General features: G+C 64.6%; 54 protein-coding genes (2 of these 54 running past the window's edge). 21 read left to right on the forward strand and 33 right to left on the reverse strand.

The window, feature by feature from the left end; translation table 11 throughout:
- Together R9J51_RS19790 and R9J51_RS19795 are read right to left on the reverse strand one after the other, a co-directional pair.
- A protein-coding gene (locus tag R9J51_RS19790; RefSeq protein WP_179562312.1) for an FAD-dependent monooxygenase crosses the window boundary here: on the reverse strand, window positions 1-355 show its 5' end (the start). 779 nt of this gene lie to the left of the window's left edge; 355 of the gene's 1,134 nt are visible here — the first part of the coding sequence; its start codon is at window positions 353-355; its stop codon lies beyond the left edge, outside the window.
- Between the two features lie 5 nt (window positions 356-360).
- On the reverse strand, window positions 361-1,338 hold the full coding sequence (locus R9J51_RS19795) for an amidohydrolase family protein (RefSeq protein ID WP_432788011.1): 978 nt from the start codon (window positions 1,336-1,338) through the stop codon (window positions 361-363).
- Between the two features lie 226 nt (window positions 1,339-1,564).
- On the opposite strand from R9J51_RS19795, the gene R9J51_RS19800 reads away from it, so the two are divergent.
- Window positions 1,565-2,512, forward strand: a complete 948-nt coding sequence (locus tag R9J51_RS19800; RefSeq protein WP_179505478.1) for a LysR family transcriptional regulator — start codon at window positions 1,565-1,567, stop codon at window positions 2,510-2,512.
- 161 nt (window positions 2,513-2,673) lie between these two features.
- On the opposite strand, the gene R9J51_RS19805 is transcribed toward R9J51_RS19800, so the two are convergent.
- Window positions 2,674-3,813 carry an FAD-dependent monooxygenase gene (locus tag R9J51_RS19805; protein ID WP_179505479.1) on the reverse strand — a complete coding sequence of 380 codons (1,140 nt, stop codon included), beginning with the start codon at window positions 3,811-3,813 and terminating at the stop codon, window positions 2,674-2,676.
- Window positions 3,810-4,877: an aromatic ring-hydroxylating dioxygenase subunit alpha gene (locus tag R9J51_RS19810; RefSeq protein ID WP_169475864.1), complete on the reverse strand. Its 1,068-nt coding sequence runs from the start codon at window positions 4,875-4,877 to the stop codon at window positions 3,810-3,812. The genes R9J51_RS19805 and R9J51_RS19810 overlap by 4 nt, the downstream gene beginning before the upstream one ends.
- 302 nt (window positions 4,878-5,179) lie before the next feature.
- Here R9J51_RS19810 and R9J51_RS19815 point away from each other — a divergent pair, with 302 nt between their 5' ends.
- Window positions 5,180-6,145, forward strand: coding sequence for an AraC family transcriptional regulator (locus tag R9J51_RS19815; RefSeq protein WP_179505480.1), 966 nt, complete (start codon window positions 5,180-5,182; stop codon window positions 6,143-6,145).
- A gap of 151 nt (window positions 6,146-6,296) precedes the next feature.
- On the opposite strand, the gene R9J51_RS19820 is transcribed toward R9J51_RS19815, so the two are convergent.
- The 3 genes from R9J51_RS19820 to R9J51_RS19830 form a co-directional block, all read right to left on the reverse strand.
- Entirely contained in the window at window positions 6,297-8,735 is a 2,439-nt protein-coding gene (locus R9J51_RS19820; RefSeq protein WP_179505481.1) for a TonB-dependent receptor domain-containing protein, read from the reverse strand.
- Window positions 8,736-9,235: 500 nt separating this feature from the next.
- Entirely contained in the window at window positions 9,236-10,501 is a 1,266-nt protein-coding gene (locus R9J51_RS19825; RefSeq protein WP_179505482.1) for an MFS transporter, read from the reverse strand.
- Complete coding sequence (locus tag R9J51_RS19830) at window positions 10,498-11,766, reverse strand: acyl-CoA dehydrogenase family protein (protein WP_432787691.1); 1,269 nt, start codon at window positions 11,764-11,766, stop codon at window positions 10,498-10,500. Before R9J51_RS19830 ends, R9J51_RS19825 begins: the two co-directional genes overlap by 4 nt.
- 176 nt (window positions 11,767-11,942) lie before the next feature.
- Here R9J51_RS19830 and R9J51_RS19835 point away from each other — a divergent pair, with 176 nt between their 5' ends.
- Window positions 11,943-12,503: a carboxymuconolactone decarboxylase family protein gene (locus tag R9J51_RS19835; RefSeq protein ID WP_169475859.1), complete on the forward strand. Its 561-nt coding sequence runs from the start codon at window positions 11,943-11,945 to the stop codon at window positions 12,501-12,503.
- 61 nt (window positions 12,504-12,564) lie between these two features.
- Here the strand turns inward: R9J51_RS19835 and R9J51_RS19840 are convergent, their stop codons facing one another.
- The 8 genes from R9J51_RS19840 to R9J51_RS19875 form a co-directional block, all read right to left on the reverse strand.
- A complete protein-coding gene (locus R9J51_RS19840; protein WP_179505484.1) occupies window positions 12,565-14,826 on the reverse strand; it encodes a TonB-dependent receptor in 2,262 nt (753 codons plus the stop codon).
- Window positions 14,827-15,189: 363 nt separating this feature from the next.
- The gene (locus tag R9J51_RS19845) at window positions 15,190-15,825 is read right to left on the reverse strand and encodes an NADPH-dependent F420 reductase (protein ID WP_168557844.1); all 636 of its coding nucleotides are present in this window, start codon (window positions 15,823-15,825) and stop codon (window positions 15,190-15,192) included.
- Between the two features lie 41 nt (window positions 15,826-15,866).
- Complete coding sequence (locus R9J51_RS19850) at window positions 15,867-16,742, reverse strand: helix-turn-helix domain-containing protein (protein ID WP_179505485.1); 876 nt, start codon at window positions 16,740-16,742, stop codon at window positions 15,867-15,869.
- A gap of 282 nt (window positions 16,743-17,024) precedes the next feature.
- Entirely contained in the window at window positions 17,025-17,447 is a 423-nt protein-coding gene (locus R9J51_RS19855; RefSeq protein ID WP_168557842.1) for an SRPBCC family protein, read from the reverse strand.
- A gap of 34 nt (window positions 17,448-17,481) precedes the next feature.
- Window positions 17,482-18,876, reverse strand: coding sequence for a 3-oxoacid CoA-transferase subunit A (locus R9J51_RS19860; protein ID WP_179505486.1), 1,395 nt, complete (start codon window positions 18,874-18,876; stop codon window positions 17,482-17,484).
- On the reverse strand, window positions 18,876-19,307 hold the full coding sequence (locus R9J51_RS19865) for a Zn-ribbon domain-containing OB-fold protein (protein WP_432787694.1): 432 nt from the start codon (window positions 19,305-19,307) through the stop codon (window positions 18,876-18,878). Before R9J51_RS19865 ends, R9J51_RS19860 begins: the two co-directional genes overlap by 1 nt.
- Window positions 19,304-20,455 carry a thiolase domain-containing protein gene (locus tag R9J51_RS19870; protein ID WP_179505487.1) on the reverse strand — a complete coding sequence of 384 codons (1,152 nt, stop codon included), beginning with the start codon at window positions 20,453-20,455 and terminating at the stop codon, window positions 19,304-19,306. The genes R9J51_RS19865 and R9J51_RS19870 overlap by 4 nt, the downstream gene beginning before the upstream one ends.
- A 51-nt stretch (window positions 20,456-20,506) precedes the next feature.
- Window positions 20,507-21,241, reverse strand: coding sequence for a maleate cis-trans isomerase family protein (locus R9J51_RS19875; protein WP_168557839.1), 735 nt, complete (start codon window positions 21,239-21,241; stop codon window positions 20,507-20,509).
- A gap of 186 nt (window positions 21,242-21,427) precedes the next feature.
- Here R9J51_RS19875 and R9J51_RS19880 point away from each other — a divergent pair, with 186 nt between their 5' ends.
- The 4 genes from R9J51_RS19880 (at window position 21,428) to R9J51_RS19895 (ending at window position 25,238) form a co-directional block, all read left to right on the forward strand.
- Window positions 21,428-22,207, forward strand: a complete 780-nt coding sequence (locus R9J51_RS19880) for a helix-turn-helix domain-containing protein (RefSeq protein WP_168557838.1) — start codon at window positions 21,428-21,430, stop codon at window positions 22,205-22,207.
- Window positions 22,208-22,343: 136 nt separating this feature from the next.
- Entirely contained in the window at window positions 22,344-22,865 is a 522-nt protein-coding gene (locus R9J51_RS19885; RefSeq protein ID WP_179505488.1) for a VOC family protein, read from the forward strand.
- Window positions 22,866-22,886: 21 nt separating this feature from the next.
- Window positions 22,887-24,365: a bifunctional 3-(3-hydroxy-phenyl)propionate/3-hydroxycinnamic acid hydroxylase gene (locus R9J51_RS19890; RefSeq protein ID WP_179505489.1), complete on the forward strand. Its 1,479-nt coding sequence runs from the start codon at window positions 22,887-22,889 to the stop codon at window positions 24,363-24,365.
- Between the two features lie 3 nt (window positions 24,366-24,368).
- The gene (locus R9J51_RS19895) at window positions 24,369-25,238 is read left to right on the forward strand and encodes an SMP-30/gluconolactonase/LRE family protein (protein ID WP_179505490.1); all 870 of its coding nucleotides are present in this window, start codon (window positions 24,369-24,371) and stop codon (window positions 25,236-25,238) included.
- Here the strand turns inward: R9J51_RS19895 and R9J51_RS19900 are convergent.
- The 7 genes from R9J51_RS19900 to R9J51_RS19930 form a co-directional block, all read right to left on the reverse strand.
- Window positions 25,235-25,912 carry a dienelactone hydrolase family protein gene (locus R9J51_RS19900; protein ID WP_179505491.1) on the reverse strand — a complete coding sequence of 226 codons (678 nt, stop codon included), beginning with the start codon at window positions 25,910-25,912 and terminating at the stop codon, window positions 25,235-25,237. The genes R9J51_RS19895 and R9J51_RS19900 overlap by 4 nt on opposite strands.
- Before the next feature lie 2 nt (window positions 25,913-25,914).
- Window positions 25,915-26,769, reverse strand: a complete 855-nt coding sequence (locus R9J51_RS19905; protein WP_168557833.1) for a fumarylacetoacetate hydrolase family protein — start codon at window positions 26,767-26,769, stop codon at window positions 25,915-25,917.
- 71 nt (window positions 26,770-26,840) lie between these two features.
- The gene (locus R9J51_RS19910; RefSeq protein ID WP_179505492.1) at window positions 26,841-27,395 is read right to left on the reverse strand and encodes a carboxymuconolactone decarboxylase family protein; all 555 of its coding nucleotides are present in this window, start codon (window positions 27,393-27,395) and stop codon (window positions 26,841-26,843) included.
- Window positions 27,396-27,407: 12 nt separating this feature from the next.
- Entirely contained in the window at window positions 27,408-28,235 is an 828-nt protein-coding gene (locus tag R9J51_RS19915) for an SDR family oxidoreductase (protein WP_179505493.1), read from the reverse strand.
- 25 nt (window positions 28,236-28,260) lie between these two features.
- The gene (locus tag R9J51_RS19920) at window positions 28,261-28,968 is read right to left on the reverse strand and encodes a dienelactone hydrolase family protein (RefSeq protein WP_248290502.1); all 708 of its coding nucleotides are present in this window, start codon (window positions 28,966-28,968) and stop codon (window positions 28,261-28,263) included.
- Window positions 28,965-29,720, reverse strand: a complete 756-nt coding sequence (locus R9J51_RS19925; protein ID WP_218843514.1) for a carboxymuconolactone decarboxylase family protein — start codon at window positions 29,718-29,720, stop codon at window positions 28,965-28,967. Before R9J51_RS19925 ends, R9J51_RS19920 begins: the two co-directional genes overlap by 4 nt.
- A gap of 3 nt (window positions 29,721-29,723) precedes the next feature.
- Window positions 29,724-30,944, reverse strand: coding sequence for an acyl-CoA dehydrogenase family protein (locus R9J51_RS19930; protein WP_211184999.1), 1,221 nt, complete (start codon window positions 30,942-30,944; stop codon window positions 29,724-29,726).
- A 229-nt stretch (window positions 30,945-31,173) separates the two neighbouring features.
- On the opposite strand from R9J51_RS19930, the gene R9J51_RS19935 reads away from it, so the two are divergent.
- The 9 genes from R9J51_RS19935 to R9J51_RS19975 all read left to right on the forward strand — a co-directional run bounded on the left by R9J51_RS19935 (window position 31,174) and on the right by R9J51_RS19975 (window position 40,465).
- Window positions 31,174-32,400, forward strand: a complete 1,227-nt coding sequence (locus R9J51_RS19935) for an MFS transporter (protein WP_179505494.1) — start codon at window positions 31,174-31,176, stop codon at window positions 32,398-32,400.
- Between the two features lie 117 nt (window positions 32,401-32,517).
- Window positions 32,518-33,876 (forward strand): MFS transporter, encoded by a 1,359-nt coding sequence (locus tag R9J51_RS19940; protein ID WP_179505495.1) that lies wholly within the window; start codon window positions 32,518-32,520, stop codon window positions 33,874-33,876.
- Window positions 33,873-34,736, forward strand: a complete 864-nt coding sequence (locus tag R9J51_RS19945) for a dioxygenase (RefSeq protein ID WP_179505496.1) — start codon at window positions 33,873-33,875, stop codon at window positions 34,734-34,736. Before R9J51_RS19940 ends, R9J51_RS19945 begins: the two co-directional genes overlap by 4 nt.
- Window positions 34,737-34,767: 31 nt before the next feature.
- Window positions 34,768-35,481, forward strand: coding sequence for a CoA transferase subunit A (locus R9J51_RS19950; protein ID WP_169475844.1), 714 nt, complete (start codon window positions 34,768-34,770; stop codon window positions 35,479-35,481).
- The gene (locus R9J51_RS19955) at window positions 35,481-36,140 is read left to right on the forward strand and encodes a 3-oxoacid CoA-transferase subunit B (RefSeq protein ID WP_179505497.1); all 660 of its coding nucleotides are present in this window, start codon (window positions 35,481-35,483) and stop codon (window positions 36,138-36,140) included. The genes R9J51_RS19950 and R9J51_RS19955 overlap by 1 nt, the downstream gene beginning before the upstream one ends.
- An 11-nt stretch (window positions 36,141-36,151) precedes the next feature.
- Window positions 36,152-37,219: a maleylacetate reductase gene (locus R9J51_RS19960; RefSeq protein ID WP_179505498.1), complete on the forward strand. Its 1,068-nt coding sequence runs from the start codon at window positions 36,152-36,154 to the stop codon at window positions 37,217-37,219.
- A gap of 121 nt (window positions 37,220-37,340) precedes the next feature.
- Complete coding sequence (locus R9J51_RS19965; protein WP_168557824.1) at window positions 37,341-37,841, forward strand: hydroxyquinol 1,2-dioxygenase; 501 nt, start codon at window positions 37,341-37,343, stop codon at window positions 37,839-37,841.
- Between the two features lie 16 nt (window positions 37,842-37,857).
- Window positions 37,858-38,883 carry a hydroxyquinol 1,2-dioxygenase gene (locus tag R9J51_RS19970; protein WP_246866323.1) on the forward strand — a complete coding sequence of 342 codons (1,026 nt, stop codon included), beginning with the start codon at window positions 37,858-37,860 and terminating at the stop codon, window positions 38,881-38,883.
- 85 nt (window positions 38,884-38,968) lie between these two features.
- Complete coding sequence (locus R9J51_RS19975; protein ID WP_179505499.1) at window positions 38,969-40,465, forward strand: aldehyde dehydrogenase family protein; 1,497 nt, start codon at window positions 38,969-38,971, stop codon at window positions 40,463-40,465.
- Window positions 40,466-40,483: 18 nt separating this feature from the next.
- Here the strand turns inward: R9J51_RS19975 and R9J51_RS19980 are convergent, their stop codons facing one another.
- From R9J51_RS19980 to R9J51_RS19990, 3 genes are read right to left on the reverse strand one after another with little or no spacing between them, the layout of a single operon-like run.
- Entirely contained in the window at window positions 40,484-40,783 is a 300-nt protein-coding gene (locus tag R9J51_RS19980; protein WP_179505500.1) for a YciI family protein, read from the reverse strand.
- A 6-nt stretch (window positions 40,784-40,789) separates the two neighbouring features.
- Window positions 40,790-41,176, reverse strand: coding sequence for a Rieske (2Fe-2S) protein (locus R9J51_RS19985; RefSeq protein WP_168557822.1), 387 nt, complete (start codon window positions 41,174-41,176; stop codon window positions 40,790-40,792).
- Window positions 41,177-41,191: 15 nt separating this feature from the next.
- Window positions 41,192-41,683 (reverse strand): flavin reductase family protein, encoded by a 492-nt coding sequence (locus R9J51_RS19990; RefSeq protein WP_168557821.1) that lies wholly within the window; start codon window positions 41,681-41,683, stop codon window positions 41,192-41,194.
- 214 nt (window positions 41,684-41,897) lie between these two features.
- On the opposite strand from R9J51_RS19990, the gene pcaF reads away from it, so the two are divergent.
- A complete protein-coding gene (gene pcaF / locus R9J51_RS19995; protein WP_179505501.1) occupies window positions 41,898-43,100 on the forward strand; it encodes a 3-oxoadipyl-CoA thiolase in 1,203 nt (400 codons plus the stop codon).
- Window positions 43,101-43,106: 6 nt separating this feature from the next.
- On the opposite strand, the gene R9J51_RS20000 is transcribed toward pcaF, so the two are convergent.
- The 3 genes from R9J51_RS20000 to mdlC are packed head-to-tail and all read right to left on the reverse strand — an operon-like array spanning window position 43,107 to window position 46,520.
- Complete coding sequence (locus R9J51_RS20000) at window positions 43,107-43,601, reverse strand: aromatic-ring-hydroxylating dioxygenase subunit beta (protein ID WP_179505502.1); 495 nt, start codon at window positions 43,599-43,601, stop codon at window positions 43,107-43,109.
- Complete coding sequence (locus R9J51_RS20005; protein WP_169475837.1) at window positions 43,598-44,944, reverse strand: aromatic ring-hydroxylating oxygenase subunit alpha; 1,347 nt, start codon at window positions 44,942-44,944, stop codon at window positions 43,598-43,600. Before R9J51_RS20005 ends, R9J51_RS20000 begins: the two co-directional genes overlap by 4 nt.
- A 19-nt stretch (window positions 44,945-44,963) precedes the next feature.
- Window positions 44,964-46,520: a benzoylformate decarboxylase gene (gene mdlC, locus R9J51_RS20010; RefSeq protein WP_179505503.1), complete on the reverse strand. Its 1,557-nt coding sequence runs from the start codon at window positions 46,518-46,520 to the stop codon at window positions 44,964-44,966.
- Window positions 46,521-46,608: 88 nt separating this feature from the next.
- Between mdlC and R9J51_RS20015 the strand changes: the two genes are divergently transcribed.
- Entirely contained in the window at window positions 46,609-47,508 is a 900-nt protein-coding gene (locus tag R9J51_RS20015) for a LysR family transcriptional regulator (protein WP_179505504.1), read from the forward strand.
- A gap of 77 nt (window positions 47,509-47,585) precedes the next feature.
- A complete protein-coding gene (locus R9J51_RS20020) occupies window positions 47,586-48,497 on the forward strand; it encodes a ketopantoate reductase family protein (RefSeq protein WP_432787702.1) in 912 nt (303 codons plus the stop codon).
- Between the two features lie 45 nt (window positions 48,498-48,542).
- On the opposite strand, the gene pnuC is transcribed toward R9J51_RS20020, so the two are convergent.
- The 4 genes from pnuC to htpG all read right to left on the reverse strand — a co-directional run bounded on the left by pnuC (window position 48,543) and on the right by htpG (window position 53,007).
- Window positions 48,543-49,112, reverse strand: a complete 570-nt coding sequence (pnuC, locus tag R9J51_RS20025) for a nicotinamide riboside transporter PnuC (RefSeq protein ID WP_179505505.1) — start codon at window positions 49,110-49,112, stop codon at window positions 48,543-48,545.
- Between the two features lie 43 nt (window positions 49,113-49,155).
- Window positions 49,156-50,271 (reverse strand): phosphotransferase, encoded by a 1,116-nt coding sequence (locus R9J51_RS20030; protein WP_179505506.1) that lies wholly within the window; start codon window positions 50,269-50,271, stop codon window positions 49,156-49,158.
- Between the two features lie 45 nt (window positions 50,272-50,316).
- A complete protein-coding gene (locus tag R9J51_RS20035) occupies window positions 50,317-51,012 on the reverse strand; it encodes a 2'-5' RNA ligase family protein (protein ID WP_432787705.1) in 696 nt (231 codons plus the stop codon).
- Window positions 51,013-51,108: 96 nt separating this feature from the next.
- Window positions 51,109-53,007 (reverse strand): molecular chaperone HtpG, encoded by a 1,899-nt coding sequence (gene htpG / locus R9J51_RS20040; protein WP_179505507.1) that lies wholly within the window; start codon window positions 53,005-53,007, stop codon window positions 51,109-51,111.
- Between the two features lie 310 nt (window positions 53,008-53,317).
- On the opposite strand from htpG, the gene R9J51_RS20045 reads away from it, so the two are divergent.
- The gene (locus R9J51_RS20045) at window positions 53,318-53,788 is read left to right on the forward strand and encodes a (2Fe-2S)-binding protein (protein WP_179505508.1); all 471 of its coding nucleotides are present in this window, start codon (window positions 53,318-53,320) and stop codon (window positions 53,786-53,788) included.
- Window positions 53,785-56,025, forward strand: a complete 2,241-nt coding sequence (locus tag R9J51_RS20050; RefSeq protein ID WP_179505509.1) for a xanthine dehydrogenase family protein molybdopterin-binding subunit — start codon at window positions 53,785-53,787, stop codon at window positions 56,023-56,025. The genes R9J51_RS20045 and R9J51_RS20050 overlap by 4 nt, the downstream gene beginning before the upstream one ends.
- 28 nt (window positions 56,026-56,053) lie before the next feature.
- Here the strand turns inward: R9J51_RS20050 and R9J51_RS20055 are convergent, their stop codons facing one another.
- Window positions 56,054-56,634: the final stretch of a phosphocholine-specific phospholipase C gene (locus R9J51_RS20055; protein WP_432787709.1), read on the reverse strand. 1,543 nt of this gene lie beyond the right edge of the window; the window shows 581 of its 2,124 coding nt (coding positions 1,544-2,124); its start codon lies beyond the right edge, outside the window; it ends in the stop codon at window positions 56,054-56,056.

Below are 56,634 nucleotides of genomic sequence, written 5' to 3' on the forward strand. Positions count from 1 at the left end.
CCTCGCGCGACATGATCTGGTGCAGCAGGGGCCGCATGATCCCGCCGGAAGACGGCAGGCCGGGCTCAACCGGCGCAGTTTCGATCTGGTTCAGCAATGTACCGTCGTAAAGGTAGGTCCTGAGGCCGGAAACGAAACCGCCCTGCTCCAGGATTGGCGCCAGAATGCCCAGCCGCTTGAAAGCGCGCAATGTCGGCGCTGTGATCGAAATGCCTGCACCATAGACGCGCCAGTTCGGATCGCGGTCGATCAACTTTACCTTGTGTCCCAGTTGGCTCAGCCGGATGGCGGTCGCCATGCCACCAATCCCGCCACCGATGACAAGCACAGAATGCACAGCCATTTTTTGATCCACCACCTTTATGCAACGACGAGGCCGAGCAATTCAGCCGCATTCAGTCCCAGGACTTTCTCTCGCACCGCTGGATCGAGCTGGCTGTGGAACCCGACCGGATCGGGTTCAGACATATCGAACGGATAGTCCGTTCCCAGGCAGAGGCGATCGGCGCCATGCACCCGGACCAGCGCATCCAACTGGTCCCGATCGAACACCAGCGTATCGACCCATATCTGCCGCAGGTAATGGGACGGCGGGTGCGCGCTGTTGCAGTTGCAATCCGGCCTCACTCTCCAGGCGTGATCCATGCGCCCCCAATAGGCTGGCAGATAGCCTCCACCGTGGGCCACGCAGAGCTTGAGTCCCGGATAGGCATCGAGCACGCCGCCAAAGATCAGATGCGAAAGCGCCAAGGTGGATTCGAGCGGGTTTCCGATGATGTTGTTGAGATAATATTCCGTCAGACGCTGGCCGTGGGTGAACCCGAGCGGGTGGATGAAGACCAGGATGCCAAGCTCCTCGGCGGCGGCAAAAAATGGTGCAAACGCCGGATCGGCCAGTTCACGCCCGTTGACGTTGGTATTGATTTCCACCCCGCGGAAATTCAATTCCGTCACGCAACGACGCATCTCTGCAATTGCCATTTCGGTGTTTTGCAGGGGCACGTGACCCAGCCCGACAAAGCGATCCGGCTGGCCGGCAACCACATCGGCCAGACCATCGTTGACCATGACGCTCAATTCACGTCCCAATTCCGCGTCGGCGAAATAGAAGTATTGCCCTGGCGATGGGCTCAAGGCCTGAACATCGATGCCGAGCCGGTCCATGTCCTCCAACCGTTCCTGCACGCCGTGCAGGCGCGAACCGATCGCGGCAAACTGGGCGCCATTCACTTTCTGGGAAGCCTCGGACGTGAATGGCATGGCTGCGGGCGCAGTCGGCATGGCTTCGCGCAAGAGAACGTCTGCTTCGCGCACGGCATAGTGACAATGGATATCCACGACCAAGGACTGCCCTGCCCGCCGCACCATTCGGGGGGTGCGGCCATGCTGGCAATGATGGAAGCCTCCGTTCACCACATTCTCCCACAATCTGGCTCGCCTTCTTTGAGAAAGCCATGCCGTTGTCCGGGAGACTAGAGCCTGCGCCGCGCGGCCCAAAAGCGTTCCTTCGGATAGGTTATATCGGCCAAAACGATGGCCAATTGGATTCGATTTGGCCCGGTAGATGGTCTATCCCGACGGGGGAGAATTTATGCGCTTTGACAAGCTTGATCTGAACCTGCTGGTGGCCTTCGACGTCCTGATTGAGGAATGCTCCGTGTCCGCCGCCGCACGGCGCCTGAACATGAGCCAGTCGGCGACAAGCGGCGCATTGGCACGCCTGCGCGAATTCTTTCAGGACAGCCTGCTGGTGCAAGTGGGGCGTGTGATGGTGCCAACCGAAGTTGGCCTGGAACTTGCCGGACGTGTGCGCGAAGTTCTCACCCTGATCCGGGCAACGATCACCACTCCGATTGCGTTCGATCCTTCGACCATCAAACGCAATTTCCAGATCGCCGTATCGGATTATGTGTACGATGTGGCGCTAGCCGAGGCGATCAAAGAAATTCAGAATATTGCGCCGGACCTTACTTTTGACCTGTGCACTCCCAATCAATACAACTCTGACCGGTTTCAACGCGGTGAGATTGATATTTTCATTACCATCGAGGAACATACGCACGTCGATCATCCGGGCCGGCCACTTTTCCAGGATCAGCTCAAAGTCATCGCCTGGGATCAAGAACCCGCGGAAAACGGGGAATTGACGTTCGACGAATTTCTCAGACGCCCGCACGTGGACGTGACATTTGGCCAAGGGCGGGCGCCGTCCTTCAGCGAGCGCTTCATCAGTGAGGCGCAGTTGGCGTTGAAGACAGAATTGCGGGTGGAAAGCTTCAACGCTGTGGCCATGAGCGTGATTGGCACGCGGCGCATGGCGCTGCTCAATGGCCTGCACGCCAAACGCTTCAGCCGCCTCTTGCCGCTGCTGGTCTATCCTCTACCGATGTCCGCACCGCCCATTCGCGAAGTCATCCAGTGGCATTCGATGCGGCGTGGCGACACTGGCCTGCAATGGCTCAAGGAGCAGATATTCGCGCGCAGCCAGGCCATCGTCCAGCGCGAAGACTGAGTTTGACTTGCACGGGTTCCAACCCATCGGGGGGATGCTCGAGACTTTCGGCCAGGCGCGGGTAACATTGCCGCCTGGGCCGGACACCGCCCGATGGGTTGATACCGCGCATATCGGCGAGACGCGGGGCCTCACCGCCGCGATCGGTTAGGTCGTGACACCTAGATTGGCTGGGCGAGTTGCTGGCTGACGTCGCGCATGATCCCGGGAACGTCGATGTCCTTCTGGTGCTCGACTTCGGCGCGGGCGAGTTGCCAGCTTGCTTCCACCACCATGCGCGCCCGCTCGTAACGCCGATCGGCAAAGCGGGTGCGCGCGGCCAGGATCTCCTTGGGCGTAGCCGATACTTCCTGTGCCAGGACAATGGCATCCTCGATCCCCATTGCAGCTCCCTGCGCCAGCACCGGAGGATTGGCGTGGGCCGCATCGCCGATGAGCACCACCCGTGCACTGCCCCAGGGCTTGGGGACGATCATGGCGGGAAGCGGACTGAAGCTGACCATCGCGGGATCACGCACATGCTCGACGAGCTGGGCAATGAGCCCCCCGTAGCCCTGCACTTCCTCGGCAAAGATCGTGTGGAGCCGATCCTCCGCCTGCCTGCCGCCATCATACGCCTGGACGATATACATGTACGCAAGATCGGACGAAACCGGGCAGACGCCCACCACGCCATGCTTGCCTCCGAAGAAGATATGGCTCCGATCCAGGCCGGCCGGCCGCGGAACGGCCGCGCGCCAGCACGCCTGCCCCGAGGGCGACGGTTTGACATCGGGCATCAGCACGGCACGGGTGGATGAATTGACCCCATCGGCTGCAACGACCAAGTCGTAATCGGCAGTCGATCCATCGCTGAACGAGATGGTGACGCGGTCATCGGTCTCGCGCCAGCTGCCGATCGTCAACGCGCAACGGATCGATGCCGATACCGCACTCGCCGCCTTGAGCAAGATGGCATGCAGGGCGGCGCGCTTGATCCCCGTACCGCCGGGCCATCGCGGGCCGCCGATGCGCGGCAGCGGGTTTTCGAGCAGTAGCGAGCCCTCGGCTTTCATGATGTTGATGAAATCTGCCGGCACGCCGACAGCGACGCACTGTTCTGCCACCCCTATTTCATCCAGGGCCCGCATTGCATTTCCAACGAGCGTGAGGCCGACCCCGCCACCGTCGTCGATCACCGGCTTGCGCTCGATCACATCGACATGCCAGCCCCGCCGGCCAAGAGCCGCGGCAGCGGTAAGCCCGGAAATCCCGGCACCGACCACGAGAACGCGGCCTTTAGTGTCAACAGCGGCGCTCATGCGAGCACCTTGGCTTTCTCGCGCTCCTGCGCCACCTGTGCTGCAATCAGCCGGCGCGTTCGAATGGCGCCTTCGTCCGAACGCACGGCGACCTCGGGCGCCCGGCCCTGGCCAAGCTGATCGAACAGGATCTGGATGTCGTCCAACGCCACCACATCCTCCATCAACAGGTGCCGCAGGTCCTCGAAAATGCCGGGGTGTGTGTTCTCATAGTCGTTGGCGAGCGCCACGAACTGAATGCAACTGCGCGGTCCGGTCGGCGTGATGCCGAACACCAGGCGGCTGTCGCGGCGCGCCTTGTCTTCGCTGTCGGTTTCCACAAAGCATTGCCGGACAACGCAGACGTTGGGTGCGTAGCTAATCAGCTCCAGCGTGCGGTCCGCGCGCGTTCCCTTGAGGCCCATGCTGCGGGCAACCATGGGGGCGATAACCTCGTTGCTGAACTCACGGACCATCGTCACGCGCACGCCGTCCTGATGGCAGGCATATGGGTGGGCAGCGACGTTGCCATCGTCGATCAACCCGTGGTGCAGAAACGAGATGTGCGTTGCATCCACCAGGTTTTCCAGGGAAAACAGATAATTGGAATTGGCCGTCAGGGCCAGGCCATGATAGGCGTGGAAACCCGGCGCGGTCAGCCCGAGGGCATCATGGTCGGGGATCAGGCTTTCGTCGACCTGCTCGGCGTCGCCCGGCCAAATCCAGATCCACCCGCCGATTTCCTTGAGCGGGTAGCGACGCACCGCCAGAGCGGACGTGGGCACGCCGCCAGAAGGAATGAGGCAGGCCCGGCCCTCGGCATTGAAGCGGATGCCATGATAATGGCACTGGATCGTATCACCGAACAGCACGCCACCGTTCGAGAGGCGCATGCCCCGGTGGGGGCAGCGATCGAACAGCGCCACCGGGTCACCCGCCTCGGTTCGATAGAAAACGATCGGCTCGCCAAACAGCGTCCGGTGCATCGGCTCACGCGTGACCTCCGTGCTGAAGGCTGCGACATACCATTGGTTGCGTGGGTATTCGGCAGCCCCTGGCTGCATGTTGACGCCGTTGATCTGCATTGCCTTGTCCTCTCGTGTTCTGGTCTCGGACGCACTGCCCCTAGGGCCGCTTCGCCTTTGAGCCCGGCCTGGCAATCTAGCGGTGCGCTTGCCCGATCATTTCGACCCGAGGCAAAGCCGCCCGCCACGATCTCGTGAGCAACGCGAGGCGCACAATTCCATGGGATTGTGCAAAACCCACCAGCCCTCGGTCGCCGGACATCCGAGCCAGTTTGCAAGCAATATCGGATTAACGAAGCCATTCGAGTGGACTGGGGTCCATTTTTGGGCTCTATTCGTCCGAACGCATTTCGGACACCGATATGGACAGCCTCAGCAGAGCGCTTTCAGACAAACGGCTACGCGGTTCGTTGCTGGCCATGCTCGATTTCGCCAACCCCTGGAAAGTGGATTTCGAATCCGCTCCATCGGGTGCGCCCATGCATTACATTCTGGAAGGGTCTGCCTGGCTGGACCGACCCGGAATGGAACCCATTGAGTTGCGTGAAGGGGACTTGGTGATGTTCCCGCGCTGGGACCGCCATTGGCTGCGCAGCGCAGATGGCCATCTGCGCGAACTGACGGTACGCGAGGTGGTCAGCCAGAACAGCGGCGACGTGTGGCGACCTGGGGACTGGCTGAACCGGCCGCTCAGGCTTACGCTCGAAGGTGGTGCACAGCACACCCGCATTCTATCCCTGGTATTTGAACTCGACGAGACCACCCCGCACCCTTTGCTGCTGGGCTTGCCCCGTTTCATCAAGATAGACGCAGCAAGAACGGGCATGGAGCCTTGGCTTCGCATGACGTTGGACTTTTTGTCGGCGGAATCCGAACAGCAGCAAAGTGGCTATGCCGTCGTTTCGAGCAGATTGGCGGACCTGGTATTTACGCAGATCGTCCGATCGCACATTCTGAGGCATCCCGACGAAGTCGCAGGATGGCTGCGCGCGCTTGTCGATCCTGGAATTGGCGCGGCGCTTGCCGTGATGCATGATCGGCCGGACGAGGATTGGCCACTGCACAGGCTGGCGAGGAACAGTGGCATGTCGCGCAGCACATTCTGCTTAAGGTTCAAGCAATTGCTTGACCAGACGCCTTATCAGTATTTGCGCATGGTCAGGCTCGATCGGGCGCGCGAACGGCTGCTGGCAGGCGAGCGGATCAAGCTGCTGGTAGAGGAAGCAGGCTATGCGACGCATTACGCGTTCAGGAAAGCCTTCCGCCAGCGTTTCGGCATGTCGCCGCAAGAGATGCGTCGGCAAGGAAGCCGGACACAACAAGAATGACCGACAGCAAAGCGGCCTGTGAATATGCTCCACAGGCCGCGAATTTATGATCGTTCCATCATGACAGGTCTAGAAAACGCGATCATTCTCCGAGCATCTGCCATCGCCCCGTTTATTAGCAAAAGCGGCTTTCAATTTTTGCTATCGGGCTTCAGAACTTGCCCGAGAAACGAACGCCATACGTCCGCGGGGGTGCGTAGCTGGTTGTCAGGACGCCCGCGACTGAGCTGTTATACGTGGTGAGAACCGGAATCAGCGTGTTGGTCAGATTGCGCCCCCAGAACGTCACGTTCCAGGCGCCCTGGGCGGAACCGAACCGGATAGCTGCATCCACACTGAAATTGGCGCCAGTGTTTTGCTGGACCAGGTAATCGAACCCGTCCACGGCATTGGAACGATAGCGACCCTGCGCCGAAAGCGCCAAGTCGTAGTCGCCCAGGTGGAAGGTTTGCTCGAAACCACCGTTGATCGACCACTTGGGCGAGTTCAGGCCCGGCTTGCCGGCGCAGTTGACCAGATAGACCGCGCCCTGGGCATTGGTTCCGGGCGTGTAGGGACAGCCCACCACAGGCGGAAGATTGGTACCGCCGGCGGGTGTCGAGTAGGTGAACTCCGTCAGCTTGTTGTCGAGATATTGTACTGTCCCGGTCAGGAGCAGGGTATCGGTCGCCTTCACCTGCACGTCCAGATCACCCCCGCGGATGTGCGAAGCGCCGGCGTTGTCGGCAAAGAAACTTGTCTGGCCGTTGCTGTCCAGGCCGAAGTGCGAAATCTGCTGGTTGGAATAGCGCCAATCGAACAGTTCGATGTTGACCTGCAGCCGACGATTGAAAAACCGGTTCTTCAAACCGACCGTCCACGCGCGAATGGTTTCCGGCAAATAGGATTCGTGGCCGAGCGAAAGCGAGAAGCCGCCCGAGCGGTAGCCGGTTTCGTAGCTGACATAAGCCAGCGAATCCGCCGCGATGTCCGCCTCTGCCCCCAGGCGATAGGTGAACTTGCTGTTCTTCTGCGTCTGGTCGACGTCGGTGGGCCAATAGAACAGGATATTGCCAGCCGAGCCGAACGGCCGGGCATTGGCGGCGCCGGCAGCAGGCGGGAAGCCGAATGGGAGTTGCGAGGCGGGAATGGCCGCAGCGATGCTTGCCAGCGTGTCGCCGACCGGCAACGACGGCCCGCCAAAGCAGCCGGGGCCGTACGGCGGCGGCGCATTGGTGCAAATGTTCAGCAGAGAAATCGCGGTGCCGTCAAAACGCTTTCGATCCCAAGTATAGCGGCCTGCGGCTGTCAGGCGCAAGCGCGGGGTGAGATTGGCGACAATGCGACCAAACGTGGCCGTCGACCGGGAATCCTGCCGATAGTCCTGAATGCTGCTGAGCACATATTGCGCGTAGACAGCGTTCCCGGACAGCTTTTCATCCATGTAGAACCCGCCGACGAGCCAGTCGAAAATGCCGATACGCTTGCCGTTCAGCCTGATTTCCGAACTGAACTGGGTGTCGTGCTGCTGGTCGTAGGAGCCGCTGAACGATGGTCCGTTGTAAAGGTCGTCCAGCACCGCCTTGCGATAGGCGGTTATCGACGTGATCTGGCCAATGCCGGTGTCGATGTTGAGTTCGCCGTGAACACCCCAGATGTTGTCATTGAGCTTCGGCGTGGCCAAGGGGGCGGGATTGTTGAAAGAGCCGCCGATTACCAGCTTGGAAAAGTAGTCGCGCGCCTGCGTGGTCAGCAGCCCGCTCCGCGCCGCCAGATTGACCGGCATAAAGGAATAGTCGGCCGGCGAACTGGCTGTCTGCGGCGCGCCGGGGGTATACTGGAATGACCCATTATAGGCTTGGCCGGCCCCCATCCCGCCAATATTGGTATAGTCGGCAGACAGTCGCAGGCTCACGCCCGGTGCGGGCTTGGTCAGGAACTGCACGCGAACCGCCTTGGCATTGCTGTCATCCGTACCATCGGCGTTATAGCCGTCGGAGCGCTGGATGCGACCGGAGACGCGCAAGGCAGAGTTGTCGCCCACAGCCAGGTTTGCGGCGGCCTCGGCTTCGATCCGGTTGTAGTTGCCATAGCCCAGAGTCAGATCGAGCGAATTCTGGCCGATGACCGGATGCTGGGGAATGACGTTGATCGCGCCACCCGTGGCGTTGCGCCCATACAGAGTGCCCTGAGGCCCCTTTAGGACCTCTACCCGTTGCAAATCGTAGAACGATCCCGCCGCGCTCGGCTTGGCGATGTAGATGCCGTCAAGATTGAAGGCGACCGCGGAATCGCTGTAACCGTTGTTGTTGTAATTACCCACGCCACGCAGGAAGAAGCTGGTCGTAGACCCGCCAGCCTGGGCGACAGTCAGAGCGGGTGCTACCGTATTGAGGTTGTTAACGCTGGTAACGCCGGCATTGGCGAGGGCAGCTTGTGAGATGACGTCGATCGGAACCGCTGCCTTCTGGGCGGATTCAGACTTGCGCTGCGCAGTAACGACGATCTCCTGGAGCCCAACAGATCCACTCTCGCCGTCAGCCCATGCAACAGAGGGCATGCTGCAGAACGACGTGACAATAATTGTCGATATCATGAAGTTTTTCTTCAAGGCCATCCTCCCTAATGATATTTTTATTTTCCGCTAATATTATAATTATATATATGAGAATTCGATTTCTATTAAGAGGGCATTTTGATTGCCCAAACGCGGCGAGGCGCCATTTAATTTTTGATAAATCTTTGCCACGCTGAGTCTGCGCAGATATCCTGCAGGCGATCCGCCCGGTAAAGTCGCTTGACCGGATAACACCTATCGCTGCCGCCGATATTTACTGGAGAACGCCTGGCCGCGGCCGGCGATGATCATCGCCAAGGGTTGGCTCATGTCCTGAACACGACTGTACGGCCCACGGTAGGAAAGGGTGATTGCGTACCGCAGTCGCGATATCGCCCCCTTTGTCGACAAGTGAAGAGCCCCCAGGTTTCTAGGCGGCTTAGATCGCCGCGCGGGGGTATCCGGCAGCGGAAGCGCGCCGTCGATCGCCGTGCGTCAGGGCAGGATTGTTGTTTGGCAGGCGCAATGCCTGCGCGGGCACATCGCCGATCGGATCAATAGCTGCGCAATTGGCGCAAGGATGCGAACCTTGCCGCGATAACCAGCACCGCAGCCGTGGTGACCGCGCCGCCCAGCACGATCGCCGGAACCAGCCCCAGCAGATCTGCCGTCACCCCCGATTCAAACGCACCGATCTGGTTCGAACTGCTGATGAAGATGCCGTTCACCGCGCCCACGCGGCCGCGCAGTTCTGGCGGGGTGCGAAGCTGGACCAGCGCGCTGCGGATGTGAATGCTGACCATGTCAGCCGCGCCGATCCCGGCCAGCAACAGGCTGCTCAGCACGAAGCTGCGCGACAGGCCAAAGGCGCAGGTCAGGAGGCCGAACACCAGCGTGGCCCCGATCAGCACGCTGCCGGAATTCCGCGATACCGGATGGCGCGCAAGCCAGATGCCCAGGGCAACAGCGCCCAGGCCCGGTGCGGCCCGCAATATGCCCAGGCCAACGGCGTCGACATGCAACAGGTCGAGCGCGACAGCCGGCAGCAACGCCGTGGCGCCGCCGAACAGGACAGCGACCAGATCGAGCACCATCGCGCCGCCCAGAACGCGATCGCGCCAGATCACGGCAAATCCGGCGAAGGCGGACTTGAGCCCGAGCGGCTGATGAGCCGGCCTTCTGGACGGGGCCGGCAAGGAAAGTGCCGCCACGGCGGCGGCCAGCCATAGCACCACGGCCACGCCAAAGCTGAGCTGCGGATTGATCGCGTACAACACGCCTGCCAGCAGCGGACCGCCCAATCCGGCGACTTTGGCCACCGACATGGTCCAGGCTACCGCCGCGCCGACATGCTCGGGCGCGACAACCTGCGGGATGAGCGCCGTATTGACCGGATGCTCGAACGCGCGGGTAAAACCGGTGATCAACGCCGCGGCAAACAGCGCGGCAGCGGTGACGGGCAAACCCATCACCGTCGGCACCAGCAGAATGAGCCCCGCCAGAGCATTCACCACCTGGGCGATCGCGGCCACCCGGCCGGGCGGGAAGCGATCGATCAAGTGGCCGGCAGGCAATGCAAAGCAGATGCCCGGCACGAACTGGATCAACCCCAGCAGGCCAAGATAGAGCACCGAGCCGGTGGTCTGGTACAGTTCGAGCGACAGGGCAAAGGCGATCAGCTGGTTGCCCAGCACCGACAAGCCACGCAACGCCCATATCGACAGGAACGGGCGTTGCAGCAATCCCAAAGCGACTGGTCGCGCCTCCGCGGGAGACGCGACCAGTGCCTTTTCACCCTGCTGCCCGGCTTCGAGGTTCACTGCACACCGGCAGGTGCCAAGCGCTCTTTCATGGAACGACCCGCCAGTTGAACGGCAGCCCGTTCCACCGCCAGCCCCGGATTGGTGCGTGCCATCGACATGTCGCGGAAATAGCGCTGGAGGCGCGTGCCATCCTTGGCCGCCGCGCTGGTGCCGACCGAGGTGTAGAGCAGGTCGATCGCTTCGCCGGCAAGACGCGCGGCATGCTGCATGCCGGCCTGGATCCGCATGTCGTCGAGTGCGGTATAGGCGGCCGGGTCCTTGATCCCGGCAGCGCAGTAATCGAGATAGGACTGCGCGCCCGCCAGCACCGCATTGCGGGCCGCTTCCAGCAGGCCCAGCGCGATACCATAGGGCCGCGTCAGATCCTGCAACCCGGCGCTGACGATCGGCGTGCTCGGCCCGGCCATCTTGGCACGCGCGATGCGCTCGAATTCATCGAGCGCGGCAAAGCCGGCACCCACCAGGATGGACGAGATCTCGGTCTGGAAAAAGCCGAACATGCGGCCCGAATACATCGGGTTGCCGTGAAGGTGATACCCCACCGTCCCGCCGGTAATATCCAGATCGAACAGATTCTGCCGGACCAGGAAATTCTTGGGGATCAGGACCTTGTTGATCCGGATGCTGTTCGATCCGCTTGCATGCAGGCCAATGAAGCCGCGCCAGTTGTCGAGCAGTTCCCAGTTCGCGCGCGGGACGATCGCGATACCGATCTGCGGCGAGCCGGCTGGATCTCCGCCGGCAATGCGCACGCCGAAAATGGCATAGTTGCTGTGTGGCGAGCCCGAGCAATAGTCCCACAAGCCATCGATGATCCAGCCATCGTCGGTTTCGGTGGCCGTACCGCTGGGCACGGCGCGCGCCGGCGCGCAGAATTCGCCGGTTTCGCCAAAGATCGCGTCCTGCGCGTCCTTGGGGAACACCGCCGCGACGTTGAGCGCATGCCCTGACGCCAGGCTCAGCCCCCATGCCGTGCCGGGGCAGCCGCGCCCGACTTCCATGATCACGCGGGCAAAGACGGTGAGGTCGAATTCATAGCCGCCGTACATTTTCGGCTGCAGGATGCGGTAGAAACCGGCCTTGCGGAAACGCTCGTGCATTTCCACCGAGCAGCAGCCCCGCTTTTCGCTGTTGGCCTGGTCTTCGAGCAGCAGCGGACGCAGCGCCGCCGCGCGCCGGATGACTTCGTCAGGTGTCAGCCCCGGTTCGGGTTGAGGCAGACTGGTCTGCCTTTCGATCACGGCATGAATGGGTTTCGGCACAGCTTCGTTACTCCTGCGAACTGATGCCATCGACCTTGCTGCGCATGGGTTCAGCGGACAAGTTGCCGCCCGTCTTCGTCCGCCACGAGTACATCAGCCGGGCAAAGCAAAACGCCGCCTTGTTACCCGGCAAGACTTGCCGGATGACAGAATTGCCAAGAAATGGGAGTGTAAACATGGACTTCGAAAATGCCCCGCGGATCGCTGCCGTTACGCCCGAGGCGATGACGGCCGACCAGAAAGCGGCGGCAGACGCGCTGGCCGCCGGCCCGCGCCAGGCCGTGCGCGGCCCGTTTGCCGTATTGCTGCACAGCACCGGGGTATTTGGACCAGCCCAGGCGCTGGGGGCTTACTTGCGGTTCGAAAGCACGATCCCGGCCCGGCTGCGCGAACTGGCGATCATTGCCACCGCCCGGCATTGGCGACAGGACTACGAATGGCAGGTGCATGCTCCGCTTGCACGCGAGGCGGGGCTTGCCGAGGCAGCGATCGCGGCGATCGCCGCCGGCGACGTGCCGCAAGACCTGGCGCCCGACGAACGCACCGTGCTCGATTTCACGCGCCAGTTGCACGCGACCGGCCAGGTGGACGACGAGACGTTCACCCGCGCCCAAGCGCTTCTGGCCCCTGCAGGCGTGGTCGAGCTCTGCGCGATCTGTGGCTATTATGCGATGTTGGCCATGGTGATGAACGTGGCGCGCAACCCGCCGCCGCCCAACCCATCCGCCTTTTCCTGACACGACGGCAAGCCGCCCGCAGGACAGGACATCCTGCGGGCGGCACTGCACCCTTGTGCGTTCAGAACTTGCGTTCGACCGTCAGCACGAACTGGCGCGGGCGCGCGGGCGTTGCCCGCACCGTGCCCTTGCCCTGCAGCGTATCGTCGATGTTGAGATAGTAGTACTTGTCGGTCAGGTTGCTGACATCCAGCGCCGCGCGCCACAGCTTGTCGGCAGATTTCCACGTCAGGTGCGCATTGAAAATGGTGCGCCCCTTCAGCCGGTTGACTTCCGCATTCACCGTATTGGTGAACAGATCGGACTGATAGTTCGCATCGATCCGCGGTGTGAGCGATCCGACGGTGCCCAGATCGAATTCATATTGCGTGCCGAAGTTGGCGCGCCACCGGGGCATATAGATCGGGTCCATCGTCTCGGTCACGCCCGATGCCTGCGCATCGGCGCTGAGCCGCGTGGTCTTGAAGCGCGTGTAGCTTGCCGATCCATCGAACGACCAAGCGTTGGTGGCACGCGCGCTCAGTTCCAGTTCGAAGCCATAGAGGCGTCCGTCACCCGAATTGAGCGGAATCGCCGAAGCGGGAAAACCGCCATAGCCATTGGTGATCGTGCGCTGGAAATCATTGTAGATGTCATAGAATGCCGCAGCATTGAGCTGCACCCGGCGATCGAACAGCGAGGATTTGGTGCCGAGTTCGAAATTGTAGAGCTTTTCCGGCCCGAACGAGGCGATCTGCGAGGGCACGAACGGACGCGGGTTCACGCCGCCTCCGCGGAAACCGGTCGAGAACGTCGCGTAAGTCATCACATCGGGCGTCCAGCGCTGGTCCAGGCTGACGCGGAAATCGACAATGCCCTTGGAGTAAGTGCCCGTCAGCCCGTTGACCGAGGCGTTGAGGTCGCTTTCGGGCACGGTCACAGCCGCGCGGATGAAATGATAGTCCTTGGACTCGTGGGTGTAGCGGGCGCCCACGGTGAGGGTCGTCCTGTCGGCCAGGTGCCAGTCGGTGTGCGCGAACACGGCGCGGCTCTTGGACTTCACGATATCGCCCTGGGTGAAGTCGGTATATTGCGTGTCGGCGTTGACCAGAAACGCAGGGCCCGTGAAGCCCAGGTTGAAACGGCCCGCCTGCACGCCATCGCCGTTGAAGAAATAGCCGCCAACGATCCAGTCGAACGCACCGATCTTGCCACTCAGGCGCAGTTCCTGGCTATAGGCATCGAACGTCAGGTCGTTCTGTTCAAGCGAAGCGTTGAGCGGCCCGCCATCGGCGTCGTTGGTGAACTGGGCGGTGTAGCCGGTATAGGCCGAGATCGAGGTCAGCGAGACGGTGTCCGAAATCTTGTATTCCACCTTCAGCGAGGCGGCATGGCTGTTGGAGCGCGAATAGGCGCCCGGGCTCCAGTTTTCCTCGGGCACGGCATAGGTGGAATAGTTGACGAAGCCGCCGCCTGTGACGAATTGCGGGAAATTGGTCTTGTTGGAAAACGGAGCATAGGTATCGCGCGCCGCGATCAGGATGGTGCCAGCCGGTTCGTCGCGCGCAAAATTGAGATCGCCCGACAGGTTGACTTCCAGCCGGTCGGTCGGCGTCCAGCGCAAGGCCACGCGGGTGCCGAAATGCTTGGTGCCGCCTTCGGTACCGAGCTTGCAACCCGCCGCAGTGGTCTGTGCCGCCACGCCAGAATTGGGGTGGAGGCAGCCATAGTCGAGACGATCGACATAGCCGTCCTGCCGCGAGAAATAGCCCGAGACGCGGACCGCGAGGGTATCGGTCAGCGGCAGGTTGAGGATGCCACGGATGGTCGCCTTGTTGGCGCTGCCATAGGCCGCCGTCAGCGAACCGCCCAACTCGTTCGTTACCGGGCTCGACACGAGCTTGACCGTGCCACCGATCGAGTTGCGGCCCGCCAGCGTGCCTTGGGGCCCGCGCAGGATCTCGACCCGCTGCAGATCCATGAGATCGAGCGCCGAACCGAACAGCGTGGGCTGATAGACATCATCGACATAGATGCCGACGGCCGGCTCAAGCGCGAAATTGTAGTCGTTGGCGCCGATGCCGCGGATCGCCACCGATGGCGTGGCGCCATAGCCCGAATTGCCCTGCTGAATGGTCACGCTGGGCGCCGAAGCGGCAAGGTCCACCAGATTCAACTGGTTGCGCTGCTTCATCTGTTCGGACGAAACGGCCGTCACGGCAAGCGGGATGGTCTGCAGCGCTTGCGAACGATACTGCGCCGTCACGATGATTTCGGGAGCCTGCGGAGCGGATTTGGCCGGCGTGTCCTGCGCCTGCGCCAGAACTGGCGATGCATAGGACACAAGAGCGACCAGACTGACGCAAGATGCTGCCAAGTGCGGACGCCCAAGTAGAGACTTTTTCATTTTCCTCCCCTTTTGCCATATTGTGTGGCCTGCTCCCCATCCAGACTTTTACCGGGGGTTTGCGCAACGCCCAGCCTTGGCGCGTCCGCTTGGTGTCGTGGATTGGGACGGGACCGCGGGGTCAGAAATGCCGGAAAACGGGCGCATACTTCGCCGCAGCGGGATGGATTGCGGGGAGGCGTGGCGCAGGCGCGGATTGCGAAAGCGTTTGGCGCCGCCGGTCTGCGTGACTTTGCCGGATAAAGGAACGGCGCGTTTCGAGAGGAGACTCTCCCCCACGAAACGCGCCGCGCATTGGGCTTAGCGTGCAGCAGCAATGGCCGCTTCGGCGCCCGCCTTGGTAAACAGCTTGAACTTGTTGGCGAGCGGCCCGCCCATGGCGATGAGCCTGCCACCTTCGTCGATCGCGCCAAGGTCGACCGGCTCTGCCCCAAGGTCCTTGATCAGCTTGGCGACCAGGGCATTGGCCTCGCTGTCGCTACCGGCCAGGAACAACACATTCTCTTCGCCCGCCGGCGGCAACGTCTGGTCATAGACGGGAATGGGCTCGTGGTTGAACGCCTTGACCAGCCGGGCACCGGGCAGAAGCCCCGCAACCACATCGCTCGACAGCACGTCGCCGATTTCGATGACATCCTCGGGCTTGGGCCCAAGGCGGTTGTTGGTGGCGTCGATCACCACTTTGCCGGTCCAGTCGATATCCTTGACCGCACTTTCGATCTGCGGCCAGCGAATGGCCAGGATCACGACGTCGGCCGCCTTGACCATGTCTGCCGGCGTGGCTGCCGACACGTTGCCTTCGATCTTGGCCACCAGTTCGGCAAGGCTCTCGGGCCCGCGCGAGTTTGACAGGATGACATCCCAGCCGGCCTTGGCCGCTTTGGGGGCGAGCATCTGGGCAAGGCGCCCGGCTCCGAGAAAACCAATCGTACTCAAGGCAACACTCCAACTGCAGAAAGGAAAGGTGGATCGGGTGGTTATTCCGCAAATTCGACGGCAAGCCCGTCTTGCGCCAAAGGCAGCGCGGCATAGGCCGCATCATGAACCGGGATCGCCTGCTCCCCCCCAAGCGCCGACAGGGCATCGGCGACGAGATCCGCAAGGTGCCGCTCGATCCGGTCGCGCCCGGCAAGCAAGGGCGGGCCCAGCTGTTCACGGGCCTGATCGAACGGCATTTCCTTGAGGTCCCAGACCAGGTTCATCGCCGCCACGACCTCGCCCCCGGCCCGGATAGGCACGGCAATGCTGGCGCAGCGCGTATGCGGCAGTTCGGGACACATGCTGAAACCGTCACGACGCCCTTGCTCGACGATGCGATCGATCGCCTCGCGATCGGCCATCAACCCATCGTCGGGCAGCCTCTGTGCGGCCAATGCTTCCAGGATCAGCGCGCGCTGCGGGGCATCGCAATGGCTCAGAAACGCGCGGCCAAGCGGGCTGAGCAGCATCAGGCGCTGCCGCCCGACCATGCCGATGTCCGACGAGAACGGGCTAAGCCGATGGGTGGATTCGATAATCAGCATCGCGTTGTCCTGGAACACCGCCAGGTCGCACGGCCAGAGATAGCGCGCGGTCAATTCATGCATGACCGGCCAAGCCGCCTGCCGCAGTTCTTCGTGCACGCCCTTGGCCCGTGCCAGCCGCTGCACCCCGCCGGTCAGGCGAAATTCGCGGGCGTTGTAGCCACGATGAACCAATTTCATCTCCTCGAGCGTTTCAAGGATGCGATGGACAGTGGGGCGAGGCAGTTTCAATTCTTTGCAAATGTCGGTCGGCTGGGCGCCTTTGACGGAATTGAGGAAGCGCAGAACATCGATGCCGCGCTGAAGCGAGCGGATGCGCCTGTAGGTCACCGGCAATCTCCCAAATATTTTTGTTTCTATGCCTGCGACGATACTACGTCGGGCGGGGGCCGCAAAGCAGGCTGTTGGCCCCCGCGCCCAGCCCCGGACGGCTCATCCCACTGGAAAACATCAATTATACTATTGATAAATATGTATATTTTTGCCGATACGGCAAATCCCGAAAATGTACACCAGGCGGACCAACGCAGCAGGCCGGCCTGGCGACAGGCCGGAAACGCAAAATCGCGCCGCCTTTGGGGCGACGCGATTTTCAAGCCGGACGATGCGGGCTCAGCCGAACTTGGCCTTGAGTCCATCAAGCGCGCCGGAGATATCGGCGCCGATACCCTTTTCGGCCATTTCACGCATCGGTTCGGGGATTTCCACTTCGATGCTGTAGGCGACCTGCGCCTTGTCGCCCTCGGCAGTCACGTGGAACTTGGCGAGGAACCCTTCCAGACGCGGCACGCCGGGGGGGAGGTCCTGGTTGGGGACCATTTCGTAGGCCAGCACCTTTTCGGCATCGTCGAGGGTGTGGATGCGGTCGAGCACGGTGTTGCCGCGCTTCATCAGCACCTTGCGCTCACCGGGGTTAACCCCGCGCTCGATCGACGTGATGTGCGGCTGCCATTCGGCAAAGTTGTAGAAATCGCGCACGTAGTTCCAGACCTCGTCGGCCGAAGCGTTGAGCGTGACTGTTTGGGAAACTTTCATAGCGAATATCCTCCTGCTTATTATAATGGCGCGCTTAACTCACGGGAATGGATGCAATTTCTTCGGAAAATGCGAGTGCCATCGGCGTCAATGCGGCGATCTCTTCCTTGGAGAAGCCCTCGACGATAGCGGTCACGGTGAAAGTGCCTTCGCGCATTTCCATGATGGCCAGATCGGTCACCACGACGTTCACGCAGCCCGGCGCCGTCAGCGGATAAGTGCACTCGGACACCAGCTTGGGCCGCCCCTTGCTGTCGCTGTGCTCCATCAACACGATGACGCGGCTGCCCGAGGCGGCAAGGTCCATCGCGCCGCCAATGCCGCCCCCGACCTGGCCGGGCAGCCCATAGTTCGCCAGGTCTCCGCGCTCGCTGACCTGGTAGGCGCCCAGCACGATGGCCGACAGCTTGCCCGAGCGCGCGACTTCGAACGAAACCACGCTGTCGAACACCGCGCCGCCGGGGCGCAGCTTGATGAAATTGCCTGCGGCATCGAAGAAATCGACATCGATCAGGTCAGGGTCTTCGACCAGGTCATAACCCAGCGCGCCATTCTCAGCGTGCAGGATGAAGGACTTGCCCTGTGCATGGCCCGCCACCAGCGTCGGCAGGCCAGAGCCGAGATTGACATAGGCGTCTTCGGGCAGCATCGCCGCCACCTGCCGTGCCATCGCCGAGCGGCTGAGCGCCGGCTTGCCGAAGTATTCGCGGTTGGTGTCCGCGCCGCGGCGCCCCATCCCTCGCTTGGGTGCGGGATAGCGCTCGGTGGTGCGCACCACCCGCGACACGAAAATGCCGGGCAGGCCAATCCGCTCTGGCGGGATCACGCCGGGCTCGACGATCTCCTCCACCTCGACCACCGCCATGTGCGCCGCCTTGGCAAAGCTGGCGTGGAAATGCGCGCTGCTGCCGCGAAATTCGACATTGCCGAACCGATCGGCGCGATAGCCACGGATCAGCGCGACATCGACCGGCAGCGCATGTTCGAGCACGAAATCGCGGCCGTTGAAATTGCGCACTTCCTTGCCTTGCTGCAACGGCGTGCCCACGGTGACGGGGCTGTAGAAGGCAGCCAGCCCGGCACCGGCCGCACGCAGCCGATCGACCAGGATGCCCTGTGGCACCAGCTCCAGATCGATCTCGCCCGCCTCGATCTTCGCCTGTTCGGGCGATGGCAGACCCGGCCGCGCCGAGAACGAGAGCACCACGCTTTTCACCTGATCGTTCTTCACCAGGATGTGAGGGCGGAAATCCTCCCCCGCGCCCAGCGAGTTGGCCACGATCTTGAGGCCCTTTGCGCCCTGTTCGCGCAGCGCCAGAACAAGGCTGTTGGGATAGGAATGCCCCACCCCGAACCCGGCGATGGCCACCGAAGCGCCATCGGCAACATCGGCCAGCGCCGCGGCGCAATCGTCAAATATCTTCTGCATCACGTGTCGCTCGATGTTGGAATGGGGGTAAATCGCACCAGCGCGGCGGCCTCGCCGGCATCGTGAAACACGGCGCGCAGGCGTTGGCCGACGGCAAGGCCGGCGGGATCGGCATCAACGATATTGGTCAGCACCCGGGCGCCCTCGTCCAGATCGACCAGCGCCAGGACAAAACTGGCGCACTCCCGATAGGGGCCTTCGCCGCGGAACACCTGGGTAAAGCTGTAGAGCGTGCCCAGGCCCGATGCCTCGCGCCATTCGACATCGAACGCGCCGCATTCGCCGCAAAAGGCCTTGGGATACCAGATGGTGTGGTCACACGCGCGGCAGTGCGGCAGCACCAGCTTGCCGGCCTTGGCGCCCGACCAGTAAGGTTCGGTTTCGACCGAGACGAACGGGGCGGGCGTGGGAAGTGGGCTGTTGCTCATCATGCGTCCTCCCGGCCCAGCACAAGCGTGACGCTGGCCTGGCGCGACATGCCGCCGCCGGTGCCGTGGGCCACCGCGATGCGGCAATCGCGCACCTGCGTGTTGACATTGGCTTCTCCGCGCAACTGGCGCACGGCTTCGATCACTTTGACCAAGCCGCCCTGATAGCCCGGGTGGTTGTTGCACAGGCCACCGCCATCGGTGTTGACGGGGATCGCGCCATCCAGCGCCAGCGCGCCATCGGCGACGAACGCCCCGCCCTGCCCCTTTTTGCAGAAGCCGAAATCCTCCAGCGTCATGATCACGGTGATCGTGAAGGAATCGTAGATCGAGGCATAGTCGATGTCGGCGAGACTGATCCCGGCTTCGGCCAGCGCGCGCGGCGCCGATTGGGTGGCGCCCGTGCTGGTGAAATCGTTGGGCCGGCCGCCGCTGTGCTTGATCGCTTCGGCATGGCCCAGGACCTTGACCGACCGCCGCTTGAGATCGCGCGCGATTTCAGGGGCGACGACCACGATGGCGCCGCCGCCATCGGTCACCACGCAGCAATCGAGCCGGTGCAACGGATCGGCGATCATCGGCGACTTGACCACGTCTTCGATGGTCACCAGCTTGCGCAAAAGCGCATGGGGATTGTGCTGCGCATAGGCAGCGGCCGCCACCTTGACCGCGGCCAGTTGCGCGGGCGTGGTGCCGTATTCGTGCATGTGCCGCCGCGCAGCCAGCGCATATATGCCCGCGTTGGTTTCACCATAGACGGTTTCGAACGGGAATTCGGGCGTATCGGCGGTGTGCTTGGCGCCGCGGATCACGCCGCGCACTTTCGCGCCCTGGGTGATCAGGGCAATCTTGCACTTGCCCGCGGCAATGGCCGCCGCCGCATGGCCGACATGCGAAATGTAGGACGAACCGCCAACGAAAGTGGCATCGACATAGCTGGGCCGCAGGCCAAGATATTCGGTCAGCGAAACGCCGCCGAAGCCGAGTTGCCCGGTCGAGAAATAGCCATCGACATCGCGGATCGACAGCCCGGCATCGGCCAGTGCGCCCATCGCGCATTCGGCATGGATTTGCTGCACGGAATGCTGCGGCAGATCGCGCAGCGGATGCTCAAAGGCACCGACGATATGCGCCTGTCCCCTGATGCTCATTGGTCGGCTTCCATCCTTGATCGTCCCCAGTATTTTTTGATTTTGGTCTGGTCAGGCCAGCAGCCTGCCAAGCGCGGGAATGCGGTCGCGCAGGCCCGCCTGCCGCAAACACCACCACAGCATCGCCTGGTTGCTGCTGATCACCGGCAGGCCCAGATCGCGCTCCAGATCGGCAATCACATCGAAGGCGCGGATCGCGGTGCAGCTCAGGAACACGAGGTCCGCCCCGCTGCCGGCGGTCGCCATGGCATGGCGATACCACTCGCCAGGCTCGATCGCGGACATGGCCTTGCCCTCGCCCAGCCCCAGCCCGAAATCGACCACCACTTCATAGCCATAGTGTTCGAGAAACGCGATTTCGCGCTTGACCACGGGATCGATATACGGGGTGACCAGCGCAATGCGGCGCGGCGCCAGTTCGGCCAGGGCCGCGGTGATCGCGTCCGATGTACTGGTGGCAGGCTTGCCGCTGGTCACTTCCATCCGCTGGCGCAATGTCTCGCCCATCGCGGGATCGAACGTGGACACCGCCGTGCAATTGAACACGATGCGATCGACACCGGCATCGACCAGCAGCGCGACCGCCTGCTCCACGCCATCGGTCATGCCCAGGAGATCGTCGCGGGTGCTCCCGGCCAGCTTGAGCCGGGTGGTGTGCAGCGAGACGCCTTCGGGCAGAAAGCGGATCAGTTCGGGCTCTGCCACCGGATTGCTGGATGGCAGCAGCATGCCAAGGCGCAGCCGCCATCCATAGCCCTTGCCGCGCGCAGGATCTTCCAGTGACATCGACCGCATTCCAGCTTGAAAATTGCCCGAGGCGATTTTGCTCTCCAGGGCATCAATGCGCTGTCTGGGTTTGGCTGACCAACCATAGTGGCCAAGGGTCCGTCTGGTGTACCTGCATTTCTGGCGTCGGGACGCGGAGTTCGATAAACGCCTTGCACGAGGGGCAATTCAACAGTCAGGCACGCCATGAACGACACCATTCGCGCACTGTCCCGTGGGCTCAATGCACTTAGAATCATCAGCGAGACCGGCGGCACCACCTGCCAGGCCATTGCCGACGAACTCCAGCTATCGCGCCCCACCGTCTATCGCATCCTGGGAACCCTGGTCGACGATGGCCTGATCAGCGTGGACGATGCCAAGATCTATCGCCCCACGGTGGCCACCCGCACGCTGGAGAACGGCCTGACCGCCAAGGCGTGGGCGCATTGGGCGGCGCTGCCCACGCTGATCAAGCTGCAGAAGGAAGTGATCTGGACCTGCGAGATCGCGACCTTCGAGGACTATGCCATGGTCCAGCGCGATTCGACCCACCTGCAGAACCCGTTCCGCATCGATGTGCAGGAATTCAACGACCAGCAACGCTCGATGCTGACCAGCGCGGTGGGCCGGACTTATCTGGCGTTCTGCCCGCCGCAGGAAGCCGAGCAGATCCTGTCGCATCTCGAACAGTTCGGCGACAGCGTCGATCCCGAAGCGAAAGTGGGTGAGCACACCCGGCCGATGCTGCAGGCCATTCGCGAAAAGGGCTATGCGGTGGAACAGCGTTTTTCCTATCCGCATGCCACCTCGATCGCGGTGCCGATCCAGTTTCACGGCCGCGTCCTGGCCTGCATCGACATCGCCTGGATTTCGCGCGCCGTGCGGCTGTCCGATGGGATCGACAAGTTTCTCGCCGCGCTGCTCAACGCCAAGGCCGAGATCGAGGAAAGGCTGACCAGCTACAACTTCGACACTTTGGGCTAGCGGCGCGCCTGGGCCCAGTTCGCAGGGCGGACGCCCAAGGCAAGTCGGTTCCGCGCCGCGCACCATCCCCCTACCGTCCGCGGCAACAAGGGCGCGCCGGTAGGGCGACGCCCAGGTCAAGCGGGATGGTGCAGCGATGGAAATTGGACATATCGGTCTGTATGTGAAGGACTTTGATCGGATGCTGGCCTTCTACCAGGGCGCATTCGGCTTTGCCGTCACCGACATCGCCCGCAGCGACGCGCGTTCGATCGTCTTCCTCACGGCCGACCGCACCTCGCATCACCAACTCGTGCTGGTAACCGGGCGCCCGGATGGGGAGCAGCATCTGATCAACCAGCTTTCGTTCCGGCTCAAGACGCTGGGCGAGCTGCGGCGCGTGTACCGCTATCTGGTCGACAACAACGTGGCCAAGCTCGAACCGCTGACCCACGGCATCGCCTGGTCGGTCTATTTCGCCGATCCCGAAGGCAACCGGGTGGAAGCCTATACCGACACGCCCTGGTACATCACCCAGCCCTATCGCACGCCGATCGACCTGCTCGACAGCGAAGAAGACATCTATGCGCAGACCGAAGCGCTTTGCCGCGCTGCGCCCGGCTTCAAGCCGATGGCCGATTGGAGCGACATGACCGCGCGCACCATCCGCGCGCTCTGACACGGCGCCGCGGACCAGATCATGACCCAGACATTCGACGTAGCGATCATCGGCTATGGGCCGTCAGGCGCCGGTCTTGCCAACCTGCTGGAGCGGCAGGGGCGCCGGGTGCTGGTGATCGAACAGTTCCCCAGTTCCTATCCGCTGCCACGCGCCACCCACATCGATGGTGAGGCGATGCGCATCCTGCAGGCAACCGGCATCGGCGAAGCGCTGGCCCCCAAACTGGGCATCTACGCGCGGATGCGTTTCGAAAACGCGCAAGGGGAAATGCTGATCGACTGGCCCCGCTCGATCGCGCCAGGCACGCACGGCTGGCGCGACAGCAACCGGTTCCACCAGCCCGATCTGGAAAACGCGCTGCAGGCGCGCCTTGCCCGGTCGTCGCTGGTGACGGTGCAGCGTGGCTTGCGCGTCACCGCACTGGCCCAGGATGCCGAACGCGTCGCGATCACCGCGCAGAACGACCGGGGCGAAACGACGGAATTCGCCGCACGCTTCGTGGTCGGCTGCGATGGCGCGAATTCCACGGTGCGCGGCCTGATCGGCGCCGAACTGAAGGTGCTGGCCCCTTCGCAGCAATGGCTGGTGGCCGATTTCATCATGCAGCCCGGCGCGCCCGAATTGCCGGAAGGCACGGTGCAATATTGCGATCCGGCCCGCCCCTTTACCTATATCGAGGGCGCCGGCCTGCGGCGACGCTGGGAAGTGATGCTCATGCCCGGCGACGATCCCGCCACCTTTGCCGAGCCCGAGCGCGTCTACGCCTTGTTGAAACGGTGGATCACCCCCGAACACACCGTGCTGGAACGCGCGGTGGTCTATACCTTCGGTTCGGCGATCGCGTCGCGCTGGCGCAACGGGCGCATCCTGGTTGCCGGCGATGCCGCGCACCAGACGCCGCCGTTTTTGGGACAGGGCCTGTGTTCGGGCCTGCGCGACATCATCAATATCGCCTGGAAGATCGACTGGGCGCTCGACGGCCGCGCCACCCCTGACCTGCTCGACAGCTATCAGCAGGAACTGGCCCCGCACGTCAGCCAATACATCGCCGAGGCCAACCGCATCGGCGACATCATCCAGGAAACCGACCCCGACAAGGCGCGCCAGCGCGACGCCCTGCTGCTCGACCAGCCCCAGGTACTCACTCCGATCCGGCCAAGGCTGGGCGGCAGCCTGTGGGGGCAGCAGCACGATCCCGTCGCCGGCACGCTTGCGGCACAGCCGCGCCTGCCGGACGGTCGCTTGCTGGACGATCGCGTCGGCCTCCACATCGCGGTGATCGCCAGGGCCGGGACGGTGGCGCAGCTTGCCCCGGCCAGCCAGGTCCGGCTGCAAAGGGCCCGCGCCGTGACGGTGGAGGGCGAATGCGATGCTTATCTCGATCAACTGGGCACGGACGCCGTGATCATCCGGCCAGACCACTATATCTTCGGCACCGCTGCAACGCCCGCCGAACTCGATGATCTGGTCGCCGCCCTGCCGCTTGCCGTCAACTGAACCATGGCCGTCACGCTCACCCCGCTGGGCCGCATGGGACGCGATCTGCAGCGGCCGGAATGCGTGGTGGTTGCCCAAGACGGCAGCGTCATCGTTTCGGACAGCCGCGGCGGCGTCAGCGTCTGCGCCGCAGATGGCGCCTGGCATCATCGCCCCTGCCCGGGCGGAGCCACCAATGGCGTGGCGCTTGATCGCGACGGCACGCTCTATCTGGCTGGCATCGACAGCGGCACGGTGCACGCGCTTGCGCCCGATGGTACGACGCGATGCGTGATCGACCGGTTCGAAGGCCAGCCGCTGGGCGCGGTGAACTTCGTCCACTTCGACCCGCACGGCCGGCTGTGGGTGACCATTTCCACCCGCGTCGAACCGCGCTCGCGCGCGATCGAACAGCCCATTCCCGATGGCTATGTGCTGAAAGTGGAAGACGGGGTGGCCCATCTGGCTGCAGGCGGCCTGTGCTTTGCCAACGAAATCCGGTTCGATCCGGCCATGCGCTTTGCCTATCTGGCGGAGAGCCGGATGGGCAGAGTGCTGCGCATGGCAGTGGGGCCAGAGGGTACACTGGGCACGGCCGAAACCTTTGGGCCGGAACGGCTGTTCGATGGCGCGATCGTCGATGGGCTCGCCTTCGACGCGCAAGGCGGCCTATGGGTCAGCGAAGTTACCCGCAACGGCATCCATCGCATCACCCCCGATGGGCGGGCCCAATGCCTGTTTGAAGATCCGGCAGGCGCGGTGGTGGATTTCCCTGCCAGCATCGCCTTTGGCGGTGCGGACCGACGAACCGTGTTCGTGGGCTCGATCCGCGCCGATCATCTCGTCACGTTCCGCAGCTCGGTGGCCGGGGCCCCCATGTGGCACCACCTTTAGCGCGCAAGGCCTGCCATGAAGGCCAGCGTGCGTTGAAACGCCAGATCGCGTGCGGCCGGATTGAAATTGCTCCCGCCTTCGCGGCAAAAGGCATGGCCGGCCGGATAGACATGGATCGCGGCGGCAGGATAGCGCGCGGCGACCTGGGCGACATCGGACAGCGGAATGCTGCCGTCGCGATCGCCGTAATGCATCTGCACCGGGCATTGCAGCGGCGCCTGCAACTCTTCGATGATCCGTCGCCCGTAAAAGCTCACGGCACCGGCAAGGCCATCGAGATGCTGCGCGGCGATCCACGCCATTACCCCGCCAAAGCAGAAGCCCACGGCAAAGTGCGGCCCTTCTCCCAGCCTGGCAAAGGCCGCGTGCATATCGCCCAGCGCCTGCGCGTTGGGCGTGGCACGCGCGGCCGCGATGCCTTCTTGCGCGTTGCTGCGCAAAAAGCCGGGCTCGATGCGGTCGAACAGCGAGGGAGCAACCACGTCATAGCCTTGTGCCGCCAATCTTTGCATCACATCGGCCATATGCGGTGTCAGGCCGAAAACCTCGTGGAGGACGACAACACCTCCACGACGCGTTGAGCGCGCGGCAAGGTGCCACGCGCTCAAGCGAAAGCCATCATAGGCCGAGGTCAAGGTGATCCGGTCGATGACCGGCTCGGCCTCTGCCACCATGATCAGGCCTGTTCGGCCTTGATCGGGTTCTGCAGCACGCCAACCTCGGTGATTTCCACCTCGACCAGGTCACCGTCCTTCATGAACAGCTTGGGTTCGCGACGGACGCCCACGCCACCGGGCGTGCCGGTCACGATCACGTCGCCGGGCTCAAGCGGGATATAGGTGGAGCAATAGGCGATGAGGTAGGGGATCGAGAAGATCATCTCGTCGCTGGTGGCATTCTGCACTTCCAGCCCGTTAAGCCGGGTCTTGAGGTGCAGCGTCTGGCCATCGGCGATCTCGCCGCGGGTGGCCATCCAGGGGCCGAAGCCGCCGGTCTTGTACCAGTTCTTGCCCGGCCCCCACTGCGCGGTGTGGCGCTGCCAGTCGCGGATCGTGGCATCGTTGTAGGGCGCATAGCCGGCGATGTGCTCCCAGCAATCCTCCTCGGAAATGCGCCGGCCACCCTTGCCGATGATCACGGCGATTTCGCCCTCGTAATCGAAAGTCGGGCTTTCGGGGGGCAGCAGCAGCGGCTCCAGGTGGCCGGCCTGGCTGGCGGGGAAACGCGCAAAGACCATCGGGCGGGCGCTGGGATCGCGGCCGATTTCGGTGCGGTGTGAGTCATAGTTTACGCCGATGCAGATGATCTTGGGCGGATTGGGGATCACCGGCAGGATTTCTACGTCAGCCAGCGCATAGTCGCCCGCCTCGCCCGCCAAGGCGCCTTCCACCTCGCCCAGCGCATCCGCCTTGAGCACGCTGACGATATCGGCATAGCGGCCGGCAAACTTGCGGCCCAGATCGACGACTTTGTCCCCGACAACCGCGCCGAAGCTTTCGCGCCCATCCTTGGTAAAGCTGAGAAGTTTCATCTTTTCATTCCTTTTTTCAATTTCTTGTCAGTTTCGCCGGCAGGGCTCGACAATGGCCGAAGGCCTTGCGCTCACGCTGCGTCGGGCAAGGGAAAGCGGGCCAGAAACGCCTCGTACTCGGGCTCAAGATCGATCTCGATCGCGGCCATCACGCGCACCAGCCCGTTGTATTCGCCGATCGCCACAAGCAGATCGACAAGCTGGTCGGCGCTGAGCGCGGCCGCCAGCGCATCGAACACGCCCTGCGCCAGCGCAATGTCTTCGGTCAGGCTGCGCGCCGCCTCGAGCACCGCCAGCGCGAGCGGATCGAGATGCGTTGCCTCGCCGCGCGCCACCTGGCCGATGGCGTGGATGTCCGCCTCGCTCACCCCGAACGAGAGCGCCACATCGACATGATGCGCCCATTCATAGGCCGAGCGGGTGGACCAGCCCACTTGCAGGATCGCCAACTCGCGCAGGCGCGGTTCGAGCTTGCTCTTATGCCGGAAATACATGCCCCGCCCCGCCACCAGGCGGGCCAGATCGGGGCTATGTGCCACGGCGCGGGTGATGTTCGACTTCATCCGCGGGATATCCTGATGGTCAGGCCCCAGATCGGCGTTGTCGAGATAGCGCAAACGTCCCATGTCGCCCCCCGTTCAGGCCGCTTCGGCCTGCGCCTGGCGCACGATCGCGAAGGGATCGAGATTGCCGGCGGCGAAATCGACGAGATCCGGCAGGTAGCCCTCCTGCGAGCAGACGAGGAAATCACCGCGGATCAGGCCATCGACGAAAACACCCGACGCATAATCGGCGCTGACCCGCACCGTGCGCCGCTCGGGCACCCCGATGCGGAAATCCTCTGGCTTGGGCGCACCGGGGATGGCCGGCGGCGGGCCGCCGGGCTTGGCCGACGTGGCGGTAATACCCGGGCAGAACACCGACAGCGAAACGCCCGTGCCCGCGAGCGCATGGGCAAAGGCATAGCTCATCGCCAGTTGCGCGCCCTTGGAGGCGATATAGGGCCCCATGAAGCGGATCGGCGGATCGGGCAGCAGCGCCAGCCCCGAAGAGGTGTTGACGATATGGCCGCTGCGGCGCGCCAGCATGCCGGGCAGGAAGGCACGGATCATGCGGACATAGCCCAGGACGTTGACATCGAGCGCCTGCCGCCATTCCTCCAACTCGGTGGAGAGGACCGAGCCCGTCACCGGCGGCTTGGCGGCGTTGTTGATCAGCAGGTCCAGCCCGCCGAATTCACCGACCACCGCCTCGCGCAGCGCCGCAACGTCAGCATCGTTGCTGACATCGCAGCCATAGCCCTTGGCGCCGTTGGCCAGGCTCGCCGCCGCGGCTTCTGCACCGACCCGGTCGAGATCGGCAATTACGATGCGCGCGCCCAAACCGGCCAGCCGGCGTGCCGTGCTCAGGCCGATTCCGTTGGCAGCACCGGTGATCAGGACAGCCTTGTCGACAAAATCTTTCATGTGCTCGTTCCTTTGCGCCGACACGTCAGTCGGCCGAGTGCTCTGCCAGCAGGTTCAAGAAGGTTTGCCACGCGCGCTGGTCGGCCTTGGGCGAATAGCCAAACCCCGGCATTGCCGGCACGTCGCGGTCGGTAAAACCGTGGGCCACCCCACAGTAGAGGCTCACTTGGCAATCGATGCCGGCCGCCCGCATCTCGTCGGTGAAATGGGCAATCTGCGCCGCCGGAACAAAGGGATCGGCGTCACCGCTGCAGACCAGCACCGATCCGCGAATGGCCGTGGCATCGCGCGCGCTTGCCAGCGACCCGTGAAACACGCTGGTGCTGCGCACGGGCGCGCCGCTGCGCGCCAGTTCAAGCGCACACCAGCCGCCAAAGCAATAACCCGCCAGGGCCAGATTGCCGTTGCCGACATGGCCGTGGCGCACCAGCGCGTCGAGCGCACCGTTCATGCGGGCGATCAATTCGTCGGGATCGGATTTCAGCGCGTCCACCCAGGCGCGCGCCTCTGGCGGGCTGGCGGCAAGCCGCCCTTCGCCGTGCAGGTCCGCAGCGAGCGCGGCATAGCCGAGCCCGGCCAGGGCTTCGGCGCGGGCGCGAACATGCGGGCCAACGCCGGGCGCCTCGTGCACGACCAGCACGCCGCCCTTGGCCTTGCCATCGGCCGGCAGTGCCAGATAGCCACGCGCGGTGACGGAACCGGCGGGATAGTCGATTGCGCGGCCCAGATTCATGGCTGCTCTCCACCAAGTTCGTTGATCAGGGGCAGCGCAAAGACCATCGCGTGGATGCCCATGCTCGATACCAGGCGCGCCACGTCCAGCACTTCGTCATGGCTTGCGCCGTGGGCCAGCGCGGCATGCGCGTGCTGGCGCACGCCAGCGGCGTTGAGCTGCGTGCACTGCGCGTGGACCGCCAGCGCGATGAGGTGCATCTCCTTGGCCGACAGCCCAGCCGCGCCGCGCAAGGGTGCCGTGGCGAATGCCAGCCAACGGCCATGAAAGTCGGGATCGAGCCGGATGCCGGCGGCAAATTCGTCCCGAACATCGCCGAACAAGGCGGCGTGATCGGCCCATACCTGCGCATCGGCCGGCGCTGACAGAGCGCTGGGCAGTGCCTCGGCCACGACCTGCGCGGTCATCACATAGGACGAAAACCCCATCGCGCTGACCGTGGCGACCACCGCCATCAATTCATCCCGCGTCGCACCCAGCGCCAGCGCCTGGCGCGCATGGTTGCGAAAGCCCTTGGCGAACATATGCGTGGGCGTGCAGTTGGTCGCCACATAGATCAGCTCGCGAAATTTCGCGCTGAGCGTGCCCCTGTCCGCCACATAGGCCGAGAAATCCAGATAGGCGGCAACATAGGCTGGCGAATAGGCCAGCATGGCCTCCCAGTCATCGTTCCAGTGCCCTCTCCTGCGCTTGAACTCTTCGCGCACAACCGCAGGGTCGAGCGCCTGGTCCAGCTTGCTTTGGTCAACCATGGATCAGAACGGCGTCAGCGCGGGCAGGCCAAAGTGCAGCCGGGCAGCGTTGACCGCCGTGCGCGAACGCTGCTGGACGAAATGGGTCTTTTGCACGCTGGCATCGCGATAGATCCGCGCCAGCATGGAATCCTTCGCGCCGATGCTGGTCCCGGCCGTGGTGAAGATGATTTCCAGCGCGTCCCACGCCAGGCGGCAGGCTTCCTGCGCCATGACGAACAGCCGGCGGTCGGTTTCCTCGCTGAAATCGCCGCCCGTGACGGGGTCGGCCGCGCAAGCCTCGACGTAGCGTTCCACCACTTTGAGCAACAAGGCTTCGGCCGCATCGACCTTGCCCTGGGCGTCGCCGAAATACTGCTGGAACTCGTGGCTTTCGAACAGCGGGATCTTGGGCGGGAACCGCATGGATTTGGTGCGGCAGATCTCTTCATAGAGATCGAGCGCGCCCTTCACCGTGCCAACCACCACCGCGCCGAGTTCGATCAGGAAGTAGGAGCCCTTGCGACCGTTGTACATCGGGTTGGGATGAACCGCCGTGCCGCCCCTGGCCTGCCACATCGACATCGGCGCCGTGCGGTAGGCGGGAATGTAGAGATCCTTGACCACGACCTTGCGCGATCCGGTACCCTGCATGCCGATCATCGACCAGTTGTCGGTGATCGTGAAGTCCTTGCGGTCGATCAGCAGCAACATCGCGCTCATGGCGCCAGATTCGTCGCGCACCATGCCGCTGACCATGGCATGGGTCGAAACGTCGCAGCCCGAGGCATAGTCCCAACTGCCTGACACGCGATAGCCATTGCCTTCGCGCTGCATCAGCACCGGCGAGCCGACCGAGGGGCAACGATAATCGCCCTTATCGCCATAGGCCTCTTCCTGCGCGCGAATATCGAAATCAGCCAGCATGATGGGATGGCCCGAAACCAGCGCCAGGACCCAGGCGCTTGACGGACAGCCCCGGGCGATTTCCATCATCACCTGGACATACGTGGTGAGCTCGAACTCGTAGCCGCCGAACACGCGCGGCTGGACGATGCGATAGAAGCCAGCGTCGAGAAATTCCTGGTTCGTCACCTCAAGGAGGCGTCCCGCCGCTTCGGCCTGGGCCTGGCGCGAACGCAAGGTGGGGATCATCGCCCGTGCCCGTGCAATCATGTCCTGCGGGCTCAGGCCCGGTTCGGGAACATCGGCGAATGTCTTTGAACGCGCCTCTAGCACAACCATGACCTTCCTCGCTTTATCGTCTGCTCGCGGTGACGAGCTTTGAAGGATGTGTTGGTCCATGCCGCCGACGCATCGCAACCAGCGAGCCATGCACGTCCGTGCAGCGTACAATCGCACCTGGTACGCTGCACGGACGCCGTACCTTGTGCGGCTGACGGCGCGCGCCCTTTCCCATAGCTGAGCTAGGCACCCCTGCGCTCAAGACCTAAGAGGGGTTCGGGAGATCATCATGGACCTTGCGGCGGAAACCGGATTCGACACGGGCACGCGGAGTCAAAAGCTGCGCATTCTTGCAGCCTGCGCCTGCATACTGTGCATCAATGCGGCGTTTCCGATCTATGGCGCCAGCGTCGTGAACACCGCGATGGTGTCGGAAATGAAGCTCGACCGCAGCCTGCTCGGCTTGCTGGTATCGGCCAACATGATGGTCACCGGCCTGACCGCCCCCTTGATGGGTGGTGCCGTCGGGCGCTTTGGCGCGCAGCGGACGCTGATCTTTGGCAGTTCGGCGCTGATCGTCGGCTCGCTGATCATGGCATTTCTGGTGCATGGTTCGCTCGCCGCGATCGGGGTGTTCGGCCTGATCGTCGGCCTGGCGATGAGCGCGGGCGGCTTCGTGGCCAATCAGGCCTGCGTCGCCGGCTGGTTCGTGGAGGACCGGGCACGGCCCTTTGCCGTTCTCTATGCCACGATGGGTGCGGGCGGCTTTGTCGCCGCGCCGGTGATCAGCGCGGTGATCGAGCACAGCCATCGCTGGAGCGCGGGCTGGCTGGTGTTCACCGCCGTGGGTTGCGTGGCGCTGGCCTTGTCCGTCTTCGTGGTGCGCGATGCACCGCGCTCGGCCCATGTGGTGGATTTCGGCCCTCCGGGCGAAGGCACCGGCAACGGCAACCTGGCCTCGATCAGCATCTGGCTGATCATCCTGTGCATCATGGCGGCCGGCGCAAGCAGTTCGCTCTATATCGCCCATGGCCTGGCCATGTTGCAGGACTTTGGCCATAATCCCAATGCGGCCGCCAGTTCGATGTCGATCATGGCCGCCTCAACCCTCATCGGCAATTTCCTGATCGGCGCCTTTGGCAAGAAGCTGGGGGTGCGGCGCATTCTCGCGGCGGGCAGCGTAACGTTCGCACTCGGCCTCGTCATGCTGGCCAATGCCCATGGCACCTTGTTGTTCTATGCCTATCCGCCGGTGCTGGGCGCAGGCTTTGGCGCGGTCCAGGTCGGCGCGATGGCCTTGCTCAGCCGCTGCACCTCGCCCGATCGCTTTGCCGCGATCTCGGGCGTGGCGATCTCGCTGCAGACCATTGCCAGCGCGATCACGCCATTTCTGGGCGGCTGGATGTTCGACACGCGGCACACCTACATGCCGCTGTTCGCCGCGCTGGTGGCGCTCAACCTTGTGACGGCGGTTTTCCTGGTCGCCGGCAAGGCCCTGTTCCCGAAGGACGCCTGACAAAAAGCGTACACCCAGCGGATGGGTGTTGCGCGCCGTCTTGTCGCGGCGCGCCGGGCGTGGCTCGTTCCGGCCATAATCGCGCGCGTCAGCAGCGTGAAGCAGCGGGGGAATGTCATGGAAATTCATGGTTTGCGCGAAGATGCAGGGGTCGCGGACTGGACGCCTGCCTACGAGCGGCGGGCGGTGGCGCTGTTGACCATCGGCTTCGGCCTGGTCGGGCTCGATCGCTGGATCGTGGCGCCGCTTGGCCCCAGCATGATCGCGGACCTGGGCCTGACGCCGCAAAATCTCAACAATCTCATCGCCGCACTGGGGGTGAGCTGGGGCATTGCCGCGGTGCTGCTGGGCGGTCTGTCCGACCGCGTGGGACGCAAGAAAGTGTTGATCCCCTCGCTGCTCGCCTTCTCGCTGATGTCGAGCCTGTCCGGCATGGTCAGCGGGCTGGCTGCGCTGTTCGTCGCGCGGGGGCTGATGGGCGTGGCCGAAGGGGCCTTTTGCCCCACCAGCTTTGCCTCTACCGCCGAAGCTTCGCACCCCAAGCGGCGCGGTTTCAACCAGGGCCTGCAGCAAAGCGCGTTTGCCCTGTTCGGGCTCGGCTTTGGCCCCATCCTGGCAACACAGATGCTCGCGGTCTTTTCGTGGCGCGTGATCTTTCTGCTGGTGGCCATACCGGGCCTGATCCTCACGGCGCTGCTGGCCTCGGTCATCCGCGAGCCGCGCCCAATCGCGCGCCCGTCCAAGGCAGAAGACACCAACCCGGACAAGCCGAGGCTGGCGGATCTCTTTGCCCATCGCAACGTCGCCCTGGCCATGGCGGGGCTGTTTTGCGCGATGTGCGGGATCTTCGTGCTGAGCGCCAACATCCCACTCTACCTGACCGGCTATCTCAAGCTCACGCCCGCGCAGATGGGTATCGTCACCTCGGCCATCGGCTTTGGCGGGTTTGCCGGGCAGTGGGGCCTACCTGCCGTGTCTGACCACATCGGCCGGCGCGTCACCGCGATCATCGGCTTTGTGGCGGGCACCGCGTTTCTGTTCTGGTTCACGCGGATCGGCGCAGACACGCCGGTGCTGTTCACCCTGCTGTTCGTGGCGAGCGCCTTCAGCTTTGGCCTGCTGTCGCTGCTGACCGGCCCCGTCGCCACCGAAGCTGCACCCGCAGGCCGGATTTCGAGCACCGCCGGGCTGATCATCGGCGCGGGAGAAATCTTCGGCGGTGGCCTTGCACTGGTGGTGTCGGGCATCGTGATCGGCCACTTCGGCATCCAGGCCATGCTCTACGTCGCGCTTGGCGGCCTGTCGGTCGGCGGCGTGCTGATGGCCTTCCTCAAGGAAACCGCACCGCGGCTGACCGATGGCAGACCGCACCCCTTTCACCGCGACGACAGCGGCTTGAGCGAAGCGGAAAAGGCCATGCGCGCCAACAACATCGCCAGGGCGCTGGAGAACAGCATCAGCAGGCATTATCTATGAACCACGCTAGCGAAGCCGCGCTGACCGACCGTGTGCTTGCCCAGTATCGGAACACACCGGACCCGCGCCTGCGGCAGATTCTGAGCTTTCTCATTACCCATCTCCATGGCTTTGCGCGGGAAACCGGGCTGACTTTTGCCGAGTGGCAGCAGGGCATCGCGTTTCTCACCCGCGTGGGCCAGATGTGCACCGGCGATCGGCAGGAATTCATTCTCCTGTCCGACGTGCTGGGCCTGTCAATGCTGGTCGACACGATCGACCACCGCAATGCCGACGGCGCATCGGAATCGACCATCCTGGGCCCCTTCTTTGTCGAGGACGCGCCGGACCTGCCGATCGATGCCGCCATGGACGCCGGGCAAAGCGGCGTGCCGCTGCGGGTCACCATCGATGTCAAAGGTGGCGAAGGACAGCCTTTGCCCGATGCCGAAGTGATCGTCTGGCACAGCGACAACGACGGGCTTTACGATATCCAGCACGAGGCCGGCAGCGGCTATTTCCTGCGCGGGCGCTTCCGCACCGATGCGCAAGGCTGCCTGCGATTCTGGACGATCACCCCGCCGCCCTACCCCATTCCCGACGATGGGCCGGTGGGTGACCTGCTCGGCCTTGCCGGTCGGCATCCGTGGCGCCCTGCCCATGTCCATTTCCTGATCGCGGCCGAACAGCACCGCACGCTGGTGACGCATCTCTTCATCGGTGGCGGGGACTATCTCGATTCCGATGTGGTGTTCGGCGTGAAGCAGGCGCTGGTGGTCGATCTGGAACGCCATGCCGCGGGCCGTGCGCCCGATGGGCGGGACTGCCCCCAGGGGTGGAACAGCCTTTCCTACAGCTTCTGCCTTGCCCCCAGCGCCTAGATCCAGGGCCGGGATTTTCGGGGATCGATCGATGTCATCAAAACTCTATGCCACCCCTGCCCAGGCGATTGCCGGCCTGCTGTTCGATGGCATGACCATCATGTCGGGCGGCTTTGGCCTGGTCGGCAATCCCGAAAGCCTGATCCCGGAAATTCACGCCTCGGGCGTGCGCGATCTGACGGTGATTTCGAACAACGCCGGCGCTGATGGGTTCGGTCTGTGGATGCTGCTGCACAGCCGCCAGGTGCGCAAGATGATCGCGTCCTATATCGGCGACAACAAACTGTTCGAGCAGCAATATCTGTCGGGCGAACTGGACCTGGAACTGACGCCGCAAGGCACCCTGGCCGAACGGATCAGGGCCGGTGGTGCGGGCATTCCGGCGTTCTACACCCGCACGGGTGTTGGCACCGTGGTGGCCGAAGGCAAGCCGACCGAAATGTTCGACGGCCATCTCTATGTGCGCGAAACCTGGCTGCGCGCCGATCTGTCGATCATCAAGGCGTGGAAGGCCGACAGCGAAGGCAATCTGGTCTTCCGCAAGACGGCGCGCAATTTCAACGCCCCCATGGCCACCGCCGGCAAGATCACCGTGGCGGAGGTGGATGAGATCGTGCCCGATGGCACGCTCGATCCCGATGGGGTGCACATCCCCGGCATCTACGTGGACCGTATTGTCAAAAGCACGATTGCCGAACGCCGCGTCGAAAAATTGACCACCCGTCCCCGCCTGGAGAACGCCTGATGCCTTGGTCCCGCGACGCCATGGCCGCCCGTGCGGCCCGCGAACTGCACGACGGCTATTACGTCAACCTGGGCATCGGCATTCCCACGCTGGTGGCCAATCATCTGCCCCAAGGCGTGAAGATCACGCTGCAATCGGAAAACGGGATGCTGGGCATGGGGCCGTTTCCCTATCCCGACGAAGTCGATCCCGATCTGGTCAATGCCGGCAAGCAGACGATCACCCAGTTGCCGACCTCCACCTATTTCGACAGTGCGCAGAGCTTCGCCATGATCCGCGGCGGCCATATCGATGCCGCCATCCTGGGTGCGATGCAGGTTTCGGCCAAGGGTGACATCGCCAACTGGATGATCCCGGGCAAGATGGTCAAGGGCATGGGCGGGGCGATGGACCTGGTGTCCGGCGTCAAACGCGTGATCGTGATCATGGACCACGTTTCCAAGGATGGCAGCGCCAAGATCCTCGAGCAATGCACCCTTCCCCTTACCGGAATGGCCTGCGTGGAAATGATCATCACCGACCTGGCCGTGTTCACCGTATCGCCCGATGACGGCCTCACGCTGATCGAACTCGCCCCAAACGTCAGCGTGGACGAAGTCCGTGCCAAGACCGGCTGCGGCTTTGCCGTGCCGCACGCGGCGCTCGCGCCCCAGCATTGAGAGGAACCCCGGTGGTATCCCCCTTCGTCTATCAATCGCATCCCGCCCGGGTCGTGTTCGGGCCGGGCAGCCTTGGCACGCTGGCCGAGGAAATCGGCCGGCTTGGCGCACAACGTGCCTTCGTGCTTTCCACGCCCGACCAGGCCGGCGTCGCCAGCGATCTGGTCGCGCGCCTGGGTGATCTGGCCTGCGGCTCGTTCACGGGCGCGCGGATGCACACCCCGGTCGATGTCACGCTGGCCGCGATGGCCGACGTGACAGCGGCCGGGGCGGATTGCCTGGTCGCCGTGGGCGGCGGATCCACGATCGGCCTGGCCAAGGCGATCGCCCTGCGCACCGATCTTCCGCAGATCGCCATCCCCACCACGTATGCCGGATCGGAAGCCACCGCGATCATCGGTCAGACCGAAGATGGCATCAAGACCACGCAGACCAGCCTGCGGGTCCTGCCCGAGGTGATCCTCTACGATGTCGATCTCACCACCAGCCTGCCGGTGGCGATCTCGGTCGTCTCGGCGCTCAACGCCATCGCCCATTCGGTCGAAGGGCTCTATTCCCAGCAGGCCAACCCCGTGATCTCGCTGATGGCGCAGGAAGGCATCCGTGCGCTGGCGGCAGCCCTGCCCCGGCTGGTGCGCGATCCGCATGACTTGGCCGCGCGCTCGGACGCGCTCTATGGCGCCTGGCTCTGCGGCACGACGCTGGGCGCGGTGGGCATGGCCCTGCACCACAAGCTCTGCCACACGCTGGGCGGCACGTTCGACTTGCCCCACGCCCAGACCCATGCCGTGATCCTGCCCCACGCCCTGGCCTACAACGCATCCTACGCGCCAGACGCCATCGCGCGGATCGAGGCGGCCCTGGGCCGAAGGGACGCGCCCTTGGCGCTGCACAACCTCGCCCAGGCGCTGGGCGCGCCGGTCTCGCTCAAGGAACTGGGCATGCCGCGTGACGGGCTGGACCGGGTGGTCGAACTGACCCTTGCCAAGCCTTACTGGAACCCCGCCCCGCTTGAGGCACGGCGCCTCAAGGCCTTGCTCGAACGCGCCTGGGAGGGCCTGCCACCCGCCGCCGATTGAGCCCGCGCCGAACGCCCAGCGGACGGGCCGCCATTGCCGATTTACAATCCACGGCCTTGTCTGGGAACTATCCCCATTCGCTCTGACGCCGAACAGACACAAGACGAACAAGGACTTACCAATGGATTACAGCACCAGTCTCGGTTCACTGACCGACTACGAGAAGGGTAAGGTCATTCCCATTGACGATGACCCCAAGAACTACGTCTTCTCCAACGTCTTCGAAGTGGCGGCAACATCGCGCCCCTACGAACGCGTGGCTGTTGCAAAGAACTTCGAATACGTGATCGAAGTGGCCCGCGCCGAAGGCCGATCGGACTGGTACACCGCCGCGCACGATGAATTCGCCCTGGCGATGGACGGCGAAGTCGAAATCGAACTCTTCAAGCTCGACGCCCCCGCCGCTTTCGCCCCCGAAGGCAGCCACGGTGCACGCAAGCTGGGCGGCGAACCCGAAGGGCGCAGGATGGGACGGATCGTCCTGTCTCGCGGGCACCAGGGCCTTTTGCCGCGTGGCGCCGCCTATCGTTTCAACGCCGCCAGCCCAGGCTGCCTCATGATCCAGACCGTCGAAGGTCCGGAAACGGTGCAGAAATGGGCAGAGATCTGCCAGAACTCTTGAGATTGGGATCCCTATCATGGCCATGTCAGCAGACGCCCCGACCGCCGCGCCCTCGGGCGAAGCGCTTGTCACCCACACCGAAATCGGACCGATCGACAACGCCACCGGCTACCGCTCGTTCACAGCCGGCAGCTTCACGTTCTCGCGCGACGAGTATTTCGCGCGGATCAGCTGGCCCAAGGGCACCCACACCATGCCGGTCGATGCCTTCCTTCGCGCCATGATGCGCGACGTGGCCTGGGGCTTCTTCTACGGCACCGTCAATTTCGACGACGTGGTGGGCACGGTGAACCATTATGGCGAGGTGACGCTGTTCGCCGGCCGCTATAACGACGCCTATCACGATGCCGGCCGCGACCATGAGGAGCGCTTCCCCAGCGAAGTGCTCATGCCGCTGTTCAAGGCGATCATGAGCGACTGGACCAACCAGGGGTTCGACCCGTTTGCCGCACCGATGGAAACCGGATCGGCCTGGGGATCGAAGAACGGCAGCAACGAAGACGCCATCACACGCACCCGTGTTTCGGCCAAGCGCATGGTCGGCCTGCCCGGTGACACCCCGCTGCGCACCGATGCCAACGGCTTTCCCGCCAACCGCATGTTCCCCGACATCGATCGCTCGGCGCCGGTGATCGAAGCCGAGCCGGGATTCGAAGGCGAAGTGCACGCCTACAATCTGTTCGACTACCTCTCGCGTTCGGACGTGACGTGGAACCCCTCGGTCTGTTCGGTGGTGGGCGAAAGCCTGTTCTGCCCCACGACCGAGGAGTTTACGCTGCCGGTGGACCATGGCAACGACCGCTGCGAATGGTTCATCACCCTGTCGGACGAAATCGACTGGGAAATCAAGGACAAGGAAAGCGCCAAGCCGCGCGCCACGGTCGTCACCCGCGCGGGCGACGTCTCGTGCATGCCCGCCGATATCCGCCACAAGGGCTTTGCCAAGAAGCGTGCCATGCTGCTGGTCTGGGAAAACGGCTCGCCGATGATCCCCGAACTGATCGCCAAGGGCGAGGCACCGATCGTCGCGGTCACCTGGTAGCACCCAAGCCGGATTTCGCGCTCAGGGGGCAGGCACTTGGCAAAGTTCCTGCCCCTTTCTGTCCCGTTTTCAAGGATATGCCACCGTGCCCAGATTACAGCCGATTGCCCCATCCGAACTCAAGACCCGCCTTTACATCGACGGTCAGTGGGTCGACGCGCTGGCGGGCGGCGAGATCGATGTCATCAACCCCTTCGACGGCTCTGTCCTGACGCGGGTGGCCGAGGCACGCGCCGAGGATGTCGACCTGGCCGTCGAGGCCGCGCGCGCGGCAGCACCGGGCTGGGCACGCCTGCCCGCGCACGAACGCGGCCGGCTCCTGCTCAAGCTGGCCGATGCGATCGAAGCCGATGCCGACTACCTCGCCAGGCTGGAGGCCACCAACACCGGCCACCCGGTGCGCGATTGCATCGGGCTCGACGTGCCGCGCACGGTGCTGTGCTTTCGCTATTTCGGCGGCATGGCCGACAAGCTGGAAGGTTCGGTCATCCCGGTGGACGCGGGCTTTCTCAATTATGTGAAGCGCGAGCCGATCGGCGTGGTCGGCCAGATCGTGCCCTGGAATTTCCCGCTGATGTTCGTCAGTTGGAAGCTCGGCCCCGCGCTGGCAGCGGGCAACACGGTGGTGATGAAGCCCAGCGAAATCACCCCGCTGTCCACCCTGCGCGTGGCCGAACTGATCGAGCAGGTCGGCTTTCCCAAGGGCGTGGTCAACATCGTCACCGGTTATGGCAACACGGCCGGCCAGCGCATTGCCGATCACCCCGGCATCGGCAAGGTTTCCTTCACCGGATCGACCAATATCGGGCGCGAGATCGTGCGGTCCTCGGCCGGCAATCTCAAAAAGGTGCAGCTCGAACTGGGTGGCAAGGGACCGAACATCGTGTTCGAGGACGCGATCATCCCGGCGGCGGTTGGCGGATCGGCTTTCGGCATCTTTCACAACCAGGGGCAGGCCTGCATCGCCGGCTCGCGCCTGATCCTGCATGAAAAGATTGCCGATGAATTTCTCGATCGGTTCATCGGGCTGGCCCGTTCGATCCGGCTGGGCGATCCGCTCGACACCGACACCGAAATGGGGCCGCTGACCTCGCGCGTCCACCACGAGCGCGTGCTGTCGTATGTCCAGGTGGCGCAAGACCAGGGCGGCGAAATCCTCTCGGGCGGGCAAGTCCCGGCCGCACCTGAACTGAGCAAGGGCTTTTTCATCGAGCCGACGATCGTGCGCGCCGCACCGGGCGACCGGGTGCAGCGCGAAGAAGTCTTCGGCCCCTTCGTAACGGTCACCACGTTCAAGACCGACGAGGAAGCGATCGCCATTGCCAATTCGACCGATTATGGCCTCGGCTCAGGGCTGTGGACGCAGAACGTAACGCGGGCGCATCGCTTTGCCGACCAGATCCATGCCGGCATGGTCTGGATCAACTGCTACAAGCGGGTCCATCCCGCCTCGCCCTTTGGCGGCGTGGGCGTATCGGGCTATGGCCGCGAGATGGGCTTTGAAGCGATGCGCGAATATACCCAGCCCAAATCGGTCTGGGTCAATGTCGACGCGCAGATTCCACCGTTCTACGCACGATAGGATACTTGGCTGGGCGCGCTATGGCGGCGTGCCCAGCCCCCATTCCCAGCGGTCCACCTCGAACCGCGCGAACAATCCTGCGTGCCAATAGGGATCGCCTTCGAGATAGCGCAGCACGGCGCCACGGTCGGGCGCTTCGAGAACCAGCATGGTTCCATTTGCCGCCTCGCCACGGTCGTCCACGACCATGCCGCCTGCTACTGCGCGCACGCCGTGATGCTCCTGCCGGATATAATCGCGATGGGCGGGCCGCACGCGGGCACGGATTTCGGCCGACGTGGCGGGCTCGTCATAGGCGCGGAAGATGAAATAGGGCATGGCCCGCTATCCGATCACCACCAGGCCCGCCGCATCGACGCGCAGCGGCACGGGATCGAGCTTGCTGCCGACACAGGCGCCATCGATGCAGAGCCCGTCCTCGACCTGGAACACCGCCAGGTGGCGGCGGCACATGATGCGGCGGCCATCGCGCGCAAGAAACTCGTTTTCGCGCACGTTGAGCGGCAGCGAGTAATGCGGGCACAAGTTGAGATAGCCAAAGACCTGCGCGCCCTGGCGGATGACGAACATCCTGAAGGCGTTGAGGCCCGTGCCAAAGACATATTCCCTTCCGCCCGCCCCGATATCGGCGATGGGGCCCAGTGCCGTTCCGGGCGCGGGGGCCTGCGCCCGCAAGCGCCAGGTTGGCTCGGCCTGCTCGGCTGGTTCCATGGCTCCCACTGCCGCTTAAAGGGCGTGCGGGGCGTGAAAGCCGCCCTTGACGAACACCAGTGGTGACGCCGTGCCCTGCCCCAAGGCCTCAACCGCGCCAACGACCAGATAGTGATCGCCGATCTCGATCACCGATTCGGTTCGACATTCCACCCAGGCGGCCGCGCCGTCGATCAGCGGCAGGCCGGCCGGGGTGACCCCGCAGGCAACCTCGGCAAACTTGTCTTCGACTTTCGAGGAGAACGTCTTGCAGAGCGCGACCTGCTCGGCCGACAGGACGTTGGCGCAGAACCGCCCGGTCTTCTCGATCTTGGGCCAGGTGCCCGAACCCTTGCCCGGAAAGAAGCCGACAAGCGGCGGATCGAGCGAGATGGACGTGAACGTGCCCACCACCAGCGCGAACCGTTCGTCCCCTTCGCACGCCGTGATCACCGCAACGCTCGTGGGGCAGCATCCCAGAACGTCACGGAAGGTTCTCGGATCGGTGGCGTCCAAAATCGTGCTCATGGGCTGTCGCTTCCTAACCTGCTGTTGTCCCGCCGATCGGAACAGGCCTGCCCAGGCGGCATGCCTGCCGGCGTTCCATGCGTCCAGATCGGCCGCGACCGCTGGGCGGACGGATCGACTTTTGCGGCTTACCGGCGGCCGGCCAAACCTGAAAAAGCAGTCCCAGCCGCCGCACAAAGCCGGCGCGACCGCACGCTTGCTCAAGGAAAACCCAGTGCCAGAAGCCTTTATCTGTGATGCGATCCGTACCCCGATCGGGCGCTATGCCGGTGCGCTGTCATCGCTGCGTGCCGATGACCTGGCGGCCATGGCCTTGCGGGCCCTGGCCGATCGCAATCCGGGCGTGGACTGGGCCCAAGTCGACGATGTGATCCTGGGCTGCGCCAACCAGGCGGGCGAAGACAACCGCAACGTGGCGCGGATGGCCAGCCTGCTGGCCGGGTTGCCGCTGGGTGTTTCCGGCACGACGGTCAATCGCCTGTGTGGCTCCGGGCTTGACGCCGTGGCGATCGCGGCGCGCGCCATCAAGTCGGGTGAAGCGGAACTGGTGATTGCCGGCGGCGTCGAAAGCATGAGCCGCGCGCCCTTCGTCATGCCCAAGGCCGAAACGGCATTTTCGCGCGCCAATGCCATCTTCGACACCACGATTGGCTGGCGCTTCGTCAACCCGGCGATGAAAGCCGCGCATGGCGTGGATTCGATGCCGGAAACGGCGGAAAACGTTGCCAGCGAATATGGCATCTCGCGCGAGGACCAGGATCTCTTCGCGCAAGGCAGCCAGACCAAGGCCGCGGCCGCACAGCAATCGGGCCGCCTGGCGCGCGAGATCGTGGCGGTCTCCATCCCCCAGCGCAAGGGCGAGCCCCAGCGGGTCGAGCGCGATGAACATCCCCGTGCAGTCACGCTTGAGGCGCTGGCCGCACTGCGCCCGGTCGTGCGCGCCGATGGCACCGTGACGGCGGGCAATGCCAGCGGCGTCAACGATGGCGCCGGCGCGCTGATCATCGCCTCGGAAGCGGCCGCCAAGCGCCATGGCCTTGTCCCGCGTGCGCGCATTCTGGGTGCGGCCACGGCCGGGGTCGCGCCGCGGGTGATGGGCATCGGGCCGGTGCCGGCAACACAGCGCCTGCTAAGCCGCCTGGGCATCGGCATCGACCAGCTCTCCACGATCGAATTGAACGAGGCCTTCGCCAGCCAGGCCCTGGCCGTGTTGCGCAAGCTTGGCCTGTCGAGCGAGGACCCGCGCGTCAATCCCAATGGCGGCGCCATCGCGCTTGGCCATCCGCTCGGCATGTCGGGCGCGCGCCTGGCGCAAACCGCAACGGAAGAGCTGGCGTTGACCGGCGGGAACCTGGCCTTGGCAACCATGTGCATCGGCGTGGGCCAGGGCATCGCCATGGTCATCGAGCGGGTGTGACCGGGCTCAGATCGCGTTGATATCCACCACCGTGGGAATCGTATCGTTGAGCAGGATGATCTTCTTGGATGCGATGGCCCACCCGCCCTCTGTGGGAACCAGCCGGTATTCATAGCGCCCGAAGAACACGTCGGTCCGATCCATCCGCACATCAAAGCGATGGCACGTGAACGCCGCCGACACCGCCCCGCTTGCGGCATCGGTAACCAGGATGTTGGCAATCATGTGCACCACGCGCGGCGGCGGGGTCGACGCCACGGAAAGGCCCGATTGCAGCCGCATGATGCGATCTTCCAGATTGCGGCGGCCGCGATAGTAGATCAGCGAAAGCTCGCGCTCGGGATCGGTCGAAAGCGTGCCCTCGTCGCGCCAGGTGGGCATCCAGAATTCGATATCGGGAGTGAACAGCGCCAGCCATTCGGCATAGCGGCCGGTGTCGATCAGCAGTGCTTCGCGATAGAGCAGGTCGCGCGCCGCCTCGTGCGTCAGGGCCGCGGTCATGCCTCCAGCTCCTTTGCCATGCGCGCCACCCACGCGCGATAATAGGTCTGCAACAGCGTTTCATCGCACAGCCGCGAATCCGCCAGTACGCTGCGATCGGGCTTGAGGTCGATGCGATCGCCAAACCGATTGCCGCCGGCAACGCTGGCGGTCATGCCGCGCCCATGGCCTTGCAGCCAGGGGGCGACCATGCCGGCAAAGCCCGCCTGGCAGTTTTCGTAAGACACCGTGTCGTCGGGCGTCGCCATGCCGGTGGGGTTGAAGAAATCCTCGTACTGCCGGATGCGCTGGCGCCGGGCCGCGGCACTTTCGCCCTTGGGCGCAATGCACCAGGTGCGCATTTCGGTCATCCCCGGTCCGATCGGACGGATCACGCGCAACTGGCTAGACGCATTTTCGGCAATCTGAAGGTTGGGAAAGATGGTGAGGTTGCGCATGTTGAACATCCAGTCGCGCTTGCCCTCGCCCAGCCGCTCGCCCAGCGCGCCCGCCTGCTCGTAGAGCGGGATGGCCGGCGTGATCCCGAAGATTCCCCAGTTTAGCACATGGCCATGGGCAAAGCTGAAGCTGCCCCCGGCCACGCCCTGGGCCTCTTCCTTCCAGTAGTCGCTGTTTTCCCAGACAGAGGCGACGACATCCGCGCTCATCTCCTGCTGCCGTCGTTCCAGCACGCTGATGTAAGAGGGATGCGCCGAGGTGAAGTGATAGGCGTCTGAACAGTTTTCGAGCTGCAGCTTCCAGTTGGCGGCAAAGGTGAAGGTCACCTGGCCCGGCACCAGTTCCAGCCCTTCCTCGCTTTGATCGGCCACCAGATCGAGCAGCTTGGCCGCATCTCCCAGATAGTCGGCCAGCGTCATCTCGCCCGCGGCAAGACTGCCGAACAGGAAACCGCGATAGTTGGCAAAACGCGGCAGCGCCGCCAGCCCGTGGTCATCGCGGTCGAACGCCTCGGCATAGCAGCCCGCGCTTTTCCACTTGATCGCCCGGTTGCGCCCCGCGCTGTCGAAGCTCCAGCTATGATAGGGGCAGACATGCAGCCGCGCGTTGCCTTGGCGCAACTGGGCCAGGCGTGCGCCCTTGTGCGGGCAGGAATTGACGAAAGCGCGCAACTGCCCCTCGCCATCGCGCTGCACCAGGACCGGCACCCGGCCCACTGTGGTGGTGAAGAAGTCGTGCGGCCCGGCGGCCTGCGATTCCATGCCCAGGAACACCCAGCCCTGTTCAAAGATCGCACGCTGTTCTGCCGCAAACACCGCGGCGTCGGTGAATATTGCGCGGTTGACTCGGAAAACGCCGTCCTCTGGTCGATCGTCCACCAGGTCGCGCAGTGTGAAATTGCCCATCGTCCGTCTCCCGCTCGGCTCAGTCGATGATGGCTTCGATCAAGGTCGGCCCATCGGCCGACAGCGACCAGGCCAGCGCTGCATCCAGCGCAGCGGTGTCGTGCGCGGAGCGGCCGGGCACGCCATGCCCGGCGGCCAGCGCCACGAAATCCAGCTCCGGAAAATGCGTGCCGACCAGTTGCTGCATGCCGAAATGACGGCCGAAGTGGTGCAAGGCTTCATACCGCCCGTTCTTGAGGATCAGGAACGTGATCGGCAGATGCCATTGCGCCGCGGCATGCAGTCCCTGGATCGCGTACATCGAAGAGCCATCGCCCAGCACCGCGATCACCTTTTCGTGCGGCCGTGCCAGCGCCATGCCCACTGCCGCGGGCAGGCCATGGCCCAGCCCGCCGCTCGCCGTGGTATAGAACGTGTTCGGGCGCACGATCGGCAGGTGATCGTGCATCGGCCCCCGGCTGGAAGGCGCTTCTTCGACGATGATCGATTGCGGCGCGCGCAGATCGGCAAGCCGTTGCAGCACATAGCCATCGGTCATCGCCGATCCATCGAGCCGGGCGGGGCGCGCCAGCGGCGCCGGCGCAACGCGCGGGGGCGGGCTGGACAGGGCAAGCAGGGCATCAAGTGCGTGATGGCACTGCGCCACGATTGCCCGGCCGGCCGGGGCCCAGGCGGCATGCACGTGATTGTCGCCGATCAGCCACACCTTGGCATCGGGCGGGGCGTGGGGCCCCTGCCCTTCCACGTGATAGAGATGGACCGGCCCGCCCAGCCCCAGGATCACGTCATGCCCCGCCAGCGCACCGACAATCGCCTCGCGACTGGCGGTAAGGAAGCCGCCAAACAGGGCGTGGTCTTCGGGAAAACCGCAGCGCGCCGCCATGGGCGCCACATAGACGCGGGCCTGGTGGCGTTCGGCCAGGGCAACCACCTGGTCCCAGGCGCCGTCCCGTGCCACGCCGGCCGCCACCACCAGCGCAGGCCGCCGCGCGGCATCGAGGCTGGCCGCGCATTCGGCGATCGCCGCCGGGTCTGCCAGTCGATCGGCATGGACCTGCCGGGCCCGATGCGGCGGGCATGGCTGGTCCCAATCGTCGATCGGGATGGAAACGAAAGTTGGCCCGCGCGGCGGCTCCATCGCCACCAGCCAGGCGCGCTCGATCGCCGCCGGCACATCCTGGGCGCGGGCCGGCTCGCACGCCCATTTGACGAAGGGACGCGGGAACTCGGTGGCCCGTTCGGCAAACAGGAACGGCTCGAACGGCAGGATCGAGCGTGCCTGTTGCCCGGCCGTAACCACCAGCGGCGTCTGGTTCTTCCACGCGGTGAACAGGTTGCCCAGGGCGTGGCCGACACCGGCGGAACTGTGCAGGTTGACGATGGCCGCGCGGCCGGTGCCCTGGGCAAAGCCATCGGCCATGCCCAGCACCACACTTTCCTGAAGCCCCATGACATAGCGAAAGTCTTCGGGAAAATCGCGGAACATGGGCAGTTCGGTCGATCCCGGATTGCCGAAAACCGTGGTCATGCCCAGTTCGCGCAACAGCGCAATCGTCACGTCACGCACGGTCTGCATTGGCAACTCTCCCGGTGTTTTGCGACAGTCTGACGCGCTCAACGATAAGCACAATTGCAAATTGGGCCAAAAGCCATAACCTGGCTGCATGGATTTTGACGAACGTGAGTTGAAAGCCTTTCTCGCCGTGGCCGAATGCGGCAGCCTCGGCCGTGCCTCGCGCCAGGCCAATCTCACCCAGCCCGCGCTCAGCCGCCTGGTCCAGCGCATGGAGGAACGCTTGCAGCAGCCGCTGTTCGATCGCACCACGCGCGGCATGGTGCTGACCGATCCGGGCGCGCTACTGCTTCGCCATGCCCGCCATCTGCTGGCCGAAATGGACACGCTGCGCGATGAACTGGCCGCCTATCGCGGATTGCGGCGCGGCGTGGTGCGCGTGGGAGCCGCAGCGGCAGTGATGCGCACGCTGGTGGCCACGCATGTCGGCCGGATGCTGGCCAACAATCCCGACCTGACCTTCGAAGCGATGGAGGATGTCGATAGCGGGCTGGTGCGCTCGCTGGAACAGCGCCTGATCGACCTGGCGATCACATCGGGCCGGGTCGAGGACGATGCCGAGGACGTGCTGTGCCTGGGCCAGTGCGACCACACCGATCTGTTCGCGGTGTTCTGCGCCGCCGATCACCCGATTGCCGACAGCCCCGATCTGGCCAGCGTGTTTGCGCAAGGCTGGGTCATGCCCGATGCCGGAATGACCCCGCGCACCCGGTTCGACGCGCTGGCACGGCAACTGGGTCACCAGGCGCGCGTGGTCGCCCGCACCAGTTCGGTCGAAACCATGATCGCCATTGCCGGGGCCAGCCGTTTGCTCTGCTGGCTGCCCGTTCCGCTGCTGGCGCCCTACGTTGCCGGCGGCCAGTTGCGCCGGCTCGACGTGCCCGCGCTGGAAACGCAGCGACAGTTCTGGGTCTATCGCCGCCGCGCGGGTCTGCTGCCCGATGCGGCGCGCTTTTTCCTGCGCTATATGCCGGTTCTGCCGCCGGGTTGACAGCGCCAGAACCGGGTCCGGATACTCGCACCCACATGGGCATGTACGCGTGCCCATGCACGAGGGAGAATTTTCGGATGCAGCAGATTGTGGTGATCGGCGCCGGGGCGATGGGCTGCCTGTTTGCGGCAAAGCTGGCCCTGGCCGGGCATGCCGTGACCGTGACCGACGTTGACCAGGCGCGCATGGCCACCATCGCGGGCCAGGGCATCGACCTGGCGCTGGACGATGGGCGGTGCAACGCCCGCGTCGATGCACGGCCGGCAGCCGAGATAACCGGACCGGTCAATCTCGTGATCCTGTTCACCAAGGGCATGCACAGCGCCGGCGCGATCGCTTCGGCCGCGCATCTGGTTGACAGCGGCTGCACCGTGCTGACGCTGCAAAACGGGCTGGGTAACACCGATGCGATCGCCACGGTGTTTCCGCGCGATCGCATCGTCTGGGGCGTTACCGATTTTCCCGCCGACCTTCATGGCGCCAACGCCGTCGCCTCGCACGGACAAGGCCACGTCTGGCTGGCGGGCTTGACCCAAACGGCCGACGATCGGGCGCGGGCGGTGGCCAGCGCGCTCGACCAGGCCGGTCTCAACGCCCGGTTCGATCCCGCGGTCGAAGCGATGGTGTGGGACAAGGTGGCTTTCAACAGCGCGCTCAATGCCCTGTGCACGCTGGGCCAGGTGCCGGTCGGCCGGCTCGACTGCGCGCCGGCACGCCGGATCGTGGGCCTCATCGTCGACGAAATCGACGCCGTCACGCAGGCCGAAGGCATCGCGTTCGATCGCGCCCGCACCATGGCCAAAGTGGATTTCGCCCTGGCCAACCATGGGGGGCACAAACCCTCGATGCTGCAAGACAGGCTGGCCGGCCGGCGCACCGAGATCGAATCGATCAACGGCGCGATCCTGGCCATCGCCGCGCGGCATGCAGTGGCCACCCCTACCCTGCAAACAATCACCGATCTGGTTCGCCTGGGAGAACCCGCCTGACAAACCGGACAGGCAGCGGAACGATGTGTTTTCAGGAGCGAGAAATCATGCCGCCGCGCGGCGACGTTCGTCCGCAATCCAACGCACATAGCCGACCACGGCAAGGCCGGTCATCGCGGCATAGAGCCCTGCGGTTGGCAAAAGCCCCTTGAACACGAACATGCCGACATAGACGACGTCGACCGCGATCCACAGCAGCCAGCTGGCTGCCTGCCGGCGCGCGGTCCACAGTTGCGCGACAAGGCTGAAACTGCTCAGCGCGGAATCGAGCCAGGGCAAGGCGGCATTGGTATAGCGGCTGGTCAGCCAGCCGATCGCCAGCGCGCCCAGTGCCCCCACGGCCAGTCCTGCGCCAGCCTCATGCAGCGGCAGCGGGCGCACGGCCACTTCGCCTTGCGCGTCCCTTCCCCGCGCCCAGGCAACCCAGCCATAGACGATCGACAGGCCGAACAGCGCCTGCAGCACCATGTCGGCATAGAGCCGCACATCGAGGAACAACTTGAAGTAGAGCGCGCAGGCCACCATCCCCAGCGGCCAGCACAACATGTGCCGGCGCGCGGTCAACCAGATGGTCAGGAAGCTGACGATGACGGCAACGATCTCGAGCATGGACATGGTGCGCTTTTGCGGCACGTTCGGCGCCACGACAAGGCCGGCCTCACTGGCCCGCCACCACCCCCAGCAGCGCCTGCCCTGGCGGAGTCTTGAACCAGTCGGCATGACCGATGAGATAGCCATGCCAGGCAAGATCGGCATCGGCCCTGCGCGCCAGCACGCCGTGGAAATAGTCGACCTCGGAGAGGGCGAATTCGATATGCACGAGCGGCAGGAGCCGCGCGAGCAACTGGCGATCGCCCGCTGTCAGCGGCCGTTCCTGCGCGTAGCCTGCCAAGAGCGCGCGGGCCGTCTCGGGCTCGGCAATGGAGACAGCTTCGTCCAATGGTGCGTCGGGTTGCAGTTCGAGCCAGCGAACCGCACAGCGCTCGAGCGCTGTCGCCAGGTCGTGCAGTGCGCAAGTCCGATCGGCCAACCCGAAATCGAGGACGCTCGCCACGGTGCCATGCTCGGTCCACAGCAGATTGGAAGGATGCCAGTCATTGTGCGTCCAGAGCGAAGGCTGCTGCGCAAGCAACGGCGCCAGTGTGGCTGCGTCGTGGTCGGCCAGGACCCGGCCCAGCTGGCCGGTCCAGTCCAAGGCGGCACAATAGTCTGCCAGCGCCGGCCGCGCCGCGACATAGGCCTGGGCCGCGGCCAGCGGATCGGCGGCCGGCAGGATCGACAGGCTCGTCACCAAGGGGCGGGCGGGACGGGACGGCGCGGCAAAATCCTCGGCCGCGCGATGTAGCCGTGCCAGCATGGCGCCGCTGGCGCGGGCATGGCCAGGATCGAGGAACGGGGTCCACGATTGCCGATCGCGATAGAGATCCAGCCCAGGTGCCTTGCCGTGCACTTCCCAGGTCCAGTCTCCGATTGTCACGGCCCCCGCACCATCATGGGCGGTCAGCACCTGGGCCACGGGCAGGCCGCGAGCGCCGAGATGCGCGATGAACGCATGTTCGCCAGCCAGCGCTTGCGCATCGCGCAGACGGCGATGGTGCCGCTTGAGGAACAGTTCGCCTGTGCTGGTGCGCGCAAGCGTGGCCGAAGAGAACGGGCGCGGCGAATGCCATTCAAGCCGTGCCAGCCGTCCCGCCGTCGGGAAGTGCGCCAGTGCCTCGGCCGCTTCAACAGCGGTGATTGCGGGCCAACTCGGCGCTTCAAGGCCGGTGCCCATGCCATGGACACGATGTTCCCCTGCCACCATCGTCAACTCGGTCGATCAGCGCTGCGCGACAAAACGATACTCCGCCAAAGTCTTGACGATCTGGCCGTTGGCATCGACCAGGCCGATGCCGATCCCGACCACCTGTCCCTGCGCCTGGGGCGGGTGCTGCGCGCGCGTGGCGAGATAAGTGCCGAGCGCCGGATTGGTTTCGTTGGCCAGCAGGGTGAGGTGCGGATCGAACTGCATGAACACGTTGGGCGAACCATAGCGTTCGAACGCGGGCAGCTTGGCCGGATAGTCCTTCATCCAGGCCGGGGGTGCCAGGTCGTGATCGCGCAGCGGCTCTGCCGCCAGGGTCACTTCATCGGCCAGCCGCTGCAGCGCCGGGGTTCGGTTCACGCGCAGGAACAGCCAGTTGGTGGCTGTGCGCTCGATGCCGTCCACCGCCAGGGGAATGGCCTGCCGGCCCCGCGCCAGCCGGGCGATCGCGGCTTTCAGCCGGGGCAACGCGCTGGCGGGATATTGCGTGAGATAGAGCGTGGCATGCACCGCCTGGCCGCGCGCGCGAAACGTCGTCATGCCCAGCTTGCCCAGATCCGCGCTGGCCTGGTCCACGGCCGCCACGATCGGCCGCGAAGGGATCGCGTAGATGTCGACGCTCACTTTGGCGGGCAGATCGGCTTGCGCGTGGGCGGGCCCGACGCTGCCCAGCGCCAGAGCGAAAGCCAGGATTGCGTGGCGCATCTTCATGGTGTTGGTCCTGCAAGGCGTGGCATCACGCGCGGCCTTGGCGCCTGCGCGCCGGGCTTGCAACCGCAATCCGGCGCGCAGTGACCATGGCACGCGTCAGGCCGTGGCCCGCGCGATCAACCGGCCCAGCCGCTCGGCAAAGGCGCGCGGATCACGCGGCGGTTCGCCATCGACGATGCGCGCTTCGTCCAGCAGCAGATGCGCCGCATCCACGCGGAGCTCGTCTTCGGCCGGCAGCGCGGCCAGGCGCACGATCTGGGCATGGGCCGGGTTGACCTCCAGCACCGGGGCCGAACCCGCCGGCAATTGCCCGGCATTGGCCAGCAGCTTTTCCAGCTGGCGATCGAGCCCGCTTTCGCTCGCCACCAAGCACACCGCGCTGTCGGTCAACCGGTCCGACGCGCGCACGTCGGATACCGCATCACCCAGCGTTTCCTTGACGAAGCCGAGGAACGCACCCACCGCGTCGCTTGCCTCCGCCTTGGGCGCCTCGGCGCCTTCGGGCAGCGGGATCAGGCTGAGATCGGCCGCCCCTTGGGTGACCGACTTGAACGGCTTGCCATCCAGGTCGATCGCGCCGCGCACCCAGAAGCTGTCCACCTGGTCGGGCAGCAGCAGCACTTCCACCCCGCGCGCACGGAACCCTTCGAGCTGCGGCGAACTGGCGATGCGATCGAGGTCGCTGCCCGTGGCGTAATAGATCGCGGTCTGGTTTTCCTTCATCGCCGCGACATAGTCCTGCAGCGAACGCCATTCCCCGCCCGAGGTGGTCGTCTTGAAGCGGGCCAGGCGCAGCAGTGTCTCGCGCCGCTCGAAATCCTCGTAGAGCCCTTCCTTGAGCACCGCGCCGAACGTGTCCCACAGCCTGGCATAGGCAGCGGGATCATCCTTGGCGGTCTTTTCCAGTTCGCCCAGCACCTTGCCGGTCAGGCCTTTCTGGATCGCGGCCAGGATCGGGCTGTCCTGGATCATCTCGCGCGACATGTTGAGCGGCAGGTCGGCCGAATCCACCAGCCCGCGCACGAAGCGCAAGTAGCGGGGCAGCAGCTCGGCCTCGTCGGTGATGAACACGCGGCGGACGTAGAGCTTCATCCGCCCCTTGCGATCGGGATCGAACAAGTCGAACGGCCGGGTTTCGGGCACGAAGGCCAGCACCGAATATTCGTGCCGCCCCTCGGCACGGTAATGCAGGGTCAGCGCCGGATCATCCCACTGGCCGGCCACGCTGCGGTAGAAGTCCTTGTATTCCTCGGCCGTGATCGCGCTTTTCGGCTTGGTCCACAGCGCGGTGCCGTCGGCCACCTGGGTGCCTTCGGCGTCGGGCTTGTCCTTCACCGTGATCGGCACGGGCACATGGCCCGATTGCGCGCGCACCATCTGTTCGATGCGGGGCGCTTGGGCATAGTCGGCCGCGTCTTCCAGCAAGTGCAGCACGATGCGGGTGCCGCGCGCCGGCGCCTGCTCGGCCGCGACTGGCGCGATGGTGTAAGTGCCCAGGCCATCGGACGACCACTGCGCGGCGCCGTCCTGCCCGGCGCGGCGCGAGATCACGTCAACCTTCTGCGCCACCATGAACGCGGAATAGAACCCCACGCCGAACTGGCCGATCAACTGGGTGTCTTCCCCACCCTGGGCGGCAGCGACCCGGTCCATGAACGCCTTGGTGCCCGACCGCGCGATGGTGCCCAGCGTCTCGGCCATGTCGGCGGCGGTCATGCCGATACCGTTGTCCTCGATCGTCAGCTGCCGCTGATCGGCATCGAGCGTGATGGTGATGCGCGGGGCGGGATCGTCACCCAGCAAGTCGGGCTGGGCGATGGCTTCATAGCGCAGCTTCTCGCAGGCATCGGCCGCGTTCGAGATCAGCTCGCGCAGGAAGACATCCTTGTCCGAATAGACGGAATGCACCATCATGTGCAGCAGCTTGGCCACGTCTGCCTCGAAGGCGTGGGTTTGCGGAGCAGCGGCGGTTTCGTCCAGAACGTCGGCGGTCATGGGCGGGCAAGTCTCCATTGGTGAAAAAGTAAACCGATGGCTTGCAAGATGTGCCCCGCCGCAAGCGAGTTCAAGGGCCAGGCGATGCCCGCGCAGGGTTGCAGGCGATCATGCGGCGGCCGCGATTGGTGAAGGCTGTTTCAAGCCGCTATGAACATCTTTCATCACGCCTTCACGCCTGTTTTGTGCCACTATGGCGCCTTGGGCAGGCGCGAGCGCAGGCCCGCCCCGCCCAAATTCCACGTGCCAGATCCGTTCCATTGCGATATGCAACGGATATGCACAATGCCAACCGGGAATACTCCGCCACATGATCGAATTGACCATCAACGGCCAGAAGCGTCGGGTTGACGCCGAAGGCGACACGCCCTTGCTGTGGGTGCTGCGCGACGACCTGGGCATGACCGGCACCAAGTATGGCTGCGGCATTGCGCAATGCGGCGCCTGCTCCGTGATGATCGACGGTACGGTGACGCGCAGCTGCGTCACCCCGGTGGAATCGGTCGCCAGCGCACAGATCACCACGATCGAGGCGGTGGAAGCCGATCCCGTGGGCGCCCGCGTGGTGGAAGCCTGGGTCAAGCACCAGGTACCGCAATGCGGCTATTGCCAGTCCGGTCAGGTCATGGCGGCCACTTCGCTGCTCAAGCAGAACGCCAAGCCCAGCGATGCCGACGTGGAAGCGGCGATGACCAACTTGTGCCGCTGTGGCACCTACAACGCGATCAAGGCGGCGGTGCGCGACGTGGCCGGCCTGGCCACGCAGGAGCAAGGCGCATGACCGAATGGACACCGCTTGATCCCGCGCTCGCCAAGGTTCTGCCCACCGGCGATCCGGTCAATGTCTCGCGCCGGGGCTTTCTCGGCAGCGCCGGGGCTGGCGCGCTGGTGCTGGGCTTTGGCCTGCCGGTGGCCGCACGCGCCCAGGCCGCCGGCAGCGCGCCGGCGGTAACGCCGGGCACCCGCGTGCCCGCGTTCCTGGCGATCAATCCCGACAACACCATTCGCCTGCAAAGCCCGTTTGCCGAAGGCGGCCAGGGCGTGTGGACGGCCATGGCCCAGATCGTGGGCGAGGAACTCGATGCCGATCCCGCCACGTTCGTGGTGGAAAACGCGCCCACCGGGCCTGACTATCAGGTGGTCTATGGCCGCATGCGCATCACCGGCGGCTCGATGTCGGTGCGCACCAGCTATGACACCATGCGCCGCCTGGGCGCCAGCGCCCGTGCGCTGCTGATCCAGGCCGGGGCCCAGCGCCTTGGCGTGCCGGCAAGCCAGCTTTCCACCCAGCCGGGCCGCGTGGTGCACCAGGCTTCGGGCCGCAGTGTGACCTACGGGGAACTGGCGCCCACAGCGCTCGATCTGCCGGTGCCGGCCACCCCGCCCACGCTGAAAGACCCCAAGGATTTCCGCTGGATCGGCAAGCCGCAGGCGCGGCTCGACGTGCGCGCCAAGTCCACCGGCAAGGCGCAGTTCGCCATCGACACCAAAGTGGATGGCATGCTGCACGCCGCCGTGCAGCATGCGCCGCGCCTGGGCCTGACCGTGGGCAAGATCCGCAACGAAGCCGAAATCAAGGCGATGAAGGGCGTGCACTCGGTCCACGTGCTCGATGGCGCGGTGGCCGTGGTGGCGCAGCGGTTCTGGCACGCGCGCCGCGCGGTGGAAGCCGCGCAAGTCGATTGGGCCGAGCCGACCGGCGCCACCTATCGCGCGATGCCGGCCAGCTTTTCCACGCAGGCCCATGCCGCCCACCTCGCCACGGTACAGGGCACCGAGGAAGTGGCCGAAACCGCCGGCGACGTGGCCAAGGCCTTTGCCGCGGCCAAGTCCACGGTCAGCGCCACCTATCACAGCCAGTATCTCAACCATGCGCAGTTGGAGCCGCCTTCGGCGCTGGCGCGGTTCAACGCCGATGGCACGCTGGACATGTGGTTTCCCAACCAGGCGCCAGACATGTTCCTGGCCGAAGTGGCCAAGGTTGCCGCGCTGCCGCCGGAAAAGATCCGCATCCACTCCCCGTTGCTGGGCGGCTTCTTTGGCCGGCATTTCCTCTATCCGCACGGCAATCCCTATCCCCAGGCGATCGAGCTGGCCAAGCGGGTCAACGCCCCGGTCAAGCTGATCTGGACGCGCGAGGAGGAATTCCTGCGCGATCCGCTGCGCCCGATGGCCGCCGTGCGGTTTCGCGGCGCGCTGGACGCGGCCGGCATGCCCGTTGCGATCGAGGCGATCAGCGCCACCGAAGGGCCGACCGAGGGCATTGCCGACAAGCGCAGCGGGCAGATCGATCCCACCGCGCTCGAAGGGCTGGCGGGCAAGAGCTATGCCCTGCCCAACAAGCGCATTGCCCAGATCTTCGTGAAAAGCCCCACGACCGTTGCCTATTGGCGCTCGGTCGGCAATTCGATGAACGACTTCTTCTATGAAGCCTTCCTCGATGAACTGGCCGACAAGGGCGGGCAGGATCCTTATGCGGTGCGCCTGCACCTGCTTTCCGGCAATGCCCGGCTCACCACCCTGCTCAAGGCCGTGGTCGATCTTTCGGGGGGATGGAAGCGTGGGCCGTTCAAGGCCGCCGATGGCACCATGCGCGCGCGCGGCATGGCCATGGCCTCGCCGTTCGGCACGCAGACGGCGGCCATTGCCGAAGTCTCCATCGCCGATGGCCAGGTGAAAGTGCACGAGGTGTGGCAGGCAATCGATCCGGGCAGCATCGTCAATCCGGCGATCATCGCCGCGCAGGTAAATTCCGCCGTGGCGCTGGGCCTGTCGCAAACCCTGGTGGAAGAAGCCGCCTACAAGAACGGCGAGCGCGTCGCCCGCAATTTCGACGGCTATCCGATCCTCACCCCCGATCGCATGCCGCGCGTGCATGTGAAGATCGTGGAAAGCGGCGAAAAGATGGGCGGCATCGGCGAACCCGGCCTGCCCGCCGTGCCGCCGGCCGTGGCCAACGCGGTTTCGCGCCTGCGCGGCCAGCGCGTGCGTTCGCTGCCGCTGGGCACCGTGGCCTGAACTGGAATGGCCTGATTCCCCTTGGGGATCAGGCCAGCACCAGCGGCCCGGCCCCGCCCGCGGCCGGGTCTGACCAAGATGGCGCACCGTCTTCCAGGTGCCCGGCAATGCGCCAGGTCTGGCCGTCTGCCACGAAGGCCCGGTCGTACCAACCATGGCTGCCGGCCAGGTTCACTGCCACGCTGCGCACTTGCCCCGCGGCCAATCGGATGGTTTCGGGCGCCGCACCATAGGCCATGTCGCGCATGGCCAGCGCCAGCGGCGCAGGCCCAAGGTTTTCACAGCGCAGCATCGCCTGGCCAGCGCCGGTGCCACGCACACTCACCGAAAAAACGCCGGGCCGGCCGGTCAAGCGACGATGGAAGCCATCGGGGCCCAGCACGAAGAGATCAACCGGCGCATCCGTGCCGGGCAGCGGATGGGCAAGGTCTGCCCCCGCCCCCAGGGTATAGCGCGCAGGGCCAGCAGCAAGGTCTGCCAGGTCATAGACATGGAACACCGCCGCCCGCGCGGCCGATCGGTTGGCCATGACCAGCGCATCGGCTTGCAGGCGCGCATCCAGGCGATAGGGCGTGGGCCGGCGCCGGCGCAGCCCGGTTTCCTGCACCG

It is taken from the genome of Novosphingobium rhizosphaerae (assembly GCF_050920675.1).
Taxonomy (GTDB): Bacteria; Pseudomonadota; Alphaproteobacteria; order Sphingomonadales; family Sphingomonadaceae; genus Novosphingobium; species Novosphingobium rhizosphaerae.

Excerpts from the sequence above, each read along its gene's own strand:
- R9J51_RS19800 (WP_179505478.1), top strand. The coding sequence starts at position 1,565 with ATGGTCTATCCCGACGGGGGAGAATTTATGCGCTTTGACAAGCTTGAT.
- R9J51_RS19805 (WP_179505479.1), bottom strand. The coding sequence starts at position 3,813 with ATGAGCGCCGCTGTTGACACTAAAGGCCGCGTTCTCGTGGTCGGTGCC.
- R9J51_RS19810 (WP_169475864.1), bottom strand. The coding sequence starts at position 4,877 with ATGCAGATCAACGGCGTCAACATGCAGCCAGGGGCTGCCGAATACCCA.
- R9J51_RS19815 (WP_179505480.1), top strand. The coding sequence starts at position 5,180 with ATGGACAGCCTCAGCAGAGCGCTTTCAGACAAACGGCTACGCGGTTCG.
- R9J51_RS19835 (WP_169475859.1), top strand. The coding sequence starts at position 11,943 with ATGGACTTCGAAAATGCCCCGCGGATCGCTGCCGTTACGCCCGAGGCG.
- R9J51_RS19855 (WP_168557842.1), bottom strand. The coding sequence starts at position 17,447 with ATGAAAGTTTCCCAAACAGTCACGCTCAACGCTTCGGCCGACGAGGTC.
- R9J51_RS19860 (WP_179505486.1), bottom strand. The coding sequence starts at position 18,876 with ATGCAGAAGATATTTGACGATTGCGCCGCGGCGCTGGCCGATGTTGCC.
- R9J51_RS19865 (WP_432787694.1), bottom strand. The coding sequence starts at position 19,307 with ATGATGAGCAACAGCCCACTTCCCACGCCCGCCCCGTTCGTCTCGGTC.
- R9J51_RS19870 (WP_179505487.1), bottom strand. The coding sequence starts at position 20,455 with ATGAGCATCAGGGGACAGGCGCATATCGTCGGTGCCTTTGAGCATCCG.
- R9J51_RS19875 (WP_168557839.1), bottom strand. The coding sequence starts at position 21,241 with ATGTCACTGGAAGATCCTGCGCGCGGCAAGGGCTATGGATGGCGGCTG.
- R9J51_RS19880 (WP_168557838.1), top strand. The coding sequence starts at position 21,428 with ATGAACGACACCATTCGCGCACTGTCCCGTGGGCTCAATGCACTTAGA.
- R9J51_RS19885 (WP_179505488.1), top strand. The coding sequence starts at position 22,344 with ATGGAAATTGGACATATCGGTCTGTATGTGAAGGACTTTGATCGGATG.
- R9J51_RS19890 (WP_179505489.1), top strand. The coding sequence starts at position 22,887 with ATGACCCAGACATTCGACGTAGCGATCATCGGCTATGGGCCGTCAGGC.
- R9J51_RS19895 (WP_179505490.1), top strand. The coding sequence starts at position 24,369 with ATGGCCGTCACGCTCACCCCGCTGGGCCGCATGGGACGCGATCTGCAG.
- R9J51_RS19900 (WP_179505491.1), bottom strand. The coding sequence starts at position 25,912 with ATGGTGGCAGAGGCCGAGCCGGTCATCGACCGGATCACCTTGACCTCG.
- R9J51_RS19905 (WP_168557833.1), bottom strand. The coding sequence starts at position 26,769 with ATGAAACTTCTCAGCTTTACCAAGGATGGGCGCGAAAGCTTCGGCGCG.
- R9J51_RS19910 (WP_179505492.1), bottom strand. The coding sequence starts at position 27,395 with ATGGGACGTTTGCGCTATCTCGACAACGCCGATCTGGGGCCTGACCAT.
- R9J51_RS19915 (WP_179505493.1), bottom strand. The coding sequence starts at position 28,235 with ATGAAAGATTTTGTCGACAAGGCTGTCCTGATCACCGGTGCTGCCAAC.
- R9J51_RS19920 (WP_248290502.1), bottom strand. The coding sequence starts at position 28,968 with ATGAATCTGGGCCGCGCAATCGACTATCCCGCCGGTTCCGTCACCGCG.
- R9J51_RS19925 (WP_218843514.1), bottom strand. The coding sequence starts at position 29,720 with ATGGTTGACCAAAGCAAGCTGGACCAGGCGCTCGACCCTGCGGTTGTG.
- R9J51_RS19930 (WP_211184999.1), bottom strand. The coding sequence starts at position 30,944 with ATGGTTGTGCTAGAGGCGCGTTCAAAGACATTCGCCGATGTTCCCGAA.
- R9J51_RS19935 (WP_179505494.1), top strand. The coding sequence starts at position 31,174 with ATGGACCTTGCGGCGGAAACCGGATTCGACACGGGCACGCGGAGTCAA.
- R9J51_RS19940 (WP_179505495.1), top strand. The coding sequence starts at position 32,518 with ATGGAAATTCATGGTTTGCGCGAAGATGCAGGGGTCGCGGACTGGACG.
- R9J51_RS19945 (WP_179505496.1), top strand. The coding sequence starts at position 33,873 with ATGAACCACGCTAGCGAAGCCGCGCTGACCGACCGTGTGCTTGCCCAG.
- R9J51_RS19950 (WP_169475844.1), top strand. The coding sequence starts at position 34,768 with ATGTCATCAAAACTCTATGCCACCCCTGCCCAGGCGATTGCCGGCCTG.
- R9J51_RS19955 (WP_179505497.1), top strand. The coding sequence starts at position 35,481 with ATGCCTTGGTCCCGCGACGCCATGGCCGCCCGTGCGGCCCGCGAACTG.
- R9J51_RS19965 (WP_168557824.1), top strand. The coding sequence starts at position 37,341 with ATGGATTACAGCACCAGTCTCGGTTCACTGACCGACTACGAGAAGGGT.
- R9J51_RS19970 (WP_246866323.1), top strand. The coding sequence starts at position 37,858 with ATGGCCATGTCAGCAGACGCCCCGACCGCCGCGCCCTCGGGCGAAGCG.
- R9J51_RS19980 (WP_179505500.1), bottom strand. The coding sequence starts at position 40,783 with ATGCCCTATTTCATCTTCCGCGCCTATGACGAGCCCGCCACGTCGGCC.
- R9J51_RS19985 (WP_168557822.1), bottom strand. The coding sequence starts at position 41,176 with ATGGAACCAGCCGAGCAGGCCGAGCCAACCTGGCGCTTGCGGGCGCAG.
- R9J51_RS19990 (WP_168557821.1), bottom strand. The coding sequence starts at position 41,683 with ATGAGCACGATTTTGGACGCCACCGATCCGAGAACCTTCCGTGACGTT.
- R9J51_RS20000 (WP_179505502.1), bottom strand. The coding sequence starts at position 43,601 with ATGACCGCGGCCCTGACGCACGAGGCGGCGCGCGACCTGCTCTATCGC.
- R9J51_RS20005 (WP_169475837.1), bottom strand. The coding sequence starts at position 44,944 with ATGGGCAATTTCACACTGCGCGACCTGGTGGACGATCGACCAGAGGAC.
- mdlC (WP_179505503.1), bottom strand. The coding sequence starts at position 46,520 with ATGCAGACCGTGCGTGACGTGACGATTGCGCTGTTGCGCGAACTGGGC.
- R9J51_RS20015 (WP_179505504.1), top strand. The coding sequence starts at position 46,609 with ATGGATTTTGACGAACGTGAGTTGAAAGCCTTTCTCGCCGTGGCCGAA.
- R9J51_RS20020 (WP_432787702.1), top strand. The coding sequence starts at position 47,586 with ATGCAGCAGATTGTGGTGATCGGCGCCGGGGCGATGGGCTGCCTGTTT.
- pnuC (WP_179505505.1), bottom strand. The coding sequence starts at position 49,112 with ATGTCCATGCTCGAGATCGTTGCCGTCATCGTCAGCTTCCTGACCATC.
- R9J51_RS20030 (WP_179505506.1), bottom strand. The coding sequence starts at position 50,271 with ATGGGCACCGGCCTTGAAGCGCCGAGTTGGCCCGCAATCACCGCTGTT.
- R9J51_RS20035 (WP_432787705.1), bottom strand. The coding sequence starts at position 51,012 with ATGAAGATGCGCCACGCAATCCTGGCTTTCGCTCTGGCGCTGGGCAGC.
- htpG (WP_179505507.1), bottom strand. The coding sequence starts at position 53,007 with ATGACCGCCGACGTTCTGGACGAAACCGCCGCTGCTCCGCAAACCCAC.
- R9J51_RS20045 (WP_179505508.1), top strand. The coding sequence starts at position 53,318 with ATGATCGAATTGACCATCAACGGCCAGAAGCGTCGGGTTGACGCCGAA.
- R9J51_RS20050 (WP_179505509.1), top strand. The coding sequence starts at position 53,785 with ATGACCGAATGGACACCGCTTGATCCCGCGCTCGCCAAGGTTCTGCCC.